The following is a 56,382-nucleotide window of genomic DNA, read 5'->3' on the forward strand; positions in this document are numbered from 1 at the left end:
GGCCCTGCGGGCGGAGGGCCTCACCGTGCGGTGGGACGGCGAGGCGGGCAACCGTATCCACGTGCCGATGGTCTGGCGGCGGCGTCGGGTGGGGCGGCTCGCCGCCGTACCAGCCATGGTGGACGACGACATCGATGTCGACGTGGAGCTGCTCGGCGGGTGGACCGGGGTGCACGCCGCCGGGGACGGGCCGACGCCCGCGAGCCGCCTCACCGCCCTGCACCTGCCGTGGCTGCCCGCCGCCGTCCCGGTGTGCCTCACCTACGAGGGGCGGTCCGTGACGGTCCGGCGCGAGGGCGACACCCTGGTCGGGGCGTACGCCGACCCGGGCGTGCCGGAGCTGACCGTCGGCCGGTACGACGGCATCGAGCTGGTCCGGCGGCTGCGGGGCCTGCCAGCGGGTGGCGTGTCGGCTCCCGCCCCGGTCGGCTTCCTCGAGGTGTCCGCCGAGCACACCGGCGGCGCTGACCGCGACGTACCGATGGACCTGGCGGAGGTGCTGGCCCTGGTGCGGGCCATGCGCCCGCTGAGCTACGACTTCATCACCTGCGTCGGCCGCTCGGGCGGCTGTGTTCAGACCACCTGGCAGCCCGGTGGCCTCTGGGTGGAGGAACTGGACACCGAGGCGGCCGTGTCCGTCGGGCGGTACGCAACCCTGGCCGAGGTGGAGCGGATGCTCACCGTACTGGCCATGGAGGACCGGGTCGCGGTGCGGGAGCTGGGCGACCTGACCACGCTGCGGCACCGCTGAGCGATCGGCGGTCAGGTGGTGGGCGGGAGGACCTTGGCGACGAGCTTGGCCAGCTCGCGCAGGGCCTTGCCGCGGTGGCTGATCGCGTCCTTCTCCTCCGGCGTCAGCTCGGCGTTGGTGCGGTCCTGCCCGTCGCCGAGGAAGATCGGGTCGTAGCCGAACCCGCCGTCGCCGCGCGGCGACCGCAGCAGCCGGCCGGGCTGCCGGCCGTCGACCAGGTGCTCCTTGCCGCCCGGCAGGACCAGCGCCACGGCACAGACGAAGGACGCGCCGCGGTGCTCGTCCGGCACGTCGCCGATCTGGTCCAGCACCAGCTGGAGGTTGGCCTGGTCGTCGCCGTGCCGGCCGGCCCAGCGCGCGCTGAACACACCGGGCATCCCGTTGAGCGCGTCGACCGCCAGCCCGGAGTCGTCGGCGACGGTCGGCAGGCCGGTACGCCGGCAGCCCTCCCGGGCCTTGATCAGCGCGTTCTCGGCGAAGGTGAGGCCGGTCTCCGGCAGTTCCGGGTACTCCTCGACGTCGTCCAGCCCGAGCAGCGCGATCCGGTGCGCGCCGAGCGCGCCGTCGAGGATCCGCTGCAGCTCGATGAGCTTCTTGCGGTTACGGGTGGCGAGCAGGACCTTGTTCATGACAGCGCCTTCCGCTGAGCCTCGGCCAGTTCCACGCACCCCGCCACGGCCAGGTCGAGCAGGGCGTCGAGTTGCTCACGGGCGAACACGCCCGCCTCACCGGTGCCCTGCACCTCGACGAACTCGCCGCTGCCGGTGCAGACCACGTTCATGTCGACCTCGGCGGCCACGTCCTCGGCGTAGTTGAGGTCCAGCCGGGGTTCGCCGGAGATCACGCCGACGCTGATCGCGGCCACCGAGCGGTGCATCACCTTCTCCACCTTGCCGGCCAGCGCCTTGCGCTCGGCCAGCCAGGTCACCGCGTCGTGCAGGGCCACGTACGCGCCGGTGATCGCGGCGGTCCGGGTGCCGCCGTCGGCCTGGAGCACGTCGCAGTCGAGCACTATCGAGTTCTCGCCGAGCGCCTTGAGGTCGATGGACGCCCGCAGGCTGCGGCCGATCAGCCGGGAGATCTCGTGGGTACGCCCACCGACGCGCCCCTTGACGCTCTCCCGGTCGGAGCGGGTGTTGGTGGCCCGGGGCAGCATCGCGTACTCGGCGGTGACCCAGCCGAGCCCGGAGCCCTTGCGCCAGCGGGGCACCCCCTCGGTGACGCTGGCGGTGCAGAGCACCCGGGTGTCGCCGAACTCCACCAGGACCGAGCCCTCCGGGTGGGTGCTCCAGCCGCGGGTCAGCGTCACCGGTCGGAGTTGGTCGGGCCGCCGCCCGTCAGGTCGCGCCATGCCTGCACCCTATGCAATGCGGTGATCGAACTGTCCCGGGGTGTCCCGACCGGGCCGCAGCGTGCCCGGTCAGACCTCGTAGCTGGCGCCGGGGCGGACCACCTCGAGCGGGCCGGCGTACGCGGCGGCGGCCGAGGCGACGGTGTGCGCCTCGCTGCCCCAGGCGGCCACCAGGTGGGTCAGCAGCAGCCGGCCCACGCCCGCCTTGGTCGCCGCCTCGCCGGCCTCCCGGCCGGTCAGGTGCAGATCCGGCGGGTTGTCCACGCCGTCCAGGTAGCTGGCCTCGCAGAGGAAGACGTCGGCGTCCTGGGCCAGCCGCAGCAGCGCGTCGCAGGGCGCGGTGTCGGAGGAGTAGCAGAGCACCCGGCCGCCGTGCTCCAGCCGGACGCCGTACGTCTCGACCGGGTGGTTGACCCGGTCGACGGTGACGGTGAAGGGGCCGATCGGGAAGGTGCCGGGCTCCAGGGCGTAGAACTGGTAGACGTCCTCGACCGTGCCGTCGTCCTGGCCGTAGATGGCGGAGAGCCGGTCCGGCGCGCCGGCCGGGGCGTACACCGGCAGCGGCGGGTACGGGCCGTCCGGGGCGTACCGGCGGACCACCACGTACGACGCGGCGTCGAGGATGTGGTCGCAGTGCAGGTGGCTCAGCAGGACGGCGTTCGGGGTCTTCAGCCCGGCGTAGCGCTGGAGGGTGGAGAGCGACCCGGACCCGAAGTCGAGCAGCAGCCGGAAGCCCTCGGCCTCGACCAGGTAGGCGGAGCAGGGGGACTCGGGCCCGGGGAAGCTCCCGGCGCAGCCCAGCACCGTCAGTCGCATGAGGTTGTCTCGCTGTCACGCTGCGTAGTGCCCGCGCCGGCCCGCGCTCCGCCGATGATCTCTACCGACGCGTACGCCACGCTGCGCAGCCTACGCTGGCGCGCCCACGGGCAAGAATGATCCGCTGGAAGTTGTCACCAACGTGACACCCACTCCGGCCCGGCGCCGGGACACGCCGGGGCCACCGGCGTCCCCGCCGGTGGCCCCGCCGCCGAACCCGCCCGGATCAGGCCCAGAGCTGCCCCTCCAGGGCGTCCTCGGCGTCGGCCAGGGTGCCGCCGTAGGCGCCGGTGGAGAGGTACTTCCAGCCGCCGTCGGCGACCACGAACGCCACGTCGGCCCGCCGGCCGTCGCGGACCGCCTCGTGCGCCACCGCCAGGGCGGCGTGCAGGATGGCGCCGGTGGAGAACCCGGCGAAGATGCCCTCCACCTCCACCAGCTGCCGGGTACGCAGCACCGCGTCCCGGGTGCCCACCGAGAAGCGGCGGGACAGCACCGTCGCGTCGTACAGCTCCGGCACGTAGCCCTCGTCGATGTTGCGCAGCCCGTAGACCAGCTCGCCGTAGCGCGGCTCGGCGGCGACGACCTGGATGCCGTCGACCTTCTCACGCAGGTAGCGCCCGGTGCCCATGAGCGTGCCGGTGGTGCCCAGGCCGGCCACGAAGTGGGTGATGGTGGGCAGGTCGTGCAGCAGCTCCGGCCCGGTGGTCTCGTAGTGCGCCCGGGCGTTCGCCTCGTTGCCGTACTGGTAGAGCATCACCCAGTCGGGGTGCTCGACGGCGATCTGCTTGGCCGTGGCGACCGCCTGGTTGGAGCCGCCCGCCGCCGGCGAGAAGATGATCTCCGCGCCGTACATCCGGAGCAGCTGCACCCGCTCGGTCGAGACGTTCTCCGGCATCACGCAGACCAGCCGGTAGCCCCGCAGCTTCGCCACCATGGCCAGCGAGATGCCGGTGTTGCCGCTGGTCGGTTCGAGGATGGTGTCGCCGGGCCGGAGCCGGCCCGCCTCCTCCGCCGCGCGGACCATGAACAGGGCCGCCCGGTCCTTGATGCTGCCGGTCGGGTTCCGGTCCTCCAGCTTGGCCCAGAGGCGCACGGGCGGCGCCCCGTCGGGCACCGTCGGCGAGAGCCGGGGCAACCCGACCAGGGGCGTGCCGCCACAGGCGTCCAGCAGGCTGTCGTACCGCGCCACGGCGGCCGCCTCAGCGGGCGGTCGGGATGCGGCCGCCGGCCCGCGTGGCGAGCGCGTGCTGGGCGATCGCGGCGGCCGCCGCGAAGCCGAACGCGCCACCGGCCACGGCCGGCAGGATGGTGACGCTGTCGCCGTCGGAGAGCTTGGCGTCCAGCGCACCGAGGAACCGGACGTCCTCGTCGTTGACGTAGACGTTGACGAAGCGGTGCAGCGCGCCGGCCTCGGTGACCAGCCGGCCGCGCAGCCCGGCGTGCCGGGAGTCCAGGTCGGCGAGCAGGTCGCCAAGGGTGTCGCCGGTGCCTTCGACGACCTTCGCGCCGCCGGTGTAGCTGCGCAGGATGGTGGGGATGCGAACCTCGATGGCCATGGTTGTCGTGCTCCTCTGTCGGGTGTGCCGGACGGTGACGGGACGTGGACGGGTGTTACGGCGCCGGGATCAGCGGCCGGAACACTCGTAGTCGACCGTCGCCGGGCTCTGCCCGAACATGTAGGACTGCACGGCATGCGGGTCCACCCCCGCGTCGAGGATCCGCACCGGCTCCTCGGTCACCACGCCGTCGACGATCCGGAACGAGCGGATCTCCTCGGTGTCGGGCTCTCGGGTGGAGACGAGCAGGTAGTGCGCGCCCGGCTCACCGGCGAAGGAGACGTCCGTCCGCGACGGGTAGGCCTCCGTGGCGGTGTGCGAGTGGTAGATGACGACCGGTTCCTCGTCCCGGTCGTCCATCTCCCGCCACACCCGCAGCTGCTCCATCGAGTCGAACTCGTAGAACGTCATCGAGCGGGCGGCGTTGTCCATCGGGATGTGCCGGGTGGGGGTGTCGCTGCCGGCGGGACCGGCGACCACGCCGCACGCCTCGTCGGGGTGGTCCCGACGAGCGTGGGCGACGATCGCGTCGACGATCGACCGGTCGATGCTCAGCACGCGTTCCAGCCTAACGCCTGCTGGCCGGCAGCTTAAGGTGGTGCCGGTCACGCCTAGTCGATCAAGGCGTTGAGCAGCGACTCCTGGAGATATCCGAGGTACGCGTAGACCGACAGCTGGAACACCCGGCTGGAGGTCGGATCCTCGGCCACCGCGTCGTCGAGCTCCTCGCCGAGGTCGGTGCCGTCCTTGATCTCCAGCCGTACGCCCATCGCCAGCCGGGCGTCGTTGAGCGCGCGCAGCCACGCCTCGGCCGCCTCGGCGTCGAGCCGGACCTCGCCGCCGGTCTCGCCGGGCAGCGCGGCCAGGATCGCGCCGGCCTGGTCGATCTTGGCGGTCTTCAGGTCGCCCTCGGTGTACCGGCGGAACTCGGCGGTGCCGCCCGGGTCGTCCGGGTAGACCTCGGGGAAGAGCCGGGAGACCACCGGGTCGGAGTGGTCGAAGCCGTCGGTGAGCAGCCCGACCACCTCGGAGGCCACCTTGCGGAGCACCCGCACCTCGTCGGCGGCGAAGGTGGCGACGTAGCGGCCACCCTGGCGGCGGAACATGCTCACGGCACCATCCCTGTTCGCGACTGCGGGGCACGAAGACCCGGCTCACTCCGCGCGCTCACGAGCGGTCCACCGTCGCCCAGAGCCCGTACGCGTGCAACTGCGAGGCGTCGTGCTCCATCCGCTCGCGGGCGCCGCTGGAGACCACCGCCCGCCCCTTGTGGTGCACGTCGAGCATGAGCCGCTCGGCCTTCTCCCGGCTGTAGCCGAAGAGCTTCTGGAAGACCCACGTCACGTACGTCATCAGGTTGACCGGGTCGTCCCACACGATCGTCACCCACGGCCGGTCGGCAGCCGGCACCTCTTCGGTGTCCGGCGTCTCGACCGGTGCAACCTGCGGAGCCGTCATGCCCCCCATCGTGCCACCGCTTTCGGCGAACCGAGGAACCGGAACGCCGGCCCGGCGCGGATCACCGTGCGCGACCGCCTCCGGCGCGCGTCGGGAGGGGCCGGCCGCGCCCCCGGCGGGGCGGCCGACCGGGGCGGCGGGAACGCCGTCAGGCGAGCAGGATGCCGTGGTCGACCGCATCGGCCAGCACCGCCGAAAGCGAGAGGCGGACCACCTCGAACCGCCGGGAGACCTCCCGGGACAGCTCCAGCTCGATCTCGCGCAGCGCCCGCTGGGCCCAGGCGCGGGCGGCGTTGGCGTCGTCGTTGCCGGGGCTGCGCCAGTGCTGCCAGCAGCCGCCGGAGAGGGCCACCGCCACCGGCGGCAGCACCTCGGTGCGGGCCGCGCCGGGATAGCCGGCCAGCGCGTCGATCGCCGCCGCGCCGGTCAGCCCGGCCACCCCGGCCGTGCTGGTGACCAGCAGCACCCGGTCCAGGTCCTGGCCGGCGGGGTGGTCGGCGAGACCCCAGCGCACCGCGCCGAGGATCCGTCGGCGGACGCCCTCGGGCAGCGGCGCGCCGAAGACCAGCCCGGCGCACTCCTCGACGATGCCGCGTACGGCCTGGTCGCACTGGGTGGTGGCCAGCAGCGAGAGCGCTTCCATCTCGCGGTCGAGCAGCTGCGGCAGGCCGGCGCAGCCGACCCCGAAGACGATCTCCTGCACCACCCGCAGGTGGGTGTTGGCCAACTCCAGCGCGAGATGTTGACGGATCCGCCGGGCGCACGAGCGGGCCCGCCGGTCGAGCCCCTCGGACCAGTCACCCGGCTCGGCGAGCACCGGCACCCGGCCCTGCGCGCCGGGCAGCACCGGCGGTTCCGAGCTGGCCCGGCGCAGCCCCTCGTCGGCGGCCCAGCCGACCAGGGCCCGCCGCAGGTCGGCACCGTCGTCGTCGCGGACCGGGAACCAGCGGGCGTCGGCCAGCCGGGGCACCGCCGCCAGCAGGGCCGCGCGGTGCGCCGCGACGGTGACCGCGACCGGGTCGACCGTCTCGGCGCCGGGACCGTGAGGGGCGGCCCCGGTGCCGGCCGGCGGGACGGACGCCCCCGCGTCCTCCGTCGTCGCCGCGCCGTCAGGCACCGGGGCCCAGCCGGTGGCGCCCGGGGTGACCGCGAAGAAGACCTCGACCCGGGCCCGGGCGACCTCGGCGAGCAGGTTGAGTTCGGCGGCCGTGAACGCCTGGTCGGCGGCGATCACGAAGAGCAGCGCCCCGGCCCGGCCGACCGCGTCGAGCAGCAGCCGACCGCCCGCCGCGCCGAGTGCCCCGGTGTCGGGCGTGTCGACCACGTTGAAGTGACGCAGCAGCGGATCCGGCAGGCTCAACTCCACCCGGCGCGGCGGCCGGGCCAGCGCCGGACCGGCGGCGAGCGGGTCGGCGCCGTAGGAGTGCGGCTGCCGGTAGCCGGGCACGTACGCGGCCCGGGTCGACACCCGGGCGTGGCGCACCACCAACCAGCTGCCCGCCGGCACGGCGAGCATGACCCGGTGCACCCGCAGCAGGCGGGCGAGCACCTCCGGCCGGCCGGCGTCGGCGGGCCCGACGGCGACCACGGCCAGCGGCTCGTGCGGGCCCGGCTCGGTCACCCCGATCCGGGTGGGCAACGGCCCACCCCGTGGCAGGTCGGCAGGCCCGGCCATGTCGTCGGGTGTGTCGACCGAGGGGAGAGGACCCGGTATCGTCACGCGGCCTCCCGGTGCGGGCGACCGGCGGCAACCGGTCGCGTGGAAAATCCGGTTATGACACCCGGATGCCGGAAGAGTACGGGCGACCCGGCCCCCCGGCGGAACACTTCGGATACTCAGCAGTAATCACGAGATTACTCAACTTCGGTGCGTAGCGATCTGCACGCGGACGGAATCCGGTCGATATGCTGCCCGGATGAGTCGGTGGAGTTTCGTCGGCCGAACAGATGAGCTCAACCGTCTGTTGTCGGCGGTGACCGGCACGGAGGGGCGCGGGATCTTCTTCAGCGGCAGCGCCGGGATCGGCAAGAGTCGGCTGCTGCGCGAGGGGGTGGCCGCCCTCCCCCGTGACGGGTACGCGATCTGGTCCATCGCGGCCAGCGCCACCACGGCCGCGCTGCCGTTCGGCGGGCTGGTGCAGGTGCTCCCGGCCGAGCAGCCGCAGGGCCTCTCCCCGGCCGGCATCCTGCGCTGGGCGGTCGACGTGCTGCAACAGCAGGCCGCCGGCCGCCGGATCGTGCTCGCCATCGACGACGCCCACCTGCTGGATCCACCGTCGGCCGCGCTGGTGCACCTGGTCGCCCGGGCCGAGAACGCGATAGTGATCGGCACGCTGCGCAACGGCGAGCAGATCCCGCTGCCGATCCGGGCACTCTGGACCGACGACCTGGTCGACCACGCCGAACTGAGCCCGATGGCGCCGGCCGACACCGCCGGGCTGCTCGCCGCCATCCTGGAGGGCCCGGTCGACGCCGCCTCCGCCGACCGGCTCGGCCGGCTCTCCGCCGGCAACCCGCTGCTGCTGCGCGAGCTGGTGCACGCCGCCGCCGGCAGCGGGGAGCTGACCCGCACGTACGGGATCTGGAAGTGGACCGGCCGGTTCGAGCTGGCACCCAGCCTGACCGACCTGATCGACACCCGGATCGGCCAGCTCACCCCGGGCGTACGGGCGGTGGTGGAGCTGGTCGCCTTCGGCGAGCCGCTCGGCCTGCACCTGCTCAACCAGGCCGTCGACCCGGCCGACGTGGAGACCGCCGAGGAGCGCGGGCTGATCAGCATGGTCCAGCACGACCGGCGGCTCAACGTCCGGCTGGCCCACCCGCTCTACGGCGAGGTGATGCGCCGGCAGTGCCCGGTCAGCCGGACCCGCCGGTTGCAGGCCCGGCTGGCCGAGCTGCTGGAGCAGGTCGGCAAGCGCCGCCGCGACGACCTGCTCCGGGTGGCCGTCTGGCGGCTCGACTCGGGCACCGCGCAGGACCCGGCCATGCTGCTCGACGCGGCCGGGCAGGCGTTCGCCCGGTACGACGTACCGCTGGCGACCCGGCTGGCGCGCGCGGCGCTGGACGCCGGCGGCGGGTTCGACGCCGCGGAGCTGCTGGCCACCATCCTGATGTTCGCCGACCGGCCGGACGAGGCGATCGCGGTGCTCGACGCGGTCTCCGCCGACATCCAGGGTGACCGGCGGCTCAGCCGCTGGCTCACGGTACGCGGCATGGTCAGCTACTGGGGGCTGAGCCGGGAGTCCACGGTGGAGGAGATCTCGGCCCGCGGGGCGGCCCTGGAGGACTCCGCCGACCAGGCCCGGGTGCTGGCCTTCGAGGGCATCATGCGGCTGCACCGGCTGGACACCGGCGTCGCGCTGCGGCTCGGGCGGACCGTGCTCGACCGCCCGGCGGCCAGCGTCGCGGCCCGGGAACTGGCCCGCAGCACCATCGCCTACCTCCAGGCCGCGCAGGGCCAGCTGCGCCGCAGCGCCACCGCGATCAACCAGGTGCAGGCCGAGGCCGCCCGGTGGCGGGCCGACATGCCGTACCTGCAACTCGCCCTGGAGCTGGCCCGGGGCACCCGGCTGGCGCTCGCCGGCGACCTGGCCGGCATCGACGCGATCGTGGCCGACGAGTTCGCCGACCTGGCCGGCGCGGGCGACTTCCGGCTCGGCACCGGCTACCTGGCCATCCTCCAGGCGTACGCGGCCCGGCTGCGCGGCCGCAGCGACGAGGCGCTGCGGACCAGCCTCGGCGCCTGCGCGGTGCTGGCCACCAGCCGGGTCTACGCCGGCCTGGCGCAGGCCGAGCGGGCCCAGGCGGCGGCGCTGCGGGGCGACGCCGCGCAGGCGGCCGAGGCGATGGCCGAGGCCGACCGCACCCACGCCCCCGGCATGGCGGTGCTCTACCCGTGGCTGGAGCAGGCCCGCGGCGCGGTGCTGGCCGCCGGCGGCGACGCCTCCGGCGCGGTCAAGCAGCTGACCTCGCTGGCCGAGCGGCTGCGCACGGACGGCTTCGCCGGCCACGAGGTGCACGTGCTGCACGACCTGGTCCGGCTCGACCAGGCCGACGCCCAGATCGGCCCGACCTGCTCCGACGGCAGCCGGCGTACCGTGGCCCAGCGGCTGGCGGAACTCTCCGAGCGGGTGGACGGGATGCTGCCGCCGTTGCTGGCCCGGCACGCCCGGGCCGCCGCGGGCGGCTCCGCCGACGAACTGCTGGCGGTCGCCGACGGGTTCGCCGCGCTGGACCTGACCGTCTACGCCGCCGAGGCCACCGCCGCCGCGCTGCGCCGGCTGCGCGAGCAACGGTCCCCGGCCGCGGCGGCCGCCCGGGAACGGCTCGCCGCCCTGCTCGACCGCTGCGACCTGGTCCGCACCCCGGCGTTGCAGGCCGGCATGCCGTCGCTGTCCGAACGGGAGTGGCAGGTGGCCCGGCTCGCCGCGGCGGGGGTGAGCAGCCGGGCCATCGCCGAACAGCTCTTCCTCTCGGCCCGCACGGTGGAGAACCACCTCCAGCGGATCTACAGCAAGCTCGGCGTGACCGGCCGTGCCGAACTGCGCGCCGCGCTGCGGGCGATGCCGGGCCACGAGGACGGCGAACCGGAGTGAACTCTAGGCTGGGGCGGTGAGCACCCTTCGCCCCGCGCTGCTGACCGACCACTACGAGCTGACCATGATCAGCGCCGCGCTGCGCGACGGCACCGCCGACCGCCGCTGCGTCTTCGAGGTGTTCACCCGGCGGCTGCCCACCGGCCGCCGCTACGGCGTGGTCGCCGGCACCGGCCGGCTGGTCGAGCTGATCCGCGACTTCCGCTTCGACGCCGACGAGGTCGACTTCCTGCGCCGCACCGGGGTGGTCGACGAGCAGGCCGCCGCCTGGCTGCGCGACTACCGCTTCACCGGCGACGTGCACGGCTACGCCGAGGGCGAACTCTTCTTCCCCGGCTCGCCGATCCTCACCGTCTCCGGCGGCTTCGCCGAGTGCGTGGTGCTGGAGACGCTGGTGCTCTCGGTGCTCAACCACGACTGCGCGGTCGCGGCGGCGGCCGCCCGGATGGTCACCGCGGCCCGCGGCCGCACCCTGATCGAGATGGGCTCGCGCCGGGCACACGAGGAGGCGGCGGTCGCCGCCGCCCGGGCCGCGTACCTGGCCGGCTTCCGGTTCACCTCCAACCTGGCCGCCGGCCAGCGGTACGGCATCCCCACCGCGGGCACCGCGGCGCACGCGTTCACCCTGCTGCACGACGACGAGCGGGCCGCGTTCGCCTCGCAGGTCGCCACGCTGGGCAAGGACACCACGCTGCTGGTCGACACGTACGACATCACCCAGGGCATCCGCAACGCGATCGCCGTGGCCGGGCCGGAGCTGCGGGCGGTCCGGATCGACTCCGGCGACCTGGCCGTGATCGCGCAGCAGTCCCGGGAGCTGCTCGACTCGCTCGGCGCCACCGAGACGAAGATCATCGTCTCCGGTGACCTGGACGAGTACTCGATCGCCGCGCTCGCCGCCGAGCCGGTCGACATGTACGGGGCGGGCACCTCGGTGGTGACCGGCTCCGGCGCGCCGACCGCCGGCCTGGTCTACAAGCTGGTCGAGGTCGACGGCCGGGCGGTGGTGAAGCGCTCCGAGCAGAAGGCCACCATCGGCGGCCGGAAGGTGGCCGTCCGCCGGCACAAGCCGACCGGCACCGCCACCGAGGAGGTCATCGTCCCGCAGGGCGAGCCGGAGCGGCAACCGAACGACCGGCTGCTGCAACGGCCACTGCTCACCGGAGGCGAGCCGGTCGAGCTGCCGACCCTGGACGAATCGCGGGAGCACCTGCGGCAGTGCCTGATCTCCATACCCTGGGAGGGGTTGAAGCTCTCCGCGGGCGACCCGGCCGTGCCGGTCACCGTCGTCCCCGCGAGCTGAGCCGGCCAGTCGTACCGCGGACCGAACCGAGGAGAGGAGCACCCGGTGGGCAAGGCGCTGATCATCGTCGACGTGCAGAACGACTTCTGCGAGGGCGGGTCGTTGGCGGTCCAGGGCGGGGCCGGGGTGGCGGCCGGGGTCACCCGGCTGCTCGCCGAGGAGCCGGACCGCTGGGACCACGTGGTGGCGACCAAGGACTACCACGTCGACCCGGGCGCGCACTTCGGCGATCCGCCGGACTTCGTGGACTCGTGGCCGCGGCACTGCGTGGTGGGCACCCCGGGCTCGGAGTTCCACCCCGACCTGGCCACCGACCGGGTCGAGGCGATCTTCCACAAGGGCGAGCACGCGGCCGCGTACTCGGGCTTCGAGGGGCACACCGACTCCGGCGAGTGCCTGGCCGACTGGCTGCGCCGGCACGGGGTCGACACGGTGGAACTGGTCGGGATCGCCACCGACCACTGCGTGCGGGCCACCGCGCTGGACGCCGCCGAGGAGGGCTTCCACACCACCGTGCTGCTGGACCTGACCGCCGGGGTGGCCCCGGACACCACCGACGTGGCGCTGCGGTCCCTGGAGGGCGCCGGGGTCAACCTGCGCGGAAAGCCTGTGATCAGGGCCGCATGAGGCGGTAATCGGTTGGCGGGTGTCGTACCCCCGGTCGAGGATGTCCGGCGGAGGTACGGACCGTCGTGAACCTTAAGCCTTACCGGGAGGCACTCGCCCTGCCCGGACTCCGGTCGCTGCTGCTGGTGGCGGTGCTCGCGCGCGTCCCGCTCACCGCGACCGGGATCACCCTGACCTTCTACGTCGTGCAGGACCTCGGGCGGGGGTACGGCGCGGCGGGCCTGGTCGGCGCGGCGATCACCGTGGGGGCGGCGATCGGCGGCCCGCTGCTCGGCCGGCTGGTGGACCGCCGCGGCCTGCGGCCGGTGCTGGTGCTGACCGGGGTCGCCGAGGCGGTCTTCTGGTCCACGGCACCGCTGCTGTCGTACCCGCTGCTGCTGCCCGCCGCCTTCGTGGCCGGGGCGCTGGCCCTGCCGATCTTCTCGGTGATCCGGCAGTCCATCGCCGCGCTGGTCCCGGCGGAGCGGCGCCGCCCGGCCTACGCGCTGGACTCGATGTCCGTCGAGCTGTCGTTCATGGTCGGCCCGGCTCTGGCCACCGCGGCCGTCGCGACGATCTCCGCCCGCACCACCCTCTACCTCGTCGGCGCCGGGATCGTCGCCGCGGGCATCGGGCTCTGGCTGCAGAACCCGCCGATCCGGGCCGCCAGCGAGGCCACCGGGCCACGGGTGCGCGTCCCCCGGCGGGAGTGGCTCACCCCGCGGATGCTCGCCGTCCTGGCGGTGAGCACGGCCGGCACGCTGGTGCTGGGCGGCACCGACGTGGCGGTGATCGCGGTGCTCCGGGAGAGCGGCGAGGTCGGCTGGACGGGTGCGGTGCTGGCCATGTGGGCGGTCGCCTCGCTGGTCGGCGGCTTCGCGTACGGCGCGGCCAGCCGCTCGGTCTCCCCGCTGGCGCTGATGGCCGCGCTCAGCCTGTTCACCATCCCGATCGGGCTGGGCGGCGCGCACTGGTGGCTGCTCGGCCTGGCGCTGATCCCGGCCGGCCTGCTCTGCGCCCCCACCATCGCGGCCACCTCGGACGCGGTGAGCCGGCTCGCGCCGGCGGCGGTCCGGGGCGAGGCGATGGGCCTGCACGGCTCGGCGGTCACCGTCGGCATCGCGGTCGGCGCCCCGCTGGCCGGCGCGGTCATCGACGCGCAGGCCCCGTGGTGGGGCTTCGCGGTCACCGGCGCGATCGGCGCACTGGTGGCGCTGGTGGTGCTCCCGATCGAACTGCGCCGCCGCCGGGCGGTGGCGCTGTCGGTGCCGGACGCCCCGGAAGCCGAACTCGCCCCGGCCACCGCCGGCTGACCCCCGGCCGGTGCCGGCTGACCCCCGGCCGGTGCCGGCTGACCCCCGGCCGGTGCCGGCGATGCTCCGGCCGGCCACCGGCTCCGGCCGGCCACCGGCTCCGCAACCCGGCCGCCGGTCTTCCGCACCGACCTGGCCGGAGAGCGGCGCCCACCGCGCCACCGCCGGACGCCGGCCCGGGTCTCGTCGCCGGTGGCGGGGTGATCGGCTCGGTGTGCGGCATGTCAGGGTGGTGACGTGCCGGTGACAGCCCGACATGCCGCACACCGAGTGGATCTCACGCGGCCCGGCCTCGGATGACCCACGGGCGTCGTGGCGCAGGGTGAGCGTGGCGCCGCCGGCGTCCGGTCAGGTAGCGCCGGTGGGACGCGGGCTGCCGGGGCGGCCCACCAGGCGTCCGGTGTGCGGGACCCTTGATCGACTCCAGATCGCCGAGGTGGCGGCATCCCGGCGAGCTGGATGCCCCCATATCGCCGATGCGGAGTCGATCTCCGCCCGGTCCGGCCCGATCCGACGTCCGAGGGCCCACCGGGACACCCGGCCCGCACCCCGACCCGCCGCAATTCGAAAAACCGGGCCACCATCCCCGGGGCGGAAGAGGCCGAAGGCCGACCGGACCGCGCCGGCGCCCGCACACCCGCGACGGCCCGGCCGACGAGGACGGGCGGTCCGGACCGACCAGGGCGGGCGGCCGGGGCGGACCTGGGCGGGCGGTCCGGACCAACCAGGGCGGGCGACCGGGACCGACGAGGACCGCGGTCGGGACCGACCAGGGCGGGTGGCCGGGGCGGGAACGACGACGGGCGCCGTCCCCGGGTGGGGAGCGGCGCCCGTCGTCCGTGGAGCTGAGGGTCAGTTGCGGTCGACGTCGCTGGCGACGTCCTCCCGGTAGCTGGCCCCGCCGTCCGACTCGCTGGTCAGCGGCTTGGCGCCGCCCTCGGGCGGGCCGGCCAGGCTCTGGCCACCGGCGGCCAGCTCGGGGAACTTCAGGTCGAACGCCGGCCGCTCGGAGCGGATCCGGGGCATCCGGTCGAAGTTGCGCAGCGGCGGCGGCGAGGTGGTCGCCCACTCCAGGGAGTTGCCGTGGCCCCAGGGGTCGTCGACCTCGACGACCGGGCCGGCCTTGTACGACTTCCAGCAGTTGTAGATGAACGGCAGCGTCGAGATACCGGTGATGAACGCGCCGATCGTCGAGATCATGTTCAGCGTGGTGAAGCCGTCGCTGGGCAGGTAGTCGGCGTACCGGCGGGGCATGCCCTCGCTGCCCAGCCAGTGCTGCACCAGGAAGGTGGTGTGGAAGCCGATCATGGTGAGCCAGAAGTGCACCTTGCCCAGCCGCTCGTCGAGCATCCGGCCGAACATCTTGGGGAACCAGAAGTAGATGCCGGCGAAGACCGCGAACACGATGGTGCCGAAGAGCACGTAGTGGAAGTGCGCCACCACGAAGTAGTTGTCGTGCAGGTGGAAGTCCAGCGGCGGGCTGGCCAGCAGCACGCCGGTGAGGCCGCCGAAGAGGAACGTCACCAGGAAGCCGATCGAGAAGAGCATCGGCGACTCGAAGCTGATCTGGCCGCGCCACATGGTGCCGATCCAGTTGAAGAACTTCATACCGGTGGGCACGGCGATCAGGTAGCTCAGGAAGCTGAAGAAGGGCAGCAGCACCTGGCCGGTGGCGAACATGTGGTGCGCCCAGACGCTCATCGACAGACCGGCGATGGCGATGGTCGCGGCGACCAGGCCCTTGTAGCCGAAGATCGGCTTACGGGAGAAGACCGGGATGATCTCGCTGATGATGCCGAAGAACGGCAGCGCGATGATGTACACCTCGGGGTGGCCGAAGAACCAGAAGAGGTGCTGCCAGAGCATCGGCCCGCCGGTCGCCGGGTCGTAGACGTGGGCGCCCAGCAGCCGGTCCGCGGCGAGCGCGAAGAGCGCGGCGGCCAGCAGCGGGAAGACCAGGATCACCAGGAGGCTGGTGATCAGGATGTTCCACGTGAAGATCGGCATCCGGAACATCGTCATGCCGGGCGCGCGCAGGGTGAGGATCGTGGTGATCATGTTCACCGCGCCGAGGATGGTGCCCAGACCGGAGATCGCCAGACCCATCACCCACATGTTGGCGCCGACGCCGGGCGAGTGCTCCACGCTGCTCAGCGGGGTGTACGCGGTCCAGCCGAAGTCGGCGGCGCCACCCGGGGTGAGGAAGCCGGCGGTGGCCATCGTGCCGCCGAACAGGTACAGCCAGTACGCGAAGCTGTTCAGCCGCGGGAACGAGACGTCCGGGGCGCCGATCTGGATCGGCACGACGTAGTTGGCGAAGGCGAACACGATCGGCGTCGCGAAGAACAGCAGCATGATCGTGCCGTGCATGGTGAAGAGCTGGTTGTACTGCTCGGGCGACAGGAACTGCAGCCCGGGCCGGGCCAGCTCGGCCCGCATGAACAGGGCCATCAGGCCACCGATCATGAAGAACACGAACGCGGTGACCATGTACATGATCCCGATCTGCTTCGCGTCCGTGGTACGCAGCAGCCGCGCGATGGCCGAACCCCTGACCGGCGCTCGGACCGGCCAGGGCCGGGTCACGACCGGCTTGGGTGCGACGGTGGTCACGAGTGGCCTCCGGTTCTGGGTTGTCCCGCTCGGCACGCGCTGTTGTCTGCGAGCCGTCATCCGCAAGGAGGATAGTCCCCGGCAGGTGGCAGCGCCGCGTGGGGTGGGCGGGTACCCTCCGCCACCCGGCCCGGCGACCGGCCACCGGCCGGCGTCCCGGTCCGCTGCGTCGATCCCTTACAGCGGGCCGAGCAGCAGCCGGTAGTGCTCGCCGAAGATGCGGCCGCCGCGGCCGCGCAGCAGCGGGTCGCGCAGCGCCGGCGGGACGTCCCGGGTCCGGTTGCGGTCCCGGGTCCGGTCCCGCACCCATCGGGTACGCGGCCGCCGGCGACTCTCGTACGCGGTCAGCGCGGCGTCGACGCTGCCGGCCGCGCCGAGCGACTCGGCGAGCACCACGGCGTCCTCCAGTGCCATCGCGGCGCCCTGGGACAGCGTCGGCGCGGTGGCGTGCGCGGCGTCGCCGACCAGCAGCACCCGGCCCCGGGACCAGCGCCCCAGCTCGACCTCGTCGGTGATCCCGACGTGCACGTGCTCCAGCGAGTCCAGCACCTCCGGCACCGGCCCGCCGTAGGAGCCGAAGAGTTCGCGCAGCCGCGCCACCGGGTCGGCCGGCGGCTCGGTGCCGGTCTCGTCGGCGTAGCAGTGCAGCCGTCCGGCGCCGATCGGCACCACCAGGAAACCGGCCCGCTGCCCGAGCAGCGCTGTCCACTCGGCGACCGGGGGGCCGTCGCGGACCACTGCCCGGTAGACCACCTGCCCGGTGGGGCGCGGCGGACCGCCGAGGGCGGCCAGGGTGCGGATCGACGAGCGCGGGCCGTCCGCGCCGATCAGCAGGTCGTACTCGGTGCTGGTGCCGTCGACGAAGGTGACGCCGACCGCGTCCGGCAGCAGGTCGATGGTGCGCACCTCGGCGCCGTGCCGGACGGCGCCACCGGCCCCGGTGAGCAGCACCCGGTGCAGTTCGCCCCGGGGCAGCGCCCGGCACTCGCCGACGCCGGCCCAGAGCGCGTCGAGGTCGACCTCGCAGAGCGGGGCCCCGGCGGCGTCGAGGAACCGCTGCCGGTGGATGACCTGGCCGAGCGGGCGGACCGGGCCGTCGAGGTCGAGCCGGCGCAGCGCGCGGGCGGCGTTGCCGGGCAGGTAGAGGCCGGTGTCGGTGAGCTCGCCCGGGGGCAGCTTCTCGGTGACGTCGGGCCGGAAGCCCGCCATCCGCAGCGCCCGGGCCACGGCCAGACCGGCGATGCCCGCGCCGACGACGAGGATGCGCAGGGGAGAGCCACCCATGGTGGTGTACGCCTCCGGAGGGGTTCGGCACGCGTTGGAGGCAAGACACTACTCGGCGCTACCGACTCGCACCAGAGTCAAATCGGTCCACGCGTGACACTCGTCGGCGACGGCACCCCGGTCGGCCGGCGGATCGCCGCCGACCGCGCGGCCCCAGCGTGACAAACCTCACCTTCTACTCCAATACCGCAGCGCCATTGCGCCGGAGTTTCAGAGGTGTAAATGTGTCGACGAAGCGTGGGAGCGCTCCCGTCCGGGTTTCCGTCCGACATGTCCGGCGTCCATGCGCCGTATGCCAAGGAGCATCATGAAACGTCCACTCCGGGCCCTCGCGGCGGCCGGCCTGCTCGCCGCCGGGTCGATCGTCGCCGTGGCCCTCGGCGGCACCGCCTCCGCCGACACCCAGATCTGCGAGCAGTACGGCTCCACCACCATCCAGGGCCGGTACGTGGTGCAGAACAACCGCTGGGGCACCACCGCCCAGCAGTGCATCAACGTCACCGACACCGGCTTCGAGATCACCACGCAGAACGGCAGCAACCCCACCAACGGCGCGCCCACCGCGTACCCGTCGGTCTACCTGGGCTGCCACTACACCAACTGCTCCCCCGGCACCAACCTGCCGATCCAGGTGAGCCAGATCAGCAGCGCCACCAGCAGCATCACCTACCGGTACGTCAGCGGCGCCACCTACAACGCCTCGTACGACATCTGGCTGGACCCGACGCCCAAGCGGGACGGGGTGAACCAGATGGAGATCATGATCTGGCTCAACCGGCAGGGCTCCATCCAGCCCATCGGTTCGCCGGTCGGCACCGCCACGCTGGCCGGCCGGACCTGGGAGGTCTGGCGGGGCAGCAACGGTTCCAACAACGTGATCTCGTACGTGGCGCCGTCGGCGATCAGCAGCCTGAACTTCAGCGTGCTCGACTTCATCAACGACGTCCGCAACCGGGGCGCGATCACCAACTCCTGGTACCTGACCAGCATCCAGGCCGGCTTCGAGCCCTGGCAGGGCGGCGTCGGGCTGGCGGTGACCTCGTTCTCGGCGGCGGTCAACGGCGGTGGCAACCCGACCACGCCGCCGCCGACCACTCCCCCGCCGACCACGCCGCCGCCCGGCGGCTCGGGGTGCGCGGTGAAGTACACGCCCAACTCGTGGGACAACGGGTTCACCGCCGACGTGCAGATCACCAACACCGGGTCGAGCGCGATCAACGGCTGGACGCTGACCTACGCGCTACCCGCCGGGCAGCAGGTGACCAGCGCCTGGAACGCCACGGTGAGCCAGAGCGGGTCGACGGTGACCGCGCGGAACCTGAGCTGGAACGGCTCGATCGCGCCGGGCGGCACGGCGAGCTTCGGCTACCAGGGGACGCTGAGCGGGTCGTACTCCTCGCCCACCAGCTTCTCCCTCAACGGGGTCGCCTGCTCCCGTAGCTGACGACCGACCGGTGGCGGCCCGACCCGCGCGAGCGCGCCGGGCCGCCACCCGCGCCGGGTTCAGACCCGGGTGAGCCGGACGGCGTCGGCGATGATCAGGCCGGCGGCCGAACTCCAGCGGCTCACCGCGACCCGGTTGGCGTCGCCGGCCGGCAGCGAGAACGTGCCCAGCGTCCGCCACTGCCCACCGGTCGCCCGCTGGTCGACGGTGACGGTCTGGTTCCCGCTCGACGTGGCGATGATGTACGGGGTCGCGGAGTTGTAGCCGGCGTTCGCCGGCCACCAGGCCTCGACCCGGTAGCTGCCGGCCGCCGGGACGTTGAACTTGTACCAGGCGGCGTCGCTGGCCAGGACCGGGTCGGCGAAGCGGTAGTCGGCGCCGTAGCGCTGCCCCGAGTACGACGACGTACCCCAGTTGGTGCTGGCGGTGAACCGGCCGGCGGTGGCGTTGTCCACGATCGAGGACCAGACTGGGCCGCCGGCCATCTTGGCGGCCACGTCGGCCCGCATCACGTTCAGGTCGATGAAGGACGGGTCGATCTTGCCGGTGGTGCTGGTCTCCCGGTGGCCCCGGGCGTAGCTGGAGTCCTTGCCGAGCCGCTTCAGCACCGCGGCGGTGGCGGCCACCGACGCGTTGTACTGCGCCGCGGTCATCTCCTGGTTGACGCCGTTGTAGTCGATCTCCCAGCCGATCAGCATCGTGTTGCCGTCGCCGGCCGGGATGGGCCCGCTGGCCCGGGCGGTGCCGGCGTGGTTGCAGCGACCGGCGGAGATGACGTGGAAGACGCCGTGGTAGTCGACCAGCGCCTGGCAGAGCGGGCCGGGCAGGTCGGACCGGCCGTTGATGCAGATGTTCAGCGCCGGGTGCGGGTTGCTGGCGCTGGAGGTGGCCGCGGTGTGGTGCCAGAGCACGCCGATCGGGTCGAAGGAGCCGGGGCGCATCCGGTTGAGCCAGTCGCCCTCGACGACGACCTGGACGCCGGCCGAGCGCAGCACGTCCACCAGCCAGGGAATGGTGGCCATCAGGACTCCCCGAGCAGGTCGGCGAGGCACTCGGGCTTCGGCGCGGCGAGCGGCGCGGCACTCGCCGCGGCGGGACGGACGGCGACGGCGGTCAGCGCGCCGGCCACCAGGGCCGGGATGCCGAGCAGACCTCGGCGCCGCAGACGGACGGATCGGGACGTGACCATGGCGCTCCTTCAGCGGGGCGGAGGGGTACGACGGATCGACGATCGTCGTGACGGGCACGGTATATCGTCACGAGCGTCTATGTCGATACCCTTCATCGCCATTGCTTCGACTGAAGGAAATTGGCAAGAAGCGGGCGCCGGCGGCCCGGGTCCGCGCCGCGGGTCGGGTCCTACGGCAACCGCGCGGCCGCGACCGGGCCGGTCAGGTGCCGCCCAGCGCGTCGATGTCGCGCATCTCCTCGGCGGTGAGCGCGAACTGGAAGACGTCGGCGTTGGCCCGGATCCGCTCCGGCGTCACCGACTTCGGGATCACCACGATCTCGTGGTCGATGTGCCAGCGGAGCACCACCTGGGCCGGCGAGACGCCGTGCGCCCCGGCGATCCGGGTGAGCACCGGATCGGACAGGTCGCTCCGCTTGAACGGGCTGTAGCCCTCCAGCACCACACCCCGGTCGCGGTGCTCGATGTGCCGTTGCCGGTCGTAGAGGAAGGGGCTCCAGGGGATCTGGTTGACCGCCGGGTTCTCCTCGGTGGCCTGGATCAGCTCGTCGATCTGCGCGGTGCTGTAGTTGCTCACCCCCACCGCGCGGGCCAACCCCTCGTCCCGGGCGGCCAGCAGCTCCCGCCAGACCGGGATGCTGTCCGCCGGGTTCGACGGCGGCCAGTGCACCAGCCACAGGTCGACGTGGTCGGTGCCGAGCGCGCGCAGGCTCGCCTCGATGGTCTCCCGCTCCCGACCCACCCGCTCCGGCGGGAGCTTCGTGGTGAGGAAGACGTCCTCGCGGCGCAGCCCGCTCTCCTGCACCGCCCGGCCGACCTCTTCCTCGTTGCCGTACATGGTGGCGGTGTCGATGTGCCGGTAGCCGGCGTCGAGCGCGGCCAGCACGGCGTCGTAGCCGGCCTTGCCGGTGGCCTGCCAGGTGCCGAAGCCGAGCAGCGGCATCCGCACCTCGCCGGGCAGCGGAACGGTGGGCTGATCGAGATCCATGCCGACGGTTCTACCCGTGATCGCCCGCGACATGCCCGGAAACCGGGCATCCGGGTCGTCGGCGGCGGGTCGGCACCGGCGTCCGGCGGCCCGGGCCGGATTGCCGGAGAATGCGGGTGTGGCCGACCGGCTGGAGGAGTACCGGCGCAAGCGGGACGCGGCACGCACCCCGGAGCCGGTGCCGCGGCGCGCCCCCCGGCGGAAGAAGCCGACCGGCGACACCGCCCGCTTCGTCATCCAGCAGCACCACGCCCGCAGCCTGCACTGGGACCTGCGGCTGGAGCACGAAGGGGTGCTCGCCTCCTGGGCGGTGCCGCGCGGCCTGCCCCGGGAGCCCGGCCGCAACCACCTCGCCGTGCACACCGAGGACCACCCGATGGAGTACCTCACCTTCCACGGTGAGATCCCGGCCGGCGAGTACGGCGGCGGCCGGATGACCATCCACGACCGGGGCACGTACCGCGCCGAGAAGTGGCACGACGACGAGGTGATCGTCGTGCTCGACGGCGAGCGCACCAGCGGCCGGTACGTCCTCTTCGCCACCGGCGGCAAGGCGGGCCGCGACTGGATGGTCCGGCGCACCGACCCGGCCCCGGAGGGCTGGACCAGCATGCCGGAGCTGGTCCGCCCGATGCTCCCCAGCCCGGGCGGGAAGCTGCCCCGGGACGAGCACGAGTGGGGCTACGAGCTGCGCTGGGACGGGGTGCGAGCGGTCGCGTACGTCTCCGGCGGGCGGCTGCGGCTGCTGTCCGAGACCGACGAGGAGATCACCGGGACGTACCCCTGGCTGCGGGACATGGCCGAGGAGCTGGCCCCCACCGAGGCCGTGCTGGACGGGGTGCTGGTGCGCATCGACCGCGCCGGGCGGGTCCGGCCGGCGCGCGGCGGCCGGGCCACCGCGGACGCCCAGTACCTGATCTTCGACCTGCTCTGGCTGGAGGGGGTGGGCAGCGTCGAGCTGCCGTACGCCCAACGCCGGGAGCTGCTCGACGGTCTGGCGCTGACCGGAGCGCACTGGCAGACTCCGCCCTGGTTTCCCGGCACCGGCGCCGAGGCCCTGCGGACCGCGCGCGAGCAGGGGCTGCCCGGGGTGGTGGCCAAGCGACTCGACTCGGTCTACGAGCCGGGCCGACGCAGCCGGCGCTGGCTGAGCATCGACACCAGCTGAGACGGCGAGGAGCGACGTGTACCTGACCCATCTGGAGTGCCCACGCTGCGGCCGGGAACACGACGCCGGCAAGCCGCGCAACCTCTGCGACTGCGGGTCACCGGTGCTGGCCCGCTACGACCTGGCAGCGGTGGCCGAGGTGGTCACCCCGGAACGGTTCGGGCTGCGCCCGGCCGACCTGTGGCGCTACCGCGAGCTGCTGCCGGTGGCCGACCCGCGGCACGTGACCACGCTGGGCGAGGGCTGGACGCCGCTGCTGCGCGCCCCGGCGTACGGGGCGGAGATCGGCATTCCCGAGCTGCTGGTCAAGGACGAGGGGCTGACCCCGACCGGGTCGTTCAAGGCGCGCGGCGCGGCGGTCGGCGTGAGCCGGGCCCGGGAGCTGGGCGTGGAGCGGATCGCCATGCCGACCAACGGCAACGCGGGCGCCGCCTGGGCGACCTACGCCGCGCGGGCCGGGCTGCGCGCGACGGTGGTCATGCCGGTGGACGCGCCGGTCGTCTGCCGGCGCGAGTGCGTGGCCGCCGGCGCCGACCTGCGCCTGGTCGACGGGCTGATCAGCGACGCCGGCCGGCTGGTCGCCGAGCTGGTGGCGAGCTCGGCGGGCGCGGTGTTCGACGCGGGCACGCTGCGCGAGCCGTACCGGCTCGAGGGCAAGAAGACCATGGGGTACGAGATCGTCGAGCAGCTCGGCTGGCAGGCGCCCGACGTGATCATCTATCCGACCGGCGGCGGGGTGGGGCTGATCGGCATCCACAAGGCGCTGCACGAGCTGCGCGAGCTGGGCTGGATCGGTGACCGGCTGCCCCGGCTGGTGGCCGTCCAGTCGACCGGGTGCGCACCGATCGTCCGGGCCTTCGCCGCCGGGGAGGAACGCGCCCAGCCCTGGGCGGACGCAAAAACGGTGGCGTTCGGCATCACCGTGCCGGCCCCGCTGGGCGACGAACTGATCCTGGCCGCGCTGCGGGCCAGCGGCGGCACCGCGGTGGCGGTCGAGGACGCCGAGATCCTGGCCGACCTGCGGGACTTCGCCGCCCGGGAGGGGCTGCTGCTCTGCCCGGAGGGCGCCACCTGCCTGACCGCCGCCCGGCAGTTGCGGGCCGGCGGCTGGATCCGGGCCGGCGAGCGGGTGGTGGTGCTCAACACCGGCGCCGGCCTGAAGTACCCGGAGACGGTGGACGTGACCGGGGTGCCGGTGCTGGCCTGACCCGCCCGCACCGGGCGAGCCTGCCGGCGCCGGTGGCCCCGCGGGCCGGCGGGGTCCGCGGGGCCGTCGGGGCGGTCAGCGGTACGTGATGTCGGAGCTGGCGTAGAAGCAGTTGACCCCGTCGGCGCCCTCGCCGATCTTGGTCGGTTCGTCGCCCTTGGGTACGCCGATGTACTTCTCGCAGATCACGGTCCGCCGGTCCGGGTCGTTGAGGATGGTGATCCGGCTGAACCGGGCGGTGTCGCCCCAGTTGGTGTTGATGCCGGCGAGCACCTTGGTGGAGGTGGCGGTGACGTTGTCCATCACCACGTGCCGCTGGTACGAGGTGGAGCAGTTGCCGCAGGCCCGGTAGAGCTTGCCGGCGTTCTCCACCCGGAAGTTGCGGATGTGGACGGTGCCCGAACCGTTGTGCTGGAAGACCTTGTCGGAGGCGGACCGGGCGCCGCCGCCGTCGACGGTGTAGGTGGTGCCGCCGCGGAAGGTGGCCGCGTCCTCGCCGACGTCCTCCCACCAGACGTTGACCAGCGTGCAGTTGCCCTCGCAGTGCACCCCGTCGCCGGCCGGGGCGCCGATGACGACGTTGCGCAGGGTGGCCCCGGCCGCGAGCACGAACATCGGGTCCTGGCTCTCGCTCTGCCCGCCGTCGCCGATGCCGTAGTACCGGCGCAGGCCGCCGTCGAAGGTGCCCGAGACCCGGATCGTGGCGTCCACCTTCACACTGCCGGTCGGCGTCGGCCAGCCGGCCGGCGGGGGCGTGGTGGGCGGGGGTGTGGTCGGCGGGGGCGTGGTCGGCGGGGCGGTGGTCCCCGGCGGGGTGGTCGGCGTCGAGCCGCCGGAGCTGTCCACCGTGACGTCGTCGAAGCTGCCGCTGGCGTACGCGGTGACCAGGCCGATCCGGCCGGCGCCGACCAGGCCGTTGCTGCCGGCGGCGATCTGGGTGCCGTTGACGAAGCCCCGGATGGTGCTGCCGCTGGCCTCGATCCGCAGCGTGTACCAGGTGCCGGCGCTGACCCCGATCGACGCCGAGCCGATCGCGGCGATCTGGCTGCCGTTGACCGCCTGGAGTTCGGCGCGGCCGTTGCCGAGCAGGGCCAACCGGTACATCTTGGTGCTGCCGCTGGCCCGCGCCGCCAGGCCCACCAGGGCGCTGGACGAACCGAAGCCGCCCGGCCGTACCCGGGCCTGCACCTGGTAGTCGGTCCAGCCGGTCTGGCCGGCGAAGAGGCGGGCCAGTTCGCTGGCCGCGTTGGACTGGTGCACGGCGCCGTCGGTGACCGCCCAGGTGCCGCCGGACTTGGACCAGCCGGCGGTGTCGCCGTCGCTGAAGCTGTCGGTGAAGACGGTGGCCGCGAAGGCCGAGGTGGTCATGCCGGCGGCGAGGGCGGCCACGGTCGCCCCGGCGCCCACGGCGAGCAGCAGTGCCCGCCGGCGAGTGCGGTGTCTGGATTGCACGGGGTCCTCCTGGGATGCAGGTGGTGGTGCCCCACGCGGTGGCACGGCGCAGGGGGAACCGGCGCGCGGTGCCGCGGCCTGGGGGATCGGATGGTCCCGCCGGAGGCCCGGACTCCGGAGGGGACGAACGGGATTAAAAGCCTTCTTAAAGGGCTTTCCCGTACTCGAAAGGCTAGGACCGTCCAGAGACGAGCGTCAATGGATTGCGCTTGCAGGTCTGTTGCAGGATTTCCGGCGTCACTCACCGGTCGGCTCGGTGAGCCGCCAGGCCGCGTTGATCAGGCCGATGTGCGAGAGCGCCTGCGGGGTGTTGCCCAGCTGCGCGCCGTCGCGCAGGTCGATCTGCTCGCTGAGCAGGCCCACGTCGTTGGCGTGCCCGACGACCTGCTCGAACAACCGCCGGGCGCGCTCCCGCTCGCCGGCCATCGCCAGGCACTCCACCAGCCAGAACGAACAGAGCAGGAAGCCCGCCGGCTCGCCGGCCCAGCGCCGCACCAGCCCGTCGGCGGTGCCCAGTTCCCGCTCCACCGCCTCGATGGTGGCGCGCATCCGCGGGTCGGCCGCCGGCAGGAAACGCACCACCGGCAGGTAGAGCGCCGAGGCGCCCAGCTCGGTGGAGCCGAAGAACGCGGTGTACGCGCCGACCTCGTCGTTCCAGCCCTCGCGCAGCACGGTGGCCCGGATCTCGTCCCGGACCGCGGCCCACCGCCGCGGGTCGGCGCGCTCGCCGAGCCGGGGCGCCAGCGCCACCGCCTTGTCCATCGCCGCCCAGCAGAGCACCTTCGACGACAGGTAGTGCCGCTCGACCTCGCGGGTCTCCCACATCCCCCGGTCGGGCAGGTGCCAGGTGGTGGCCACCTGCTCGGCCAGCCCGAGCACCATCTCGCGCAGCTCCTTCTCGAAGCTGGTGCCGAGGTAGTCGCGCAGCTGCCAGGTCGCCAGGATCACCTCGCCCGGCACGTCGAGCTGGCGTTGCCGCCAGGCGTCGTTGCCGACGCTCACCGGCCGGCTGCCGGCGTAGCCCGGCAGGTGCGCAAGCTCGTGCTCGGAGAGGTCCCGCTCCCCGGCCAGGCCGAACATCACCGGCACCGGCATCTGGCCGACCTGGCCGATCGAGCGGGCCACCCAGGCGAAGAGCCGGGACGTCTCGTGCGGGCAGGCGGCCACCCAGAAGGCGCGCAGGGTCATTGCGAAGTCGCGCAGCCAGGAGAGGCGGTAGTCGTAGTTGCGGTCGCCGCCCAGCTCTTCGGGGAGCGAGGTGGTCAGCGCCGCGGCCACCGCGCCACTGCGGCTGTACGTCAGCCCGGTCAGCACCGTGGCGCTGTGCCGGACCAGGTCGGCGTACTCGCCGGGGTAGTGGTGCGACTCCCGGTACGCCTCCCAGGCCTGCACCGTCTCGGCGAGCGCGACGACCGGGTCCAGCCGGGCCGGCGGATCACCGTACGCGTGCCCGTACGCCAGGTCGAAGCCGACCACGTCCCCGGCGGAGACCGCGAACTCGTGCCGGACCCGGTCCTGCCCGGCGCGCAGCGGCAGGCCCGCGGCGCGCAGCGTCAGCGTCACCGAGCCGCAGGCCGCCAGCACCGCGCCGTCCGGCTGGTCGTGCAGGTACGGGGTCAGCAGCCCGTAGTCCGGCCGGGGGCAGAACTCCAGCTCCATCGGCACCCGGCCGCTGAGCCCCTCGACCACCCGCAGCAGCACCCCGGGCGAGTTCATGCCCAGCTCGTGCCCCCGGGCACCGAATTCGGCGGCCAGCGCGTCGGTCACCGCCACGCTGCCCTCGGGGGTGTGGTGCACGGTGCGCAGCACCAGGGTGTCCGGCCGGTAGGAGCGCTCCACCCGGTGCCCGGGCCGGCCGGCGGCGACCGGCGCCAGGAGCCAGTGCCCGGCCCGGGGGCCCAGGATCCGGCCGAAGACCGAGGCGGCGTCGAACCGGTCCGGGCACCACCAGTCGATCGAGCCGTTCCGGCCGACCAGCGCGCCGGAGCGGCAGTCGGACACGAAGCCGTAGTCGGAGATCGCCGGCTGGTCCACCCGCTGCGGGTACCCGGATCGGCCCGCCTCAGACCGGGCGCCCGCCCCGGCCGGCCGGATCCGACGGCACGGCCCAGCCCGGCCCGGCCGGCCGGATCGGGCGGCCCAGCCCGGCCCGCGGCCGGACCCGGGTGCGAGCCGCCGGGCTGGTCACCCCTCGTCGAGCGGCCGGGTGCCGGCGGCGGGTGCGGGGCCGGCGGCGCCCGCCGCCCCGGTCGGTCCCGCCGCTGCCCGGGTCAGGAGGTGGGCGGCTCGTCCTCGCCGGCGGCCTCCGCCGCGTCCGCCTCCTCCTTGGTGCGGTGCACCGCCTGGTCGGCGTGCTCCGGCGGGCCGTAGACGGTGTAGAGGACCAGCGGGTTCGGCCCGGTGTTGACGAAGTTGTGCTTCGTGCCGGCCGGCACCACCACCAGGTCGCCCTGGACGACCTCGCGCTTCTCCCCGGCGACCCGGGCCTCGCCGGTGCCGCTGACGAAGGTCAGGATCTGGTCGATGTCCTCGTGGACCTCCTCGCCGATCTCACCGCCCGGCGGGATGGTCATGATCACCAACTGGGTGTGCGTACCGGTCCACAGCACCCGCCGGAAGTCCGGGCTCTTCTCGGCGACGGTCGCGATCGTGAAATGCTCCATGTCGGGCTCATACCCGGTCCGGCCCCGCGTCACGCCGGGACTGGCAGATGGTGGAATTTGCCACCCCATCGAGGTTTGACTCCAACGAGGACGGGGATCGAGACCCAGACCGGTGCGACACGGCCGGTCGAGCCAGGTCCCCGCTGACGTACCGCCGTACGGCTGCGGCGGTGGGAGACGGCCAGAGCGCGGCGACGTTTCGACCGAGGTCGAGCGGCGCCGTGCGCTCGTTCGCTCGCGGGTCGCGGATCGACGGCGCCGGTCAGGAGAGCACCGTCAGGTGGAACGGCCGGTCGGCGACGCTGCCGTCGCCGGCGAAGGTGGAGACGAAGACACCGTTCGGGATGCCGGTACGGCCGGCCACCGCCACCTGACCCGACGGTGCGACACCGGCGCTGCCGGACAGCCCGATGGTGCCCACGTATCCGGCGGCCGTCACGTCCTGGTCGAAGATGACCTGGTACTTGCCCCGGGCCAGGCGGGTGGCCTGTGCGGCGCCGAGGCCGCGGACCAGGTTGCCGTCGGCGGTCACCACCGCGAAGAGCACCCGCGCGGTCGCGGGCAGGCCGACGGTGGCGCAGGTGGTGACCTCCGCGTCGGCACGGGTGGCGTCGTCGTCCCCCGGATCGGGCTGTGCCGGCCCGCGCCGGGTTCTGAGGCTGGACATCGGTGCCCTCCCGGGCCGCCCGAGGGGCGGCGTTGAGGCAGTTGTTGCGGCAAAGGGGGATCCTCGCCGATCGCACCCTTTGTCATCGAACGTATGTCGTGACCGTTCCGCCAACCAGGCCAGCAGTTGTCCGATCATGGACACTTCCGCCGTTCCGCCGCAGGTCAGGGCCGGTGCCGCGGTCAGTCGTCGGGGACGGCCAGCGGTTCCCGGCCCACGCAGCGCACCTTCAGCTCGTACTCGCCGGACGGGCCCTCGAACTTGACCTCGACGTCGTCGTCGGGGCCCCGGTCGACGTCGCCGACCCGGTAGCCCTGGGCCGGCGCCCAGGACACCAGCCGCACCCCGCCGGGCACGCACTCGGCCACCGCGGTGCCGCCAGCGGTGGTGAACACCCGCCGGCCCGCGGCCGGTGCGCTCGGCGTGGCGCCGGACGGGCCGGGTGTCGCGGCGCTCGGACCGGGCGTGGCCGGTGTCGGCGTGGCCGGCTCGGCGGCCAGGGCCCGCTCGACCTCCCGTTGGCTGAGCACGCCGCCCGGGGTGCCGGTGATGCTCTCCCCCACCAGCCGGATCGCGGCCAGTCCGACCAGGGTGGCGACCACGGCGGTGGCCAGCCACCCGGCGACGGCGAGGACCGAACGGCGGCGCATGCCCCGACTATCCCCGATCGAAGGTTGGGCGTGGCACCGCGGGACGCTAAGGGAGGGTTAACGTCCGCGGCCGGACCGGCCGGCGGCGGATAGCCTGCCTGCTGTGGCCCGCCTGCTGCTCATCGAGGACGACCTGACGATCCGCACGCCGCTGATCCGGGCGCTGCACGATCGCGGACACGCGGTGGCGGCCGCCTCGACCGCGATGACCGGGCTGCGCGACGCCCTCGACGACCGACCCGACCTGGTCGTGCTCGACCTCGGGCTGCCCGATCTGGACGGCCGCGAGCTGCTGCGGATGCTGCGGGCGGTCAGCTCGGTGCCGGTGATCGTGGCCACCGCCCGCGACGACGAGACCGAGATCGTCCGGGTCCTCGACGCCGGCGCGGACGACTACGTGGTCAAGCCGTTCACCGCCGCCCAACTGGACGCCCGGATCCGGGCGGTGCTGCGGCGCGGCCCGGCCGGCGGTGGCACCGACGACCCGGCACTGGTGGTCGGCGGTTTGCGGATCGACCCCCGGTCCCGCCAGGTGACCCTGGACGGCGAACCGGTCGAGCTGACCCCGCGCGAGTTCGACCTGCTGCACCACCTGGCCGGCCGGCCCGGCGAGGTGGTCACCAAACGGGAGCTGCTCACCGAGGTGTGGCAGATCCCGTACGGCGGCGCCGACAAGACCGTCGACGTGCACCTGTCCTGGCTGCGCCGCAAGCTGGGCGAGAGCGCCCAGCAGCCCCGCTACCTGCACACCGTGCGCGGGGTCGGGGTGCGGCTCGAAGCTCCCGGGGCGGCCGGGTGAGGGCCCGGCTGGCCCTGCTGGTGGCCGCGGTCAGCGTGCTCACCCTGGCCGCCTTCCTGGTGCCGCTGGCGCTGCTGGTGCGTACCGTCGCCGAGGACCGGGCCACCGTCCGGGCGACCGCCGACGCCCAGCGCCTGGTACCGGTGGTGGGTACCGAGGACGCGGAGACGATCCGGCTGACCGTCGAGCAGCTCGCCGCCGAGTCCGGCCGTCCGGTCAGCGTCTTCCTGCCCGACGGCACAGTGCTCGGCGCCGCCGCCCCGCGTACGCCCGCGGTGGCGCTGGCCGAGCGGGGGCGGAGCCTGACCGCGGAGTCGGCCCGGGGACGCGAGGTGGTGATCGCGGTGCAGGGCCGGCCGGACGGCACCGGGGTGATCCGCACCGAGGTGCCCCGCGCCGAGCTGACCGCCGGGGTGACCCGCTCCTGGCTGGTGCTGGCCCTGCTCGGAGTGCTGCTGGTGCTGATCGGGCTGGCCGTCGCCGACCGGCTGGCCCGCAACCTGGTCCGGCCGATCGGCGAGCTCTCCGCGGTGTCGCACCGGCTCGCCAACGCCGAACTGGACGCCCGGGTGGCACCGGCCGGGCCGGCCGAGCTGCGCGAGGTGGCCGGCGCCCTCAACCACCTGGCCGGCCGGATCCAGGTGCTGCTGGCGCAGGAACGCGAACGGGTGGCGGACCTGTCGCACCGGCTCCGCACCCCGCTGACCGCGCTCCGGCTGGAGGCCGAGTCGCTGCGCGACCCGCAGGACGCGGCCCGGGTCACCGCGGCGGTGGACGGGCTGGAACGCGCGGTCACCGGCCTGATTCAGCAGGCCCGGTGGCGGTCGCCGGCGGCCGGCCCGGCGGTCGCGGACGCGGCGGCGATCGTCGCCGAACGGGTGGCGTTCTGGTCGGTGCTGGCCGAGGACACCGGACGGGCGGTCAGCCTCGACCTGGCGCCCGGGCCGCTGCCGGTCGCCGTGCCCGCCGACGAGCTGGCCGCGGCCGTGGACGCGCTACTCGGCAACGTCTTCGCGCACACCCCGGACGGCACCGCGTTCGGCGTCCGGCTCGCCCTGGACGCCGGACAGGTGGTGCTCGTCGTCACCGACGAGGGCCCCGGCATCCCGGCCGGCACCGTCCGGCGGGGGGCCAGTTCCGCCGGGTCGACCGGCCTGGGGCTGGACATCGCCCGGCGGGCCGCGCAGGCCGGCGGCGGTCGGCTGGACCTCGGCAGCGCTCCCGGCGGGGGCGCCGAGGTGCGGCTCACGTTCGGTCCGCCGGCCGCCTGAACCCCCGCCGACCGGCCTTAACCGGGCCTTAGCGTCCGGGCAGCGCGGCGCTATCCCGTTCCGGCCGATGCTCGGAGGCAGAGACCGAGGAAAGGTGGACCGAGATGAAGCGCAACTCCCTGATCCTGGCGTCGCTCGGCGGCGCGGCCGTGCTCGCGGTGACCGGGGTCGCCGTCGGCACGGCGGTGGCCGACGACGAGCGGGCCGGACGGCCCGCCCTGGCCGCGGCCACGACGGCACCCGGCACCGCCGCCACCGGAGACGCCGACCCGACCAGCGCCACGCCCGGCGCGCCGGGCACGACCGGCGGCACCCCCGGCACCCCCGGCACGACCGGCACGACCGCTCCGGCCACCGGCGGCGACGCGGTGGACCAGCAGCGGGCCGGCGAGATCGCGCTGGCCTCGGCCGGCGGCGGCCGGATCACCGAGATCGAGGCGGAGCAGGAGCACGGCCGCCCGGTCTGGAGCGTCGAGATCGTCGCCGGGCAGACCGAGCACGAGGTCGACGTGGACCGGGAGACCGGCGCGGTGGTCAAGGCCGAGCAGGACTCGGTCGACGACGACTCCGACGACGACTCGGATGACGACTCCGACGGCGACCGCGACGACGACTCCGACGACGATGACGACGACCGCGACGACGACTGAGCCACGGCCGGTGCCGCCGCCCGCAGCCATGCCGGGCGGCGGCACCGGCGTGGCCGGCGGCCGGGGGCGGTGGCACCCGCGCCGGGGCCCGCTCCGCCGGCCCGAACGTCCCGGTGACGACCGACGATGTCTGACATAGGCTGAGGTATGGAGCCCGCCCACGGGGGTCGGGCGGCGGAACCGGTCTACCGCCCCGTCCTCGCCTGCCGGCGGGGTGAGCTGGAGGCGCTCAGCCACCTCGACGGCCTCGACGTTTCCCTGCTCGCCCCGATCCTCCGGGTGTCCACCGCGGACGCGTACACACTGGACGCCCTCGGCCGGCTGCCCGACGGTCTGCTGCCGGCCGTCGACGTCGGCGCCCTGCCCGACCTGCCGGAGACCGAGCTGGTCCGCTGGGGCGTACCGCTGGTGCCGGTGGTGGGGCTCGCCGACAGCGACCGCCGGCTCGTCGCGCACGGCCTGACCGCCCGGGCGTACGCCCGCCGCGCGGTGGTGCGGCTGCGGGTGGCCCAGGACCGGGCCGGGCCCGACGCCACCACCGCCGCCGTGGAGCGGGTGTGGCGGTTCACCCGACTGGTGCCCGAACAGTGCGACCTGCTGGTCGACGCCGGTGACGTGTGCTGCCGGGCCGACGTGCGGGCGGCGGAACCCCGGGTCCGTCGGCTGCTGGACTGGGCCCGCCGGCACGCCTGGCGCTCGGTGACGGTGGCCGCCGGCGGAATGCCGCCGAGCCTGTCCCGGCTGCCCACCGACGAACCGGTCCGGCTGGACCGCTGGGACTGGCTGCTCTGGCAGCGGCTGGCCGACCTCGGCGTCGGGTACGGCGACTACGGGGTGACCTCCGCGGTGCCCGTCGCCGACCATCCCGCCGACCGGCTGCCCACGGTGCGCTACACGGCCGACGGCGCCTGGTGGGTCTACCGGTGGTCGCGGCGCGGCGGGCGGGGCGACGACCGCTTCGCCGACCTGTGCCGCGCCCTGGTCTCGGCCCCGCACTGGCCCGCCGCCGGGGCGGCCTACTCGTGGGGCGACCACGAGCTGCTCCGGCGTGCCCGCCGGGTCGCCGGCGCCGGGTCGGCGAGCAACTGGGCGGCCTGGAGCACCTCGCACCACGTGGCGCACGTGCTGGCCACCCTGCTGCGGCCGGACGCCCGGCCGGGGCGGTCCGGCGCACCGGGCCGGCCGGCCCGGTCGCGGGGCGAGCAGACCCGCCGGGCCGGCTGACCCGGCGGGGCGTCGCGGTTCGCTACTGCTTCTCGGTGAAGCCGAACTGGACGATGCCCTCGTCGTCGACGGTGGCGTCCACCGAGGCGTCGCCGAGCAGTTCGGCGGCGTCGGCGTCGAGGAAGATCCGGGCGCCCTGGTTGTCCACCACCTGGTCGCCCTGCGCCGGCTGGGCCGCCAGTTCGACGGTCAGCGAACCGGCCTGGGTGTCGGCGGCGATGCGCACCCCGCCCTCTTCGGCGACGTCCTGCTGGGTGGCGAGGTCGCGGATGACCAGGACGGCGTTGTCGGTCATGGTGAGCATGGCGGAACTCCTCGTGGATTTCTCGGATTCAGGGCGCGGGCCGGACCGGCCACGCAGGCGAGCACACGTGGGAGGCGATTGTCGGGGCCTCGATCGCCCCGCGGCGTCGGGGCAGCTGAGGCCCCTCTCACGGCCTACGGTGCCCGCTGCCGGCGGATCCGTCAAATAGAGCCCGGTCAGTTCCCGGCGCCCACCGGGGCGAGCAGCGCCCGGATGTCGCGTACCGCCGCGCGGCCGGCCCGGTTGGCGCCGATCGTGCTCGCCGACGGGCCGTACCCGATCAGGTGAATCCGCTCGTCGGCCACCACCCGGGTGCCGTCCATGGTGATACCCCCGCCCGGGCCGCGTAGTCGCAGCGGGGCGAGATGGTCCAGCGCGGCCCGGAAGCCGGTGCACCAGAGGATCACGTCGGCGGCGACGAACCGCCCGTCGGCCCAGGCCACGCCGTCGGGCGTGATCCGGTCGAAGACGGGTAACCGGTCGAGTACCCCGCGCTCGCGCAACCGGAGCAGCTCGGGGGTGAGCGGCAGCCCGGTCACCCCGACCACGCTCGACGGCGGGCGGCCGGCGCGGACCGCCTGGTCGACCAGGGCCACCGCGGCCCGGCCGTGCTCGGGCCCGAACTCACCGGCCCGGAAGTCGGGGGGCCGCCGGGTCACCCACGTCGTCTCGGCGGCGACCGTGGAGACCTCGGCGAGCAGTTGCACCGCGGAGGTGCCGCCGCCGACCACCACCACCCGCTTCCCGGTGAACTCGTCCGGTCCCCGGTAGTCGGCGGTGTGCAGCTGGCGGCCGCGGAACAGCGACCGGCCCGGGTAGTGCGGCCAGAACGGCCGGGTCCAGGTGCCGGTGGCGTTGACCAGGGCGCGGGCGCTCCAGCTGCCGTGGTCGGTGGCGATGTCCAGCCGGCCGTCCGGGCGCGAGGTGACCGCCCGGACGCGGACCGGCCGGCGTACCGGCAGGTGGAACTCCCGCTCGTACGCGGCGAAGTAGGCGCTGACCACCTCGGCCGCCGGACGGCCGGGGTCGGCCGCCGGGAAGGGCATGCCGGGCAGCTCGTGGAAGCCGTGCACCCGGTCCAGCCGCAGGGTCGGCCAGCGGTGCCGCCACGCCCCGCCCGGGCCGTCGTCCCCGTCGAGGATGACGAAGCCCGTCGCGGGGTCGAAGCCGGTGCGGCGCAGGTGGTAGCCGGCGGAGAGGCCGGCCTGGCCGGCCCCGATCACCAGCACGTCGACGTCCCGGGCGTCCATGTGTCGTGCAACAACGCCGGTCGCCGCCGGCTGCCCGCCGGAACGGTCGTTCCGCTCACACCCGCACCGGCGGAACCGGGGCGGCGCCGGCGGGGTCTGATCGGGCAGGATCGGTGCTCGGAGGGCGGGATGGGCGGACGGGTCGGATGGCGGGTCCTGGTGCCGGCGGTGGCGCTGGTGCTGCTGGCGACCGGGTGCGAGGGCGTGGGCGTGGCCGACGCGCCGGCCGAGGGCCGGGCGTCGTACCAGGCGTGGGGGCTCAACGAGGCGTCCAGCGACCTCGCCGGCGAGGACCGGACGGTGGTGCTCAACGGCGACCTGGAGCGGGACAGCGCCGCGTTCTTCACCGTGGACGGGCGCTGGGACGCCGCCGGGTTCGTGCTGGACGACGCCTCCGCCGAGCAGGTACGCGGCCTGGCCGGGCGGCTGCCCGAGCGGACCGGCGACCCGGCGTGCCACCGGCTGGTACTGGTGAGCGACGGGCTGGTGGACCGGGCGGTCGCCGTCCTCGCCCCGGACGAGCAACCGCCGGACGGGCCGGTCACCGCCCGCCGGCTGGACGGCTGACCGCAGCGCCGGCCCGGGTGCCGGGCGCTCCCGCCGCGCCGCGGCAGATCGGCAATTTCTTTTCGGCCCGGAGACTTTTCCGGCAGATATCTCCATGACAGCATCGACGCATGCATCGACGTCTCTTCCCCCGGACGCTCGCGCTGGTCGCGCTGGTCGCCGCGGCGGCCTCCGCCGGCGCTCCCACCGCCACCGCCGAATCGCCGACCCCGGCGGCGACCCGCCTGAACGCCACCATCGACGCGATCCTGGCCGACTCCCGGCTCGCCGGGGCGCAGGCCTCGGTGGTGGTGGTCGACGCCGCCAGTGGGGAGACCGTCTACAACCGCAACGGCGACCGCCGGCTGATCCCCGCCTCCAACACCAAGCTGCTCACCTCGGCCGCCGCCCTGGAGCTGCTCGGCACCGGGCACCGGTTCCGCACCGACGTGCTGACCAGCGGCACCCGCCGGGCCGGCGTGCTCTCCGGCAACCTGCACCTGCGCGGCGGCGGCGACCCGACAATGCTCGCCGCCGACTACGACGCGCTGGCCGCCCAGGTCGCGGCCGCCGGCGTGCGGCTGGTCACCGGCAACCTGGTGGCCGACGACACCCGCTACGACCGCACCCGGCTGGGCCCGGACTGGACCTGGGACGACGAGCCGTACTACTACGCCGCGCAGGTGTCCGCGCTGACCGTGGCGCCGGACACCGACTACGACGCCGGCACGGTGATCGTGCACGCGGCGCCGGGGGCCGCCGCCGGCGACCGGCCGGTGCTGACCACGACCCCGAAGACCGGCTACCTCCGGTTCGACAACCGGGCCGAGACGGTGGCCGACGGCGAGACCTCGATCTCCTTCGAGCGCGAGCACGGCAGCAACACCGTCGTGGTCACCGGCCAGATCGCCGTCGGCGACGAGCCGGCGAGCGACTGGGTGACCGTCTGGGAGCCGACCGGGTACGCCGCCGACGTGTTCCGCGCGGCGCTGCGCAAGCACGGCGTACGGGTGCTCGGCCGGACCGTCCTGGGACAGGCCACCCCGGAGTCGGCCGCCACCGTGGCCCGGCACGACTCGATGACGCTGGCCGAGTTGATGGTGCCCTTCCTCAAGCTCTCCAACAACGGCCACGCCGAGGTGCTGACCAAGGAGATCGGGCGGATGCGCTCCGGCACCGGCACCTGGTCGGCCGGGCTCGCCGCGATCACCGGGTACGTCGCCGACGCCGGGATGGACACCGGCACGCTGCGCCAGCGGGACGGCTCCGGGCTGTCGCGGCGGAACCTGGTGCCGGCCGACGAGTTCGTCCGGCTGCTCGCCGCGGTCCGCGTCGAACCCTGGTTCGACGCCTGGTACGCGGCGCTGCCGATCGCCGGCGAGCCCGAGCGGTTCGTCGGCGGCACCCTGCGCAGCCGGATGCGCGGCACCCCGGCGGCCGGCAACGTGCACGCCAAGACCGGCAGCCTGACCGGCGTCTCCGGCCTCTCCGGCTACGTCACCGACGCCGACGGCCGGGTGCTGGCCTTCTCGGTCCTGCTGAACAACTACCTCGCCTCGTCGGTGAAGGGGCTGGAGGACCAGATCGCCATCGCGCTGGCCACGTACCGCGCGGAGGGCGTGAGCGCGGCGCGGGTGGCGCCGCCGGCGGCCCCCGACGCACCCCGGGCGCCCGAGGGCCGGGAGTGTTCCTGGGTCAAGCCGATCGTCTGCTGACACCGGTGCGGGCCCCGGGCTCGGGGCCCGCACCGGCTCAGGCGCCCGGCCGGCGCGGCGGCGGCACCGCGGCGGTCGGGTCGCCCCGCTCGATCAGCGCGGCGATGTCGGCGGGGTGCAGGCCGCGCAGCGCCAGCACGCGGGTGCCCCACCGGTGCAGCCGGCACGGGTGCGGGCTGGCGTCGTTGCGGCAGACCGTCCCGCCCGACCAGTGCCGCGGCGCGTGCACCACCACCGCCCGCACCGCGAACTGGGCGTCCTCCCCGGTCACGTAGGGCGGCAGGGGGATCTCCCGGAGCACCTCCCCGGCCGGTTCCCGCGCGGCGGTCGGTCGGGCGGTACGGGCGGCGCTGCTCATCGGTGCACTCTCCACAGAGGATCGTCGGACCGGACAGCAGAAAGCTACGACGCCCCGGACGCCGCGCGACGGACAAACTGTCCCGACCGGCCCGACTCAGCGACCGCACGCCGGGCAGGCGCGGCGGGCGCGCCGGTGGTAGTCGACGGCCGCCACCCCGAGGCCCCAGCCCCACACCCAGTACGCCGGCTCGGCCACCCAGAAGAACGCCAGCGGGTAGCGGCCGTCGCCCGGGTCGAAGGTGCCGGTGACGGTCTCCACGGTGAGCTGGGCCAGGCCGATGCCGAAGTAGCCGACCAGGCCGACGGCGAACACGGCCGCCGGCACGAGCGGCAGCAGGCGCGGCACCCGCCGGCCGGCCAGCAGCGGCACCCAGCGGGGCCAGACCTGCCCCCAGCCGTACACCAGGGCCAGCGGCAGCAGCACCCCGGCCAGCAGGAAGCCGACCTCGAAGGCCACCATCGAGGCGCCCTGGCTCAGCGGCACCTCGTCGAAACCGACCCACACCTGCGCGGCCAGCCGCAGCAGGCAGCCGGCGACGGCCGCCCACGCCGCCACCCGGGCCCAACCCGGCACCACGGCGGGGCCGGTGGCGCGGGGCCGGCCGGTGCGCCCGCAGCGCCGGCAGTCGCCGCGCCGCCGGCGCCGGTGGTCGACCAGCGCCGCGGCGAGCAGCGCCACCCCGGCCAGGCAGCCGAGCCGGCTGGCGAACGCCCCCGGGTGGAACGCCGCGCCCGGGTCGAGGATGAGCAACCCGACCAGGTCGAGCAGGAGCAGGGCGCAGGAGAGCAGCAGCGCCGCGCAGACCGCCCAGCCGGCCGCGACCAGCGCGGGACGCCAGGCGCGGGCGCGGTTCAGCGCCACGCCGAGCAGCGCCGTGGCGGCACAGAGCACCACCGCCCACCACCCGGTGAACACCATCAGGTCGGTGCCGAGCGGCGGGAACGCGGGAGCGCCGGCGACCGCCCACCACAGGCGCAGCGCGCCGTAGGCCAGCGCCCAGCCGAACACGGCGCACGGCAGGGTCGGGCGACGGGCCACGGCCGGCGGGGCGGGTGGGGCGTGCGGGGCGTGCGGAGCCGGCGGGGGCAGGGTGCGGGTCATGCCGTTCACCCTGCCCGGCCGCCGACCGGCGCCCCTCCCGCTCGGGGGTGGAGCGACTCCCCCGCCGGGGGGAACCGGCGGTCGCGGGGCACAGCCGGGCGGCGGGCCGCACCGACGGTCAGCGCAGCGCGAGCGCCTGGAGGCTCACGCTGCCGCACTCCCCGGTGAACACCTCCTCGGTCACCCAGTTCAGCAGCAGCCGGGTCCCCTTCGGGGCCTGGAAGCGGATGGTGAACTCGGCGGACCGGAGGGTGTGCGGGTCCTCCATCCGCAACGTCCGGCTCAGGCCGCCGGTGGAGAGCCGGACCTCGAGCCGGCCCCGGGCCATCCAGACCCCGGCGTACAGCCGCACCGTGCGTGCCTCGCCGGCGCCGGCCACGGCCAGCGCGAACCCGCTGCCGGACCCGCAGGTGTAGACCCCGGTCGGGGTGCCGTCCGCCGTACCCACCGGCGCGCCGTCACGCCAGCTGAACGTCTCCTGGTTGGCGTCCCAGCCGCCCCGGACGCCCCGGCCGCCGGCGTCGACCAGTTCGCCGGAGCCGCCGCGCTTGCGCACCGTCGAGTCGCCGCCGCGCAGTCCCCAGTGGATCCAGTCGCGCGGGCCCGACGCGGTCAGGTCCACCCGGGCGGGCACGTCCCGCTGCTCCACGCTGAGCGTGGGGCGCACCGGCGGACCGGAGGTCGCCGACCCGGACGGGGTCGGGCTCGGTGGGCGTTGGCGCGGCTGCAACCCCGGCGAGGCCGGCCCGGTGGCCGGGTAGCGCAGTTCGGCGCCGGGGAACACGCTGGGCCGGCCGATCCCGGCCGGCAGACCGTCCGGGCGGTCGCCCCGCTCCCCCGGCGGATCCGGCTGGACGGCCAGGTACGACACCAGGGCGGCCAGGCAGGCGACGGCGGTCAACCCCTCCAGGACCCAGCGGCGGCGCTGCCGGAACCGGGCCAGCCCGCCCAGCACCTCGCGGGCGCGGGCCGGCAACGGCAGGGTCGAGCGGTGCCGGGCCGGTGTGCCGGACGCGCGGTGGCTGGCCGGTCCGGTCGCACCGGCGCGCGCTCGGGTGAGGTCTTCCTCGGCCACCGACCCTCCACTCCCCCACCGGCCGGGCCCGGCCCCGGTGGCACCCGCCGCCCGCGCCGAGCCGTCTCACGTTCGCACCGGCTCGACCGCTTCGCAATGTGGACGGTCGGCGTACCCGGTTCGTCACCGGAAGGTAGCGGATGCGCCGGAATCCGGGAATCCCGGTCCGGGCACGGCGTAGCCGGCGTCGGATCCGGCGCGCGGCGCGACCGGGGGGTGGTCTTCAGCGCCGCTCGCGCCGGCGCAGCCCGCGGCCCGGATGCCAGCTCTCGATGACCAGGTGGTCGGCCGGGTCACCGACCCGGGTCAGCACCACCTCGGTCAGCTCGATCCGGAACCGGTGCGAGCCGTCCTCGCCCGCCGGCTCCTCGTGGGCGATGCCGGCGATCTTCGCGTCGCCGCCCCAGGCCCGCGGGTCGTCCTCGGGGGCGTCCTCGGTCGGGCAGTGCAGCGCGACCCGGGGGTCCCGGCGCAGGTCGAGGGCCTTGAGGGCACCGGCCATGCTGCCCAGCCGCAGGTGCTCGGGGTCGAAGTCGAACTCGGTGCCGCTGATCCGCGGCGAGCCGTCGCGGCGCAGCGTCGCCATCGTGCCGTGCTTGCGCACCGTGAAGCGGGCGCGCACCCGTGCGGCGAACTCGGGTTGCTCATCTACCAGGTCGGACCACCATGCCATGCCACCCACCCTGGCAGGAAAACCTGACAACCGGCGTCGGCTTTTTCAGCGGATCTCGAAACCGAGCGCCTGGGCGATCACCACTGTCTGCTCGGCGTCGATGATCGCTCCGGCCCGCTCCACCACCAGCGGGTCGAGCGCGGTCAGGTCGCTGCCCCGCAGGTCGGCGCCGGAGAGCCGGGAGCTGTGCAGCTGGGCGGCGGAGAGGTCGACGCCGGTGACGGTGGCGCCGGTCAGGTTGGCCCCGGTCAGGTCGACCTCCCGCATCCGCACGTCGGTGATCCGGACCCCGCGCAGGTCGGCCCCGGGCAGCGCGACGAACGACCAGTCACCGCCGCTGATCGTCATCGGGCGCAGGTCGCACTGGGCGAAGGTGCTGCCGACCAGCTTGCAGCCGGTGAACTCGGCCTCGAAGAGGTTGCACCGGGCGAAGCCGCACCGGGTGAAGGCCGAGTCGGTGTGCCGGGAGGCGTTGAACTTGACGTTGCCGAAGGTGCACCCGTCGAAGACCGCGCCCCGGCTGACCGCCTCGGTCAGGTCGACGTGGAAGAACGAGCAGCGGACGAAGTGCCGGTCGACCAGCTCCTCGCCGTACCAGTCCTCGTTGCGGAAGGTCTCGTCCTCGGTCAGCTCGGGCATCGGGCCAGGCTACCGACGGCCACCGACATGTGTCGTCGTCGGCCCTTCCGGCCGGGGGTACCGCCGAGTAGGTTCGGCGGCGTGAGTGTGGCACGCAGCATCGACCCGGATCAGATCGGCTTCGACCCGGCGCGGCTGGCGCGGATCGACGAGCACTTCGGCAGGTACGTCGACGCCGGGCGGCTGGCCGGCTGGCAGGTGGTGGTCACCCGCCGCGGCGAGGTGGCGCACGCCTCGACGTACGGGCTGCGGGACGTGGAGGCCGGCCGGCCGGTGGAGCCGGACACGCTGTGGCGGATCTACTCGATGACCAAGCCGGTCACCTCGGTCGCCGCGATGATGCTCTGGGAGGAGGGCCGCTTCGAGCTGACCGACGAGATCAGCCGGTGGCTGCCCGAGTTCGCCGACCTGCGGGTCTACTCGAAGGGCTCGACGCTCAAGCCGTACACGGTGCCGGCGATCGAGCCGATCCGGGTCTGGCACCTGCTCACCCACACCGCCGGCCTGACCTACGGCTTCATGCAGACCTCGGTGGTCGACGGCCTCTACCGGGCCGCCGGCTACGACCTCTACCCGCCGGCCGACGTCGACCTGGCCACCGCCTGCCGGGCCTTCGGCGAGCTGCCGCTGCTGTTCCAGCCCGGCAGCGCGTGGGGCTACTCGGTCGCCACCGACGTGCTCGGCCGGCTGGTCGAGGTGGTCTCCGGGCAGAGCCTGGACGCCTTCTTCGCCGACCGGATCCTCCGCCCGCTCGGCATGACCGACACCCACTGGTGGGCCGACGGCGACGCCGCCGACCGGCTGGCCGCGCTCTACGCGCCCGACCCGCGCACCGGCCGCGCGTTCCGCTACGACAAGCTCGGCGCGCTGGCGTACGAGAAGCCGGCGTTCCTCTCCGGCGGCGGTGGCCTGATCTCCAGCGCCGCCGACTACCACCGGTTCACCCAGATGCTGCTGCGCGGCGGTGAGCTGGACGGGGCCCGCCTGCTCGGCCCCCGCACCGTGCGCTTCATGACCCGCAACCACCTGCCCGGCGGGCAGGACCTGGGCACCCTGTCCACCGGCGGCTTCGCCGAGACCACCCTCGACGGGATCGGCTTCGGCCTCGGTTTCGCCGTGGTCGAGGACCCGGTCCCGAGCCGGGTGCCGAGCAGCGTCGGCGAGTACTACTGGGGCGGCGTGGCCAGCACCGCGTTCTGGGTGGACCCGGTCGAGGAGATCACCGCGCTGCTCTTCACCCAGCTGCTGCCGTCCAGCACCTACCCGCTCCGGCCGCAGCTGCGCCAACTGGTCTACTCCGCCCTGGTCGACTGACCGGGATCGGCGTTCCACCGACGGGCGACGGGACGGCTCCATAGCCTGGGACCGTGAGCAACATCGTCGTGTTCGGGGCCGGTGGCACCGCTGGCTCGCGGGTCACCGCCGAGGCGGTCAACCGGGGCCACCGGGTGGTCGCGGCGGTACGGCGCCCGGAGGCCACCTCGTACCTGCCGGCCGGGGTGCACGTGGTGACCGGCGACGCCACCAGCGAGCGGAGCGTACGGGAGTTGGCGCCGGACGCGGACGCGATGGTGGTGGCGATCGGCGGCGGCGAGCACGGGCTCTGGCTCGCCGCGGCGCGGAACCTGGTCACCACGCTGCGCGGGATGCCGGACGCGCCGCGGATCGTCCACCTGGGTGGCGGGTCCACCCTGCTCACCCCGCGCGGCACCCGCTACCTGGACGAGCCGGACTTCCCGGAGGAGTACCGCCCCTCGGCGTTGGGCCAGGCCGAGGCGCTCGACTACTACCGGTCCTCGGCCGACGGGGTGCGCTGGACGTACGTGTCACCGCCGCCGCTGGAGTTCCACCCGGGCGAGCGCACCGGGCACTACCGCACCGGCGGCGACCAGCCGGTCACCGACGACCAGGGCCGCTCGGTGCTCAGCTACGAGGACCTGGCGGTGGCGATCGTGGACGAGATCGAGAACCCGCGGCACGAGAACACCCGCTTCACCGCCGCGTACTGACCGCGGCGGGCCGCCGGGACGGGTGGGTGCGCCGTCAGTCGGCCAGGCGGGCGGGGAAGCCGCCGGTGGCGATCGGACCCCAGGCGTCGATGGTCACCCGGATCAGCGACTTGCCCTGGCGCACCATCGCCTGCCGGTACTCGTCCCAGTCCGGGTGCTCGCCGGAGACGCAGCGGAAGTACTCCACCAGCGGCTCCAGCGCCTCGGGCAGGTCGAGCACCTCGGCGGTGCCGTCGAGCTGCACCCACGGGCCGTTCCAGTCGTCGGAGAGCACGCACGCCGACACCCGCGGGTCGCGGCGGATGTTGGTGACCTTGGCCCGCTCCGGGTAGGTGGAGACCACCAGCCGGCCGGCCGGGTCCACCCCGGCGGTGACCGGCGAGGACTGCGGGCGGCCGTCGGCCCGGGTGGTCATCAGGAGGACCCGGTGCCGGGGCCGGACGAAGTCGAGCAGGCCGGCCCGGTCGACCCGGGTGTTCGTCGCGATGCTTCGTGCCACCGCTCGTTTCTACCAGGAACGGGCGGGCACGTCGCGGCCCCGCCCGGGCGGCCCGCCCGCGTCAGCCGGGCCGGACGGCGGCGCGTCCGCCGGCCGGTTGGGCCGGGACCCGCGGCCGCACGGTCGGCCGCCACGCCCGGCCGTTGGCGTAGATCACCCGGAAGCCGAGGTACGACGCCAGCGGCGCCCAGTGCGCCGAGCCCATCCGCAGTTCGGCGGCGTTGTGCCGCTGCCCGTTGGCCAGCACGTCGAGCAGCACCGTCTCGAAGGCCGCCGATTCCACCCAGTCCACCTCGCGGGTGTAGCCGCAGATCAGCGCGGCTCCGGTGACCTGGAGGAATTCGCGCAGCGCGGCGTCGGAGGCGCGGAGCACGGAACAGCTGCCGAAATACAGCCGGCGCCCCTCGCAGCGCCCGGACATCAGTTCCGCGACGTCGGCGAGTTCGACGGAGTTCCAGTCGGTCAGGCAGAGCCGGCTCGGCTCGCCGTGCGTGGCGAAGAAGCCGACCCGGTAGTCGGCGTACTGCTTGAGCAGCCAGCGGTCGAGGAAGTAGAAGAGCTCGTCGCGGGTGGCCGCGTCCCGGTGGATGAACCGGATCTTCCCGAGCCGCTCCAGCAGTTCCAGCGTGGGCAGCACCGAACCCCGCTCGTTGAGGTCCCGGTGCCACTGCCCCTCGACGCAGAAGACGCCACCGCGTGCCACGCCCACCTCCGCCTGTCCGCCGCCCGGGCTGACGTTACCGGCCCCGCCCACCCGGAGAACATCACCCTCGGTGTGGCCGATTGCGACGTCGCGTGCGGTTGCGCCGTTCCTGTGACTCGTCGGCGAGCAATGGGCGATTCACGAATGCCCCTAATTCCCAGCCGAGACTCAGGAACGGCGAATCATGAGGACATTTCTCGTTAATCGCCTCCTAACCCCCGGATCAGTGTCAGGGTGGAAATCGCGGGACGTCCCGGTCGATGTCCTGCGGGCCACCCCAATCGCACTCCTATCGGGAGGACTTCTGTGCGCGTAAACACCTTGAAGCGGGCTGTCGTCGCGTTCGCCCTGGCGTTGCCGGGTGCCGCGATCGCCACGGTGGTCGCCGCACCAGCGGCCCATGCCGACGGCTGCTACACCTGGCAACGGAACCTCTACCAGGGGCGCTCCGGCGACGACGTGCGCCAGCTCCAACTGCGCGTCGCCGGCTGGGCCGGCAACCGGGACATCGTCGAGCTCGACGGCCGGTTCGGCCCGAAGACCGCCGCCGCGGTCCGGCGCTTCCAGGCCGCGTACGGGCTGCGGGTGGACGGCGTCGCCGGCCCGCAGACGTACGCCAAGCTCTACGAGCTCCAGGACAACGACTGCACGCCCCGGCACTTCAGCTACGCCGAGATGGACGACGGCTGCGGTCGGGGCGGGTGGAGCGGGGGCCCGCTCTCGCCCGCCGAGACCCGGCAGAACGCGCTGCGCACCATGTGGAAGCTGGAGGCGTTGCGGCGCAGCACGGGTGACAAGCCGATCTACGTGAGCAGCGGCTTCCGCAGCCGCGACTGCAACCGGCAGGTCGGCGGCGCGTCGGACAGCCAGCACCTCTACGGCAACGCCGCCGACATCACCTCACGGACCAGCTCGCTCTGCCAGTTGGCCCGGGACGCCCGCAGCCGGGGCTTCAGCGGGATCTACGGTCCCGGCTACCCGGACCACGACGACCACGTGCACGTGGACTCGCGGCGGGAGAACAACCGGGACAACAGCTCGAACACCACCAGTTGGTCCGCGCCGGACTGCGGGATCGGCGCCGGCAACGACTGAGCACACGACGGCGACGCCGGCCCGGGCGGGAGGGGAATCCCGTGCCCGGGCCGGCGTCGTCCTGCCCCGGCGGGCGCTGGCGGCCGTACCTCCGCTCAGCTCGCCCGGGGCCAGCGCGGCGCGGTGGCGGGGGGAGCCACCGGCCGGCCGGAGTTCGCGGGCCGGACCGCCGGCCGCGCGCCCGGCGGGGCCACCCGGGCGGCCTGGCCGTGCAGCGGGTAGCCGGCACGCGGCGCGGCCCCGGTGCCACGCGCCGGCCCGGGACCGGTCACCGTGAACGGGAACGGCACGTGCACGAACGGGTTGCCGTGCCGGATCAGAGCGTCGATCTGCCGCTCGTTGAGCCCGTGCTCGGTCAGCACCCGCCGTCCCCAGCGGTGCAGCCGGCACGGGTACGTCGCGCCGTCGTTGCGGCACAGCGGCCCCGAGGGCCACTCCTCGGCGGTGTGCACCACCACCGCCCGCACCGCGAGCCGGACATCCTCCGGGGTCAGCGGGGCCGGGACCGGCACCTCGCCCAGTACCTGATCGATGGGATCCGTCGACTGCTCACCAACTCGCACGGTAGGCCTCCCGCGGCTTCCGGCAGCGGTGCGGCCGACCCGCCGCACCGCATCCTCGGCCAGTGGTACGGCCCCCGCCCCCCGAAAGTTCAATCCCGGCGCTCAGCACGAGCAGACACCCATCGGTGCGAAACAACTATCGGTGAGGGTTTCACCGGTGACGGTCTTCCCGGCGAGTCAGACCAGGCCGGCGTCGTGCACCAGCAGGGCCACCTGCACCCGGTTGTTCAGGTCGAGCCGGGTCAGCAGCCGGGAGACGTACGCCTTGACCGTCGCCACGCTCATGTGCAGCTCGGCGGCGATCTCGGCGTTGGTGCGCCCCTGCCCGAGCGCGACCGCGACCTCCCGCTCCCGCTCGCTGAGCCCGGCGAGCAGCCGCAGCGCCCGCTCCCGGCGCGGATCCGGCCCGGCCGCCGTGCCCGGGCCGGTGACGTGGTCGATCAGCCGGCGGGTCACCGTCGGGGAGAGGGTGGCCTCCCCCGCCGCCACCCGGAGCACCGCCCGCACGATCTCGGCCGGCGGGGTGTCCTTGAGCAGGAACCCGCTCGCCCCGGCCCGCAGCGCGCGCAGCACCTGGTCGTCGGCGTCGAAGGTGGTCAGCACCAGCACCTCCGGCGGCCGGGGCAGCGAGCGCAGCGCCTCGGTGGCGGCCAGCCCGTCGAGCCGGGGCATCCGGATGTCCATCAGCACCACGTCCGGCGCGTACGCGTCGACCGCGGCGGGCACCTCGCTGCCGTCCGCGGCCTCGCCGACCACCAGCAGGTCGGGCACCCCGCCGAGGATCATCGACAGCCCGGCCCGGACCAGCGGGTCGTCGTCGACGATCAGCACCCGCACCGGCCCGTCGGCGGCCGGCCCGGGTGCGCCCGCCGTCGCCGGCCCGGTCACGCCGGCCACGGCAGCCAGGCGGCCAGCCGGAAGTCGCCGGAGTCGTCGCGGCCGTACTCCAGCCGCCCGCCGGCCAGGTGGACCCGTTCGCTGATGCCGACCAGGCCGGTGCCGGCCCCCGGGATCTCCGGGCCGGTGATCCCGCCGACCGGCCACCGGTTGCGGATCTCCACGGTCAGCCCGTCACCCGGGGCGCCGGCCACGTCGACGGTCACCGCCGCGCCGGCGGCGTGCTTGCGGGCGTTGGTCAGCCCCTCCTGCACGATCCGGTAGACGCTGCGGCCGACCGCGGCCGGCAGCCGCTCGGCCGCACCGACCAGGTCGCGCACGCTGACCCGTACCCCTGCCGTCCGGGACTCCTCGATCAACGCGGGCAGATCCTCCAGGGTGGGTTGCGGGCGCTCCGGGGCCTGCCCGGCGCCGGTCTCGGCGCGGAGCACCCCGATCACCTCGCGCAGGTCCTGCAGGGCGGCGTGCGCGCTGCCCCGGATCACCCCGGCCGCCCGCGCGACCTCCTCCGGCGGGGCGTCCGGACGGAACTCCAGCGCCCCGGCGTGCAGGCTGAGCAGCGAGATCCGGTGCGCCAGCACGTCGTGCATCTCGCGGGCGATCCGGGTGCGCTCCAGCTGTCGCGCCTGCGCCACCCGCAACTGCTGCTCCGCCTCGGCCCGCTCGGCGCGCTCCCGCAGCGACACCACCAGCTGCCGGCGGGCCCGGACGAACATCCCCCAGGCCAGCACCGCGACCAGGACCAGCACCGTCCAGATCATCGCCGGCCAGAAGCCCATGGCGGGATCGGGACGCAGCTGGTAGTAGCCGAACGCGGTCAGCAGGTGCACGCCGGTCACCCCGGCCGCCAGCGGGATGGGCCGGTGCACGGTGAGGGTGAAGATGATGATCAGCAGCGCGCCCGAGGCGGTGACGGAGAACGCGGAGAGCGGCAACGTGGCCACCGCCAGGCCCACCGGCCAGCGCCGGCGTACCCAGAGCGCGGCCGCCGCGGCCAGGCCGCAGACGACGTCGACCTCCTCCAGCCAGGTGGGGCCGGTGTTCAGCGCGAACTGCGGGTCGGGCGAGGCCGCGTCGGCGGCCGAGAGCAACACCCAGACCAGGGCGATCAGGAAGCAGACACTGTCGATGATCCAGTCGCGGGTGGTCCGCCGGGCCCGCCCGGCCGCCTCGGTCAACGCGCCCGGCAGCAGCCAGGGGTGGTCGGGTGCGGCGGCGGTGCTGGTCACCTGGCCATGCTAGGCAGCCGCGCCGAGCCGCGACCAGCTACCAAAGTCGAGACCTCGACCTCGACCAAGGTAGCCGCGGGGCGAGACCGCCGGCCGCTGCGGGTGACCGACCGGCTCCGGCAGGGTCGTCGGCATGATCACCGTCGAACACCTCACCAAGCGGTACGGGCGGCACACCGCCGTCGACGACGTGTCGTTCCGCTGCGAGCCGGGCACCGTCACCGGCTTCCTCGGCCCGAACGGGGCCGGCAAGTCCACCACGATGCGGATGATCTGCGGCCTCACCCCGCCGACCGCCGGCAGCAGCACCGTCAGCGGGCGGCCCTACCGGCAGCTGCCCAACCCGGGCCGCGAGGTGGGGGTGCTGCTGGACGCCTCGGCCCAGCACGCCGGGCGGACCGGCCGGGAGGCGCTGAGCGTCGCCGCCCAGGTGATGGGCGTGGACCGCCGCGAGGTGGCCGCCAAGCTCGACCTGGTCGGGCTGGACGGGACCGCCGCGAAGCGCCGGGTGCGGGCGTACTCGCTGGGCATGCGGCAGCGGCTCGGCCTGGCGCACGCGCTGCTCGGCGATCCTCGGGTGCTCATCCTCGACGAGCCGGCCAACGGCCTGGACCCGGAGGGCATCTTCTGGATGCGCGGCCTGCTGCGCGACTTCGCCGACCGGGGCGGCACGGTGCTGCTCTCCTCGCACCTGCTGCGCGAGGTCGAGGCGGTGGCCGACCGGCTGGTGGTGATCGGCGGCGGCCGGATCGTGGCCCAGGGCGACAAGGCCGAACTGCTGGCCGGCGCCGGCACCCGGGTACGCGCCCGGGACCCGCAGGCCCTGCGCCGGGCGCTGGACGCGGCCGGCCTCGACGTGACCGGTGGCACCGACGGGGGGCTGCTGGTGCACGCCGAGGCCGAGGCCGTCGGCCAGGCCGCCGCCGACGCCGGTGTCGCGCTCACCGAACTGCGCCCCGCCGACGGCGGCGGCCTGGAGCAACTCTTCCTCACCCTCACCGCCGGCGAGGCCAACGGCGCCGGCACGCACTCCGGTGCCGGCGACAGCCGCACCACCGGCCAGCCGACCCGGGAGATCGTCCGATGACCACCAGCACCGTCGCCACCGCGCCCGCCGCCGCACCCCGGCACCACCCCGGCCTGCGCCGGCCGTCCCTGATCCGGCTCACCGGCGTGGAGCTGCGCAAGCTCGTCGACACCCGGGCCGGGTTCTGGCTGCTGGTCACCATCGGGCTGGTCGCCGCCGCCATCGTCGTCCTTCAGTTGATCTACGCCGAGGACGCCGACCAGACCTTCACCAACTTCTTCCTCCCCTCGCTGCTGCCGGTCGGCATCCTGCTGCCGGTGCTCGGCATCCTCTCGATCACCAGCGAGTGGTCGCAGCGCACCGCGCTCACCACGTACGCCCTGGTGCCCCGGCGGGAGCGGGTGATCGCCGCCAAGCTCGCCGCGGTGGTGCTGGCCGCGCTGGCGTCGGTGCTGGCCAGCCTGGCGGTGGCCGCCGCCGGCACCCTGCTCGCCGGGGCGACCGGCGGCGCGGGTACCTGGCGGATCGAGGGGTCGCTGCTGCTGAACGCGGTGGTGCTCCAGGTGACCAGCGTGCTGATGGGCGCCGGTTTCGGCCTGCTGCTGCTGAACACCCCGCTGGCCGTCGTCAGCTACCTGGTGCTGCCGACCGTCTGGTCGATCCTCGGCGAGCTGGTCCGCCCGCTGCGCGGACCGGCCGGCTGGCTGGACACCGGGCGCACCATGGAGCCGCTGCTCTCCCCGGACGTGACCGCCGGGCAGTGGGGCCGGCTCGGGGTGTCGCTGCTGGTCTGGCTGGTCGTGCCGGTGGTCGCCGGGCTGGTCCGTACGCTGCGCCGCGAGGTGTCCTGAGCATGGACGGCTACGGCGCGCCCACCCGGGTCGACGGCGGCGCGAGCGAGCTGGCGATCCTCTGGGTGGGCCTGCCGGCCGCCGGCGCCGGGGCCGGCGCCCTGCTCGCCCGGTTCGCGGGCTGGATCGCCGACCTGCCCTGGGCACCGGTGCAGCAGCTCTTCGAGGTCGTCGACCGGCTGCCCGACCCGCAGGCCGGTATCGGCGGGCTGGCCGTCGGCGCGCTGGGCGGGTTGGTGCTCGGCGCCATGGGCGCCGCGGAACGGCTGGTCGTCACCGTGGACGTCGAGCGGGTCCGGTTGGGCCGCGGCGGCGCGGAGCGGGACGTCGAGCGGCGGGCCACCCGCGCGGTCTTCGTCGACGGCAAGGATCTCGTGCTGCTCGGCGCGGACGACGAGGAGCTGGCCCGGGAGCGCTCGGACCTGTCCGCCGGGCGGCTGGCCGAGGCGTTCCGCGGGCGGGGCTGGCCGTGGACCGACGGCGACCCGCACCGGGAGGCGTACCGGCGGTGGGTGCCGGGGCTGCCGGGACTGCCAAGTGGCGCGGACGCGCTGCTGCGGGCCCGCCAGCGCGCCCTGGACAAGGAGAAGGGCGGCGAGGTCCGGGAGCTGCGCGTCGAGCTGGCCCGCCGCGGGGTGGTGGTCCGCGACGACGGCAAGCGCCAGTACTGGCGGTTGACCCGATCGGCGGTACCCGGGCCGGACCCGGCCACTTCCGGTGAGCGGGAGGTCGGCGAACGGTAGCGTTGCTGGCGACGAGTCCCTGGGCGCGGGGAGCGCACGATGACCGAGCAGCAGCCGTACCGGGTGGTGGCGCGGCAACCCGGCTTCGAGCTGCGCCGCTACCCGGCCCACCTGGTGGCCGAGATGCAGGTCGAAGGGACGTTCGAACGGGTCGCCGCCGAGGCGTTCCGGCCGCTGGCCGCGTACCTCGGCGGCGCCAACCGGCCCCGGTCGGCCGGCGCGGTCGGTCCGGTAGCGCAGCGGACCGGTCCGCAGACCATCGCGATGACGGCGCCGATCGTGCAGGAGGAGGGGGAGCGCCCGGGGAGCTGGCTGGTGCGGTTCGTGCTGCCCGCCCGGTTCACCGCGGCCACCCTGCCCGAGCCCGCGGATCCCCGGGTGCGCACGCGGGAGATCCCGGAGCAGCTCGCCGCCGCCGTCCGGTTCGCCGGGCGGTGGACGGCGCGGGAGTTCGACCGGCGGGCCACCGCGCTGGGCCGGGCGGTCACCGCCGCCGGGCTGCGCCCGACCGGCGCGGTGCGCTACGCCCGCTTCGACCCGCCGTGGAAACCGTGGTTCCTGCGCCGCAACGAGGTGGTGCTCCCGGTCGCCGAGTGAGCCGGTCGGGCACCTCGCGGGGCGCATCTCCGGATTGGAGATTCACGCCCGCGGGGTCGGGGTAACGCAGGACGCGTCCCGCGCGGGGCGGGACCGGGAAGGGGGACGACGATGACCTCCGGAAGCGGCGTCGCGGGCGGTGGCAGCGGCATCTTCCGGCGCAAGCCGGTCGAGGAGATCGCCGACACCAGCGAGGAGCAGCTGTCCCGGTCCCTCGGGCTCTGGCAGCTCACCGCGATCGGTGTCGGCGGCATCATCGGCGCTGGCATCTTCGCCCTGGCCGGCGCGGTGGCCAGCGAGACCGCCGGCCCGGCGGTGCTGGTGTCGTTCCTGATCGCCGGCCTGGCCAGCGCGGCCGCCGCGCTGTCCTACGCGGAGTTCGCCGGCATGATCCCGAAGGCCGGCTCGGCCTACACCTACGGCTACGCCGTGCTCGGCGAGGCGGTGGGCTGGTTCATCGGCTGGGACCTGCTGCTGGAGTACACGGCGATCGTGGCGGTGGTGGCCATCGGCATCTCCGGCTACTTCAGCTTCCTCGTCGGCGAGCTGGGGCTGGAGCTGCCGGCCTGGATGCTCGGCGCGCCGGGCACCGGCGACGGGCACGTGGTCGACCTCTTCGCGGTGCTGCTCTGCCTGCTGATCGCCTACCTGCTCAACCTGGGGATCAAGACCGCCGCCCGGTTCGAGACGTTCGTGGTCGGGCTGAAGGTCGCCGTGGTGCTGCTGGTGATCGTGGTCGGCTTCTTCTACGTCAAGACCGCCAACTACTCGCCGTTCTTCCCGTTCGGGGTGAGCGGGGCGTTCACCGGCGCGGCCACCGTCTTCTTCGCGGTGTTCGGCTACGACGCGATGAGCACCGCCGCCGAGGAGTCCCGGGACGCCCGCCGGCACATGCCGAAGGCGATCATCTACTCGCTGGCCATCTCGATGGTGCTGTACGTGCTGGCCACCCTGGTCCTCACCGGCATGCAGAACTACCGGGACATCGACCCGGAGAGCGGCTTCTCCTCCGCGTTCACCTCGGTGGGCCTGTCCGGGCTGGCCAGCGTCATCGCGGTGGGCGCGATCATCGGCATCCTGACGGTGATGTTCACCTTCATGCTCGGCGTGACCCGGGTGTGGTTCTCGATGAGCCGGGACGGCCTGCTGCCCGGCTGGTTCGCCAAGCTGCACCCGGTGCGCCGGGTGCCCAGCCGGGTGACCTGGATCGTCGGGGTCGGCTCGGCGTTGATCGCCGGCTTCCTGCCGATCCGCGAGGCGGCGGAGCTGACCAACATCGGCATCCTGCTCGCCTTCGTGGTGGTCTGCATCGCGGTGATCGTGCTGCGCTACCGCCGCCCCGAGGCGCCGCGCACCTTCCGGCTGCCGGGCATGCCGGTGGTGCCGGCGATCGGCGCCCTCTTCTCGGTCTGGCTGATCACCTTCCTGGCGCCGGAGACCTGGCTGCGCTTCGCGGTCTGGTTCCTGATCGGCGCACTGATCTACGCCTTCTACGGCTACCGCCGGTCGGCGCTGGCCCGGCGCGGCCCGTCGGGTCCGGCCGGGCGGTCCGGGCGGTAGCCGAGGGCGGGCGGGAAGGCCAGCAGCAGCGCCATCCCGAGGCCGGCGAGCACCCCGGACAGCGAGTACAGCACGTCGGAGTCGGCGCTGTTGATGGCGGTGTTGCCGGCCAGCGCGGTCAGCGGCGCGCCCGGGTTGAGCGGCAGCGTGCCGATGACCACGATCAGCAGCATCACGTACGGGCCGAGCAGTGCGGCCAGGGCGGCGAGGCCGTGCCACCGCCAGACCGGCCGCCCGTCCGGCCAGTCCCAGGCCAGCAGGGTGACGCCGGTCAGCAGCACCGCGCCGAGCAGCACGCCCGGCAGGAACCGCGGGCCGGGCGGCGTGACCCGCATCAGGGCGATGCCGACGGCGGCCGCCGCGCCGATCCCGACCGCCAGCCGCTGCCGGGCCGGGTGCCACCCCGGCGCCGCCGCCAGCGCGCAGCCGAGCGTCAGGGCGAGCAGCAGCAGGCTGGTGACGACCGCCGCCCGGCCCAGTTCCGGCTCCCGGTCGGTCGGTGACTCGATGCCCGCGGCGATCAGCACCGACAGGCCGGTGACGCAGGCGGTGGCGACCAGCGCCCGCCGGTCGCGGCCGCCGCGCTGCCGGCGTACGGCGAGGGCGGCGGTGCCGGCGACGGCCGCGCAGCCGGCGACGGCGAGCAGCACGCTGAACCCGGGCCCGGTGGGGTCGGCCCGGTCGACGGCCACGTCGGCGGCCAGCCACACACCGCCCAGCAGCACCGCCGGGACGGTCCACCCCCGGTTGCCGCCGCCGGCCAGCACGAGCCCCGCCACCGCCCCGACGATCGCCACGAAGCGCAGGTCACGGGCCCAGTAGGCGTTGTTGCCGGCGAGTGCCTCGGGCCACGGCCCGAGCGGCTCGGTCAGCGGTTGCAGGACGGTCATGCCGAGCGCCCAGAGCACCGCCGCGACGGCGGCGAGGAGGAGACCGGCGGGGCGTACGCGCATGGCCGCACCCTAGCCGCCGGCGACCCGACGGGCGGCCCCGGACGGCCGTGGGCCCGCACCGGAGAACCGGTGCGGGCCCACGGGTTATGGGGTGGTGCTATCGCTTGTTGCCGGTGTTGCCGACCCGGAACGTGTAGTCCGCGTCGAGGAAGGTCAGGTCGCCGGTGGGCAGGTTGGAGACCAGGACGGCGAAGTCGTCCCGGTTGCCGCTGGCGCACCTGGTCTGCAGGCCGGCGGCGGTGAACTGGTCGCCGGTGTAGCGGTAGACCCAGTTGCCCGCGCCGTCGGTGCTCTCCCCCGCCGACGTGGTACCCGGGGTCAGGTCGCAGCCGGCGACCACCTGCACTGTCCAGTTGTTGTCCTGCACGCCGGTGGTGGCGAACCACTCGCCGGCCGCCGAGGTGACGGTGGCGTCGGCGCCGTTGACCCGGACGTCGTCGACGAACCAGCCGGTGTCCAGGTAGGCGGCGTCGGTGGAGTAGCGGAACCGCACGTCGGTGGTGCCGGCCGGCAGGTCGGCGGTGAGGTGCACGTAGACCGGGTCGTCCACGAAGTACGCGCCGCCGGAGGTGCCGGTCAGGCCGTTGCCCTCGGTGTTGTTGCCGTGCGGGTCGGTGTCGGTGGTGACCACGGTGCCCGCGTCGTCGCGCACCGGCACGGTCACCCACTCGCCACCGACGAGCGCCTCGACGAAGCCGTAGTCCCAGCCCTCCTCGATGAAGTACCAGCTCCAGAAGTCCAGCGAGGTGACCGGGCCGGAGGTGGTGACGTCGAGGATGTTGTCGGACTGGCTCTCGTAGCCGGCGTACCAGTGGGTGGTGCCGGTGTGCGGGGCGATGACCGTCTCGTCGTCGCCGTCGAAGGCCAGCTCGACGGTGGGGCCGGGGTTGCGGAACCGCTCGACCGACAGGCCGAACGGCACGGCGGTGGTGTCCGGCCGGTTCTTCAGCCGCGCCCACTTGGCCTCCGGCGTGGCGCCCTGGTAGCGGCCGCGACCGGCCCAGAACACGTCGTCGGCGATGTCGATGGTCCAGGACGTGTCGGCCGGGTCACCGAAGTCGAAGGCCTTGATGTCGTAGACCGGGGAGTCCTCGTCGTCCAGGTAGACGGCGACGGACCAGTCCCGGAACAGCGCCTCGGCGCTGCGCAGGTCGGCGCCGGTGGCGGCGTTGAACGCGTCGATGGCGTTCTGCACGCCGGTCATCCCGTCGGCCTGCTCCTCGAAGATCGTCTTGATCAGCAGGTCACCGCCGGCGCCGTCGTACTGCTTGTCCGGGGTGAAGGTGCCGTCGCCGTTGCCGCCGGCCTGCTCCCAGAGGTACTGGAAGTAGGTGAAGGCGGCGCCGTAGTTGGCCAGCGTGCCGCCCCAGCGGGTCAGCGAGGTCTCCTCGTAGAAGACCTGGTGGTTGCTCAGGTGCGAGCCCCCGGCGTCCAGGCCGTTGAGGAAGATGGCGAAGTCGGCCAGGCCCTCGTCCACCCAGGACAGCTCGCCCGGGTCGCTGTAGTTGTGCAGCAGGTGCTCCAGCTCGTGGGCGACCGTGCCCTCGTACAGCTCGGGGCGGTCGTTGGCCGGGTCGGCGTCCCGCCACGGGGCGTCGTTCGGCCCGACCCGGTTGGCCCAGTCCAGGGCGTCGACCACGATGACGTTCATCCCGCTGCTGTCGATGAAGTCCGGGGCGAAGTAGCCGGCGGTGTACGAGGTGACCGCGCAGTCGTAGTAGGCCTCGTCCTGGACGTTGTAGACGACCATCACGAGCGAGTCGCTGGCCGGCTCGTCCGGGTCGGCGGCGTCCATCGGGCCGAAGTGCTCCTCGTCCACCGCGACGATCTGGTTGGCCAGCTTGTCGCCGACGTAGTCGATCTGCGCCTGGGTGAGGGCGAACTGCCCAGCGGTGGCGGTGGCGCACGGGGTGAACCCGTCGGCCGGGTTGTGGTCGAACTGCGGGTCCAGGCTGGCCACGCCGGCCGGCGCGGTGCCGTCCAGCGGGGTGCCGGCCGGGACGTAGATGTAGACCGGGGTGCCGTCGGGGGTGGTGTTGGCGTACGCCCGGGTGAAGTTCTGGTCGTAGGTGCCGCCCGCCGCGCTGTCGTTGATCGGCAGCGTGATGGTCGGCTCGCCGGGAAGATTCTCGTGGTCGTTCGCCTGTGCCGGAACGGCCACGGTGAAGGCGAGCGTGGTGACGCCCGCCGCCGCGACCGCTATCCGACTCAGTCGTCTCGTTCGCACGCGGGTTGCCTCCTGCCGGTGCTGACCGGGCGGATCGGGCCGCCCGGTCGGTGATCCAACGATTCCGATGTAACGTTTCCAGGCCCGCTGACGCTGCGGTGAAACCGCGTCTGACCTGGGCTTTCGCCTCCCAGCAGACCACTGGGGACGATCGGATGCGAAGAGCCGTCAGGTCACATCTGCGTCACGAACGGAGGTCCCCGACGGTCCGGCCGACCGACCCCCGGCGAAGCAGCCGCCAGGCCGGCACGACGCTCGCCGCGAGGGCGAGCAGCAGGCAGAGGCCGACGACGCCGCCGACCACCGACCACGGGACGACGAGGTCCACCGGCGCGCCGACCTGCTCGGCGAGGCCGGCCCGGATGCTCACCAGGCCGGCGAACGCGACAGCCCCGCCGAGCAGCGCGCCGAGCACCACCACCAGCGCCGACTCCGCGGCGACCAGCCGCAGGACCTGGCGCCGGGTCGCCCCGGCCAGCCGCACCAGCCGCAGGTCGGCGGCCCGGCCGGCGGCGGCCGCCAGCAGGGTGTTGGCCACCGCGATCCCGCCGTAGCCGGCCGTCACCGCGATCAGCAGCAGGGTGGCCAGCCAGACCAGCCGGTCCTCCGCCTGGTCCGCCTCGGCGGCCCAGGTGGCCACGTCGACCAGCCGGGCGCCGGCGGGTGGGTCGACCGGCGCCGTCAGGTACACCGCGGAGGTCAGGGCCGACGGATCGTGTGCCCGGACGGCGGCGCGGGGCAGCA

Annotated in this window: 56 protein-coding genes (2 of these 56 only partly in view); 22 read left to right on the forward strand and 34 right to left on the reverse strand. The window is 74.3% G+C overall.

Going from position 1 to position 56,382, the window contains the following annotated elements:
• A protein-coding gene (locus Q3W71_RS04150; RefSeq protein WP_302917926.1) for a hypothetical protein crosses the window boundary here: on the forward strand, positions 1-751 show its 3' portion. Its footprint begins 524 nt before the window's first position; only the last 751 of its 1,275 coding nucleotides appear in the window; the start codon falls outside the window, past its left edge; its stop codon occupies positions 749-751.
• An 11-nt stretch (positions 752-762) separates the two neighbouring features.
• Here Q3W71_RS04150 and rdgB read toward each other — a convergent pair whose 3' ends face one another.
• The 9 genes from rdgB to Q3W71_RS04195 all read right to left on the reverse strand — a co-directional run bounded on the left by rdgB (position 763) and on the right by Q3W71_RS04195 (position 7,574).
• On the reverse strand, positions 763-1,380 hold the full coding sequence (gene rdgB, locus Q3W71_RS04155; RefSeq protein WP_302917927.1) for an RdgB/HAM1 family non-canonical purine NTP pyrophosphatase: 618 nt from the start codon (positions 1,378-1,380) through the stop codon (positions 763-765).
• Positions 1,377-2,102, reverse strand: coding sequence for a ribonuclease PH (gene rph, locus Q3W71_RS04160; RefSeq protein WP_302917928.1), 726 nt, complete (start codon positions 2,100-2,102; stop codon positions 1,377-1,379). Before rph ends, rdgB begins: the two co-directional genes overlap by 4 nt.
• 69 nt (positions 2,103-2,171) lie before the next feature.
• Positions 2,172-2,918 carry an MBL fold metallo-hydrolase gene (locus Q3W71_RS04165; RefSeq protein ID WP_302917929.1) on the reverse strand — a complete coding sequence of 249 codons (747 nt, stop codon included), beginning with the start codon at positions 2,916-2,918 and terminating at the stop codon, positions 2,172-2,174.
• 226 nt (positions 2,919-3,144) lie between these two features.
• Positions 3,145-4,110, reverse strand: coding sequence for a PLP-dependent cysteine synthase family protein (locus tag Q3W71_RS04170; protein WP_302917930.1), 966 nt, complete (start codon positions 4,108-4,110; stop codon positions 3,145-3,147).
• A gap of 10 nt (positions 4,111-4,120) precedes the next feature.
• Complete coding sequence (locus Q3W71_RS04175; protein WP_088995707.1) at positions 4,121-4,477, reverse strand: MoaD family protein; 357 nt, start codon at positions 4,475-4,477, stop codon at positions 4,121-4,123.
• Positions 4,478-4,546: 69 nt separating this feature from the next.
• Positions 4,547-5,035, reverse strand: a complete 489-nt coding sequence (locus Q3W71_RS04180; RefSeq protein ID WP_088995708.1) for a Mov34/MPN/PAD-1 family protein — start codon at positions 5,033-5,035, stop codon at positions 4,547-4,549.
• Positions 5,036-5,088: 53 nt separating this feature from the next.
• Complete coding sequence (locus tag Q3W71_RS04185; protein WP_302918720.1) at positions 5,089-5,583, reverse strand: DUF2017 domain-containing protein; 495 nt, start codon at positions 5,581-5,583, stop codon at positions 5,089-5,091.
• A 61-nt stretch (positions 5,584-5,644) separates the two neighbouring features.
• A complete protein-coding gene (clpS, locus tag Q3W71_RS04190; RefSeq protein ID WP_088995710.1) occupies positions 5,645-5,935 on the reverse strand; it encodes an ATP-dependent Clp protease adapter ClpS in 291 nt (96 codons plus the stop codon).
• Between the two features lie 148 nt (positions 5,936-6,083).
• Entirely contained in the window at positions 6,084-7,574 is a 1,491-nt protein-coding gene (locus Q3W71_RS04195; RefSeq protein WP_302917931.1) for a hypothetical protein, read from the reverse strand.
• 277 nt (positions 7,575-7,851) lie between these two features.
• Between Q3W71_RS04195 and Q3W71_RS04200 the strand changes: the two genes are divergently transcribed.
• The 4 genes from Q3W71_RS04200 to Q3W71_RS04215 all read left to right on the forward strand — a co-directional run bounded on the left by Q3W71_RS04200 (position 7,852) and on the right by Q3W71_RS04215 (position 13,752).
• The gene (locus Q3W71_RS04200; RefSeq protein WP_302917932.1) at positions 7,852-10,530 is read left to right on the forward strand and encodes a LuxR family transcriptional regulator; all 2,679 of its coding nucleotides are present in this window, start codon (positions 7,852-7,854) and stop codon (positions 10,528-10,530) included.
• A 16-nt stretch (positions 10,531-10,546) separates the two neighbouring features.
• On the forward strand, positions 10,547-11,833 hold the full coding sequence (locus Q3W71_RS04205) for a nicotinate phosphoribosyltransferase (protein ID WP_302917933.1): 1,287 nt from the start codon (positions 10,547-10,549) through the stop codon (positions 11,831-11,833).
• A gap of 45 nt (positions 11,834-11,878) precedes the next feature.
• Complete coding sequence (locus Q3W71_RS04210) at positions 11,879-12,460, forward strand: isochorismatase family protein (RefSeq protein ID WP_302917934.1); 582 nt, start codon at positions 11,879-11,881, stop codon at positions 12,458-12,460.
• 65 nt (positions 12,461-12,525) lie between these two features.
• Positions 12,526-13,752, forward strand: coding sequence for an MFS transporter (locus tag Q3W71_RS04215; protein WP_302917935.1), 1,227 nt, complete (start codon positions 12,526-12,528; stop codon positions 13,750-13,752).
• Between the two features lie 852 nt (positions 13,753-14,604).
• Here Q3W71_RS04215 and ctaD read toward each other — a convergent pair.
• Positions 14,605-16,365, reverse strand: coding sequence for a cytochrome c oxidase subunit I (gene ctaD, locus Q3W71_RS04220; protein ID WP_302917936.1), 1,761 nt, complete (start codon positions 16,363-16,365; stop codon positions 14,605-14,607).
• A 177-nt stretch (positions 16,366-16,542) separates the two neighbouring features.
• Positions 16,543-17,649, reverse strand: a complete 1,107-nt coding sequence (locus Q3W71_RS04225; RefSeq protein WP_302917937.1) for an FAD-dependent monooxygenase — start codon at positions 17,647-17,649, stop codon at positions 16,543-16,545.
• Between the two features lie 307 nt (positions 17,650-17,956).
• Between Q3W71_RS04225 and Q3W71_RS04230 the strand changes: the two genes are divergently transcribed.
• The gene (locus Q3W71_RS04230; RefSeq protein ID WP_302917938.1) at positions 17,957-19,093 is read left to right on the forward strand and encodes a cellulose binding domain-containing protein; all 1,137 of its coding nucleotides are present in this window, start codon (positions 17,957-17,959) and stop codon (positions 19,091-19,093) included.
• A gap of 59 nt (positions 19,094-19,152) precedes the next feature.
• Here Q3W71_RS04230 and Q3W71_RS04235 read toward each other — a convergent pair whose 3' ends face one another.
• The 3 genes from Q3W71_RS04235 to Q3W71_RS04245 form a co-directional block, all read right to left on the reverse strand.
• Positions 19,153-20,115 carry an N-acetylmuramoyl-L-alanine amidase gene (locus tag Q3W71_RS04235; protein ID WP_302917939.1) on the reverse strand — a complete coding sequence of 321 codons (963 nt, stop codon included), beginning with the start codon at positions 20,113-20,115 and terminating at the stop codon, positions 19,153-19,155.
• Positions 20,115-20,282, reverse strand: coding sequence for a hypothetical protein (locus tag Q3W71_RS04240; protein WP_302917940.1), 168 nt, complete (start codon positions 20,280-20,282; stop codon positions 20,115-20,117). Before Q3W71_RS04240 ends, Q3W71_RS04235 begins: the two co-directional genes overlap by 1 nt.
• Before the next feature lie 202 nt (positions 20,283-20,484).
• On the reverse strand, positions 20,485-21,270 hold the full coding sequence (locus tag Q3W71_RS04245; RefSeq protein WP_302917941.1) for an aldo/keto reductase: 786 nt from the start codon (positions 21,268-21,270) through the stop codon (positions 20,485-20,487).
• Positions 21,271-21,388: 118 nt separating this feature from the next.
• On the opposite strand from Q3W71_RS04245, the gene Q3W71_RS04250 reads away from it, so the two are divergent.
• Entirely contained in the window at positions 21,389-22,438 is a 1,050-nt protein-coding gene (locus Q3W71_RS04250) for a DNA polymerase ligase N-terminal domain-containing protein (RefSeq protein ID WP_302917942.1), read from the forward strand.
• Between the two features lie 16 nt (positions 22,439-22,454).
• Entirely contained in the window at positions 22,455-23,645 is a 1,191-nt protein-coding gene (locus Q3W71_RS04255) for a threonine synthase (protein WP_302917943.1), read from the forward strand.
• A 75-nt stretch (positions 23,646-23,720) separates the two neighbouring features.
• Here Q3W71_RS04255 and Q3W71_RS04260 read toward each other — a convergent pair whose 3' ends face one another.
• The 5 genes from Q3W71_RS04260 to Q3W71_RS04280 all read right to left on the reverse strand — a co-directional run bounded on the left by Q3W71_RS04260 (position 23,721) and on the right by Q3W71_RS04280 (position 29,077).
• The gene (locus Q3W71_RS04260) at positions 23,721-25,097 is read right to left on the reverse strand and encodes a pectate lyase (RefSeq protein WP_302917944.1); all 1,377 of its coding nucleotides are present in this window, start codon (positions 25,095-25,097) and stop codon (positions 23,721-23,723) included.
• A 237-nt stretch (positions 25,098-25,334) separates the two neighbouring features.
• A complete protein-coding gene (locus Q3W71_RS04265; protein WP_302917945.1) occupies positions 25,335-27,131 on the reverse strand; it encodes a glycoside hydrolase family 15 protein in 1,797 nt (598 codons plus the stop codon).
• A gap of 236 nt (positions 27,132-27,367) precedes the next feature.
• Complete coding sequence (locus tag Q3W71_RS04270; RefSeq protein ID WP_109901079.1) at positions 27,368-27,760, reverse strand: cupin domain-containing protein; 393 nt, start codon at positions 27,758-27,760, stop codon at positions 27,368-27,370.
• A gap of 262 nt (positions 27,761-28,022) precedes the next feature.
• Positions 28,023-28,427 (reverse strand): hypothetical protein, encoded by a 405-nt coding sequence (locus tag Q3W71_RS04275; protein WP_302917946.1) that lies wholly within the window; start codon positions 28,425-28,427, stop codon positions 28,023-28,025.
• A gap of 182 nt (positions 28,428-28,609) precedes the next feature.
• Positions 28,610-29,077, reverse strand: coding sequence for a septum formation initiator (locus Q3W71_RS04280; protein ID WP_302917947.1), 468 nt, complete (start codon positions 29,075-29,077; stop codon positions 28,610-28,612).
• Positions 29,078-29,180: 103 nt separating this feature from the next.
• Between Q3W71_RS04280 and Q3W71_RS04285 the strand changes: the two genes are divergently transcribed.
• From Q3W71_RS04285 to Q3W71_RS04300, 4 genes are all read left to right on the forward strand, one after another.
• Entirely contained in the window at positions 29,181-29,876 is a 696-nt protein-coding gene (locus Q3W71_RS04285) for a response regulator transcription factor (protein ID WP_302917948.1), read from the forward strand.
• Positions 29,873-31,147 carry a HAMP domain-containing sensor histidine kinase gene (locus Q3W71_RS04290; protein WP_302917949.1) on the forward strand — a complete coding sequence of 425 codons (1,275 nt, stop codon included), beginning with the start codon at positions 29,873-29,875 and terminating at the stop codon, positions 31,145-31,147. The genes Q3W71_RS04285 and Q3W71_RS04290 overlap by 4 nt, the downstream gene beginning before the upstream one ends.
• Before the next feature lie 104 nt (positions 31,148-31,251).
• Positions 31,252-31,797, forward strand: a complete 546-nt coding sequence (locus Q3W71_RS04295; RefSeq protein WP_302917950.1) for a PepSY domain-containing protein — start codon at positions 31,252-31,254, stop codon at positions 31,795-31,797.
• A gap of 147 nt (positions 31,798-31,944) precedes the next feature.
• Positions 31,945-33,021 carry a beta family protein gene (locus Q3W71_RS04300; protein WP_302917951.1) on the forward strand — a complete coding sequence of 359 codons (1,077 nt, stop codon included), beginning with the start codon at positions 31,945-31,947 and terminating at the stop codon, positions 33,019-33,021.
• Positions 33,022-33,043: 22 nt separating this feature from the next.
• Here the strand turns inward: Q3W71_RS04300 and Q3W71_RS04305 are convergent, their stop codons facing one another.
• Complete coding sequence (locus tag Q3W71_RS04305; protein ID WP_302917952.1) at positions 33,044-33,325, reverse strand: adhesin; 282 nt, start codon at positions 33,323-33,325, stop codon at positions 33,044-33,046.
• Positions 33,326-33,501: 176 nt separating this feature from the next.
• On the reverse strand, positions 33,502-34,575 hold the full coding sequence (locus Q3W71_RS04310) for an NAD(P)-binding domain-containing protein (RefSeq protein WP_302917953.1): 1,074 nt from the start codon (positions 34,573-34,575) through the stop codon (positions 33,502-33,504).
• A gap of 129 nt (positions 34,576-34,704) precedes the next feature.
• On the opposite strand from Q3W71_RS04310, the gene Q3W71_RS04315 reads away from it, so the two are divergent.
• Together Q3W71_RS04315 and dacB are read left to right on the forward strand one after the other, a co-directional pair.
• Positions 34,705-35,142 (forward strand): hypothetical protein, encoded by a 438-nt coding sequence (locus tag Q3W71_RS04315; RefSeq protein WP_302917954.1) that lies wholly within the window; start codon positions 34,705-34,707, stop codon positions 35,140-35,142.
• A 110-nt stretch (positions 35,143-35,252) separates the two neighbouring features.
• Positions 35,253-36,836: a D-alanyl-D-alanine carboxypeptidase/D-alanyl-D-alanine-endopeptidase gene (dacB, locus tag Q3W71_RS04320; RefSeq protein WP_302917955.1), complete on the forward strand. Its 1,584-nt coding sequence runs from the start codon at positions 35,253-35,255 to the stop codon at positions 36,834-36,836.
• Between the two features lie 37 nt (positions 36,837-36,873).
• On the opposite strand, the gene Q3W71_RS04325 is transcribed toward dacB, so the two are convergent.
• The 5 genes from Q3W71_RS04325 to Q3W71_RS04345 all read right to left on the reverse strand — a co-directional run bounded on the left by Q3W71_RS04325 (position 36,874) and on the right by Q3W71_RS04345 (position 40,685).
• Positions 36,874-37,194, reverse strand: coding sequence for a hypothetical protein (locus Q3W71_RS04325; protein WP_302917956.1), 321 nt, complete (start codon positions 37,192-37,194; stop codon positions 36,874-36,876).
• A 96-nt stretch (positions 37,195-37,290) separates the two neighbouring features.
• Positions 37,291-38,298: a hypothetical protein gene (locus Q3W71_RS04330; protein WP_302917957.1), complete on the reverse strand. Its 1,008-nt coding sequence runs from the start codon at positions 38,296-38,298 to the stop codon at positions 37,291-37,293.
• Between the two features lie 118 nt (positions 38,299-38,416).
• Complete coding sequence (locus Q3W71_RS04335) at positions 38,417-39,373, reverse strand: hypothetical protein (protein WP_302917958.1); 957 nt, start codon at positions 39,371-39,373, stop codon at positions 38,417-38,419.
• Positions 39,374-39,596: 223 nt separating this feature from the next.
• Complete coding sequence (locus Q3W71_RS04340; protein WP_302917959.1) at positions 39,597-40,046, reverse strand: pyridoxamine 5'-phosphate oxidase family protein; 450 nt, start codon at positions 40,044-40,046, stop codon at positions 39,597-39,599.
• Between the two features lie 45 nt (positions 40,047-40,091).
• On the reverse strand, positions 40,092-40,685 hold the full coding sequence (locus Q3W71_RS04345; RefSeq protein WP_302917960.1) for a pentapeptide repeat-containing protein: 594 nt from the start codon (positions 40,683-40,685) through the stop codon (positions 40,092-40,094).
• A gap of 81 nt (positions 40,686-40,766) precedes the next feature.
• On the opposite strand from Q3W71_RS04345, the gene Q3W71_RS04350 reads away from it, so the two are divergent.
• Together Q3W71_RS04350 and Q3W71_RS04355 are read left to right on the forward strand one after the other, a co-directional pair.
• Positions 40,767-41,999, forward strand: coding sequence for a serine hydrolase (locus Q3W71_RS04350; protein WP_302917961.1), 1,233 nt, complete (start codon positions 40,767-40,769; stop codon positions 41,997-41,999).
• 53 nt (positions 42,000-42,052) lie between these two features.
• Positions 42,053-42,694 (forward strand): NAD(P)-dependent oxidoreductase, encoded by a 642-nt coding sequence (locus Q3W71_RS04355; RefSeq protein ID WP_302917962.1) that lies wholly within the window; start codon positions 42,053-42,055, stop codon positions 42,692-42,694.
• 34 nt (positions 42,695-42,728) lie between these two features.
• Here Q3W71_RS04355 and Q3W71_RS04360 read toward each other — a convergent pair whose 3' ends face one another.
• Positions 42,729-43,193, reverse strand: coding sequence for a PPOX class F420-dependent oxidoreductase (locus Q3W71_RS04360; protein ID WP_302917963.1), 465 nt, complete (start codon positions 43,191-43,193; stop codon positions 42,729-42,731).
• Between the two features lie 61 nt (positions 43,194-43,254).
• A complete protein-coding gene (locus Q3W71_RS04365) occupies positions 43,255-43,896 on the reverse strand; it encodes a DUF6642 family protein (protein ID WP_302917964.1) in 642 nt (213 codons plus the stop codon).
• A 306-nt stretch (positions 43,897-44,202) separates the two neighbouring features.
• Here Q3W71_RS04365 and Q3W71_RS04370 point away from each other — a divergent pair, with 306 nt between their 5' ends.
• A complete protein-coding gene (locus Q3W71_RS04370; protein WP_302917965.1) occupies positions 44,203-44,991 on the forward strand; it encodes a D-Ala-D-Ala carboxypeptidase family metallohydrolase in 789 nt (262 codons plus the stop codon).
• Between the two features lie 95 nt (positions 44,992-45,086).
• On the opposite strand, the gene Q3W71_RS04375 is transcribed toward Q3W71_RS04370, so the two are convergent.
• The 3 genes from Q3W71_RS04375 to Q3W71_RS04385 all read right to left on the reverse strand — a co-directional run bounded on the left by Q3W71_RS04375 (position 45,087) and on the right by Q3W71_RS04385 (position 47,680).
• Positions 45,087-45,554, reverse strand: coding sequence for a hypothetical protein (locus Q3W71_RS04375; protein WP_302917966.1), 468 nt, complete (start codon positions 45,552-45,554; stop codon positions 45,087-45,089).
• Between the two features lie 177 nt (positions 45,555-45,731).
• Complete coding sequence (locus tag Q3W71_RS04380) at positions 45,732-46,460, reverse strand: response regulator transcription factor (RefSeq protein WP_302918721.1); 729 nt, start codon at positions 46,458-46,460, stop codon at positions 45,732-45,734.
• Entirely contained in the window at positions 46,439-47,680 is a 1,242-nt protein-coding gene (locus tag Q3W71_RS04385; RefSeq protein ID WP_302917967.1) for a sensor histidine kinase, read from the reverse strand. The genes Q3W71_RS04380 and Q3W71_RS04385 overlap by 22 nt, the downstream gene beginning before the upstream one ends.
• Positions 47,681-47,813: 133 nt before the next feature.
• Between Q3W71_RS04385 and Q3W71_RS04390 the strand changes: the two genes are divergently transcribed.
• The 5 genes from Q3W71_RS04390 to Q3W71_RS04410 all read left to right on the forward strand — a co-directional run bounded on the left by Q3W71_RS04390 (position 47,814) and on the right by Q3W71_RS04410 (position 52,458).
• A complete protein-coding gene (locus Q3W71_RS04390; RefSeq protein ID WP_302917968.1) occupies positions 47,814-48,767 on the forward strand; it encodes an ABC transporter ATP-binding protein in 954 nt (317 codons plus the stop codon).
• Positions 48,764-49,558 (forward strand): ABC transporter permease, encoded by a 795-nt coding sequence (locus tag Q3W71_RS04395; RefSeq protein WP_302917969.1) that lies wholly within the window; start codon positions 48,764-48,766, stop codon positions 49,556-49,558. Before Q3W71_RS04390 ends, Q3W71_RS04395 begins: the two co-directional genes overlap by 4 nt.
• A gap of 2 nt (positions 49,559-49,560) precedes the next feature.
• On the forward strand, positions 49,561-50,301 hold the full coding sequence (locus Q3W71_RS04400) for a hypothetical protein (RefSeq protein ID WP_302917970.1): 741 nt from the start codon (positions 49,561-49,563) through the stop codon (positions 50,299-50,301).
• Between the two features lie 39 nt (positions 50,302-50,340).
• Entirely contained in the window at positions 50,341-50,898 is a 558-nt protein-coding gene (locus tag Q3W71_RS04405; RefSeq protein WP_302917971.1) for a heme-binding protein, read from the forward strand.
• 111 nt (positions 50,899-51,009) lie between these two features.
• On the forward strand, positions 51,010-52,458 hold the full coding sequence (locus tag Q3W71_RS04410) for an amino acid permease (protein ID WP_302917972.1): 1,449 nt from the start codon (positions 51,010-51,012) through the stop codon (positions 52,456-52,458).
• Here Q3W71_RS04410 and Q3W71_RS04415 read toward each other — a convergent pair.
• The 3 genes from Q3W71_RS04415 to Q3W71_RS04425 form a co-directional block, all read right to left on the reverse strand.
• Positions 52,395-53,411 (reverse strand): hypothetical protein, encoded by a 1,017-nt coding sequence (locus Q3W71_RS04415; RefSeq protein ID WP_302917973.1) that lies wholly within the window; start codon positions 53,409-53,411, stop codon positions 52,395-52,397. The genes Q3W71_RS04410 and Q3W71_RS04415 overlap by 64 nt on opposite strands.
• A gap of 97 nt (positions 53,412-53,508) precedes the next feature.
• The gene (locus tag Q3W71_RS04420) at positions 53,509-55,638 is read right to left on the reverse strand and encodes a hypothetical protein (protein ID WP_302917974.1); all 2,130 of its coding nucleotides are present in this window, start codon (positions 55,636-55,638) and stop codon (positions 53,509-53,511) included.
• 184 nt (positions 55,639-55,822) lie between these two features.
• On the reverse strand, positions 55,823-56,382 hold the end of the coding sequence (locus tag Q3W71_RS04425) for an ABC transporter permease (protein ID WP_302917975.1). It continues 1,882 nt past the right edge of the window; 560 of the gene's 2,442 nt are visible here — the last part of the coding sequence; its start codon lies off the right edge, out of view; its stop codon occupies positions 55,823-55,825.

This window comes from Micromonospora sp. C28SCA-DRY-2 (assembly GCF_030519475.1).
Taxonomy (GTDB): domain Bacteria; phylum Actinomycetota; class Actinomycetes; order Mycobacteriales; family Micromonosporaceae; genus Micromonospora.

Bases quoted from the DNA above. Each gene is read 5' to 3' on its own strand.
- Q3W71_RS04400 (WP_302917970.1), top strand. From the start codon at position 49,561: ATGGACGGCTACGGCGCGCCCACCCGGGTCGACGGCGGCGCGAGCGAG.
- dacB (WP_302917955.1), top strand. From the start codon at position 35,253: ATGCATCGACGTCTCTTCCCCCGGACGCTCGCGCTGGTCGCGCTGGTC.
- Q3W71_RS04275 (WP_302917946.1), bottom strand. From the start codon at position 28,427: ATGTCCAGCCTCAGAACCCGGCGCGGGCCGGCACAGCCCGATCCGGGG.
- Q3W71_RS04310 (WP_302917953.1), bottom strand. From the start codon at position 34,575: ATGGACGCCCGGGACGTCGACGTGCTGGTGATCGGGGCCGGCCAGGCC.
- Q3W71_RS04295 (WP_302917950.1), top strand. From the start codon at position 31,252: ATGAAGCGCAACTCCCTGATCCTGGCGTCGCTCGGCGGCGCGGCCGTG.
- Q3W71_RS04300 (WP_302917951.1), top strand. From the start codon at position 31,945: ATGGAGCCCGCCCACGGGGGTCGGGCGGCGGAACCGGTCTACCGCCCC.
- clpS (WP_088995710.1), bottom strand. From the start codon at position 5,935: ATGACGGCTCCGCAGGTTGCACCGGTCGAGACGCCGGACACCGAAGAG.
- Q3W71_RS04230 (WP_302917938.1), top strand. From the start codon at position 17,957: ATGAAACGTCCACTCCGGGCCCTCGCGGCGGCCGGCCTGCTCGCCGCC.
- Q3W71_RS04395 (WP_302917969.1), top strand. From the start codon at position 48,764: ATGACCACCAGCACCGTCGCCACCGCGCCCGCCGCCGCACCCCGGCAC.
- Q3W71_RS04325 (WP_302917956.1), bottom strand. From the start codon at position 37,194: ATGAGCAGCGCCGCCCGTACCGCCCGACCGACCGCCGCGCGGGAACCG.
- Q3W71_RS04410 (WP_302917972.1), top strand. From the start codon at position 51,010: ATGACCTCCGGAAGCGGCGTCGCGGGCGGTGGCAGCGGCATCTTCCGG.
- Q3W71_RS04415 (WP_302917973.1), bottom strand. From the start codon at position 53,411: ATGCGCGTACGCCCCGCCGGTCTCCTCCTCGCCGCCGTCGCGGCGGTG.
- Q3W71_RS04345 (WP_302917960.1), bottom strand. From the start codon at position 40,685: ATGCCCGAGCTGACCGAGGACGAGACCTTCCGCAACGAGGACTGGTAC.
- Q3W71_RS04175 (WP_088995707.1), bottom strand. From the start codon at position 4,477: ATGGCCATCGAGGTTCGCATCCCCACCATCCTGCGCAGCTACACCGGC.
- Q3W71_RS04330 (WP_302917957.1), bottom strand. From the start codon at position 38,298: ATGACCCGCACCCTGCCCCCGCCGGCTCCGCACGCCCCGCACGCCCCA.
- Q3W71_RS04340 (WP_302917959.1), bottom strand. From the start codon at position 40,046: ATGGCATGGTGGTCCGACCTGGTAGATGAGCAACCCGAGTTCGCCGCA.
- Q3W71_RS04245 (WP_302917941.1), bottom strand. From the start codon at position 21,270: ATGGATCTCGATCAGCCCACCGTTCCGCTGCCCGGCGAGGTGCGGATG.
- rdgB (WP_302917927.1), bottom strand. From the start codon at position 1,380: ATGAACAAGGTCCTGCTCGCCACCCGTAACCGCAAGAAGCTCATCGAG.
- Q3W71_RS04200 (WP_302917932.1), top strand. From the start codon at position 7,852: ATGAGTCGGTGGAGTTTCGTCGGCCGAACAGATGAGCTCAACCGTCTG.
- Q3W71_RS04165 (WP_302917929.1), bottom strand. From the start codon at position 2,918: ATGCGACTGACGGTGCTGGGCTGCGCCGGGAGCTTCCCCGGGCCCGAG.
- Q3W71_RS04270 (WP_109901079.1), bottom strand. From the start codon at position 27,760: ATGGAGCATTTCACGATCGCGACCGTCGCCGAGAAGAGCCCGGACTTC.
- Q3W71_RS04240 (WP_302917940.1), bottom strand. From the start codon at position 20,282: ATGGTCACGTCCCGATCCGTCCGTCTGCGGCGCCGAGGTCTGCTCGGC.
- Q3W71_RS04225 (WP_302917937.1), bottom strand. From the start codon at position 17,649: ATGGGTGGCTCTCCCCTGCGCATCCTCGTCGTCGGCGCGGGCATCGCC.
- Q3W71_RS04390 (WP_302917968.1), top strand. From the start codon at position 47,814: ATGATCACCGTCGAACACCTCACCAAGCGGTACGGGCGGCACACCGCC.
- Q3W71_RS04405 (WP_302917971.1), top strand. From the start codon at position 50,341: ATGACCGAGCAGCAGCCGTACCGGGTGGTGGCGCGGCAACCCGGCTTC.
- Q3W71_RS04315 (WP_302917954.1), top strand. From the start codon at position 34,705: ATGGGCGGACGGGTCGGATGGCGGGTCCTGGTGCCGGCGGTGGCGCTG.
- Q3W71_RS04305 (WP_302917952.1), bottom strand. From the start codon at position 33,325: ATGCTCACCATGACCGACAACGCCGTCCTGGTCATCCGCGACCTCGCC.
- Q3W71_RS04280 (WP_302917947.1), bottom strand. From the start codon at position 29,077: ATGCGCCGCCGTTCGGTCCTCGCCGTCGCCGGGTGGCTGGCCACCGCC.
- Q3W71_RS04235 (WP_302917939.1), bottom strand. From the start codon at position 20,115: ATGGCCACCATTCCCTGGCTGGTGGACGTGCTGCGCTCGGCCGGCGTC.
- rph (WP_302917928.1), bottom strand. From the start codon at position 2,102: ATGGCGCGACCTGACGGGCGGCGGCCCGACCAACTCCGACCGGTGACG.
- Q3W71_RS04185 (WP_302918720.1), bottom strand. From the start codon at position 5,583: ATGTTCCGCCGCCAGGGTGGCCGCTACGTCGCCACCTTCGCCGCCGAC.